Source organism: Enterobacter cloacae complex sp. SHL001 (assembly GCF_049236825.1).
Taxonomy (GTDB): domain Bacteria; phylum Pseudomonadota; class Gammaproteobacteria; order Enterobacterales; family Enterobacteriaceae; genus Enterobacter; species Enterobacter hormaechei_C.
The window spans coordinates 1-56,210 of the sequence record NZ_JBMKIP010000010.1 but is presented as its reverse complement, the minus strand read 5'-3'; the positions used below and the strand labels follow the sequence as shown (position 1 = coordinate 56,210).

At 56.7% G+C, this 56,210-nt stretch carries 54 protein-coding genes (1 of these 54 running past the window's edge); 16 read left to right on the top strand and 38 right to left on the bottom strand.

Annotated features, from left to right (window positions below; genetic code table 11):
* On the top strand, positions 1-604 hold the end of the coding sequence (locus ACOTYH_RS20040; RefSeq protein ID WP_063135426.1) for a sensor domain-containing diguanylate cyclase. 797 nt of this gene lie to the left of the window's left edge; 604 of the gene's 1,401 nt are visible here — the last part of the coding sequence; the start codon falls outside the window, past its left edge; it ends in the stop codon at positions 602-604.
* A gap of 265 nt (positions 605-869) precedes the next feature.
* Positions 870-2,435 (top strand): EAL domain-containing protein, encoded by a 1,566-nt coding sequence (locus ACOTYH_RS20035; RefSeq protein WP_421637874.1) that lies wholly within the window; start codon positions 870-872, stop codon positions 2,433-2,435.
* 6 nt (positions 2,436-2,441) lie between these two features.
* Here the strand turns inward: ACOTYH_RS20035 and soxS are convergent, their stop codons facing one another.
* On the bottom strand, positions 2,442-2,768 hold the full coding sequence (gene soxS, locus ACOTYH_RS20030) for a superoxide response transcriptional regulator SoxS (RefSeq protein ID WP_003860277.1): 327 nt from the start codon (positions 2,766-2,768) through the stop codon (positions 2,442-2,444).
* 98 nt (positions 2,769-2,866) lie between these two features.
* On the opposite strand from soxS, the gene soxR reads away from it, so the two are divergent.
* The 4 genes from soxR (at position 2,867) to ACOTYH_RS20010 (ending at position 7,799) form a co-directional block, all read left to right on the top strand.
* Entirely contained in the window at positions 2,867-3,325 is a 459-nt protein-coding gene (gene soxR, locus ACOTYH_RS20025; protein ID WP_003860275.1) for a redox-sensitive transcriptional activator SoxR, read from the top strand.
* 356 nt (positions 3,326-3,681) lie between these two features.
* Positions 3,682-4,353, top strand: coding sequence for a glutathione S-transferase family protein (locus ACOTYH_RS20020; protein ID WP_017694715.1), 672 nt, complete (start codon positions 3,682-3,684; stop codon positions 4,351-4,353).
* Between the two features lie 297 nt (positions 4,354-4,650).
* A complete protein-coding gene (gene ghxP / locus ACOTYH_RS20015; protein WP_006810466.1) occupies positions 4,651-6,000 on the top strand; it encodes a guanine/hypoxanthine transporter GhxP in 1,350 nt (449 codons plus the stop codon).
* Positions 6,001-6,152: 152 nt separating this feature from the next.
* Entirely contained in the window at positions 6,153-7,799 is a 1,647-nt protein-coding gene (locus ACOTYH_RS20010; protein ID WP_003860270.1) for a Na+/H+ antiporter, read from the top strand.
* A 36-nt stretch (positions 7,800-7,835) separates the two neighbouring features.
* On the opposite strand, the gene ACOTYH_RS20005 is transcribed toward ACOTYH_RS20010, so the two are convergent.
* On the bottom strand, positions 7,836-8,750 hold the full coding sequence (locus ACOTYH_RS20005) for a LysR family transcriptional regulator (protein WP_047726090.1): 915 nt from the start codon (positions 8,748-8,750) through the stop codon (positions 7,836-7,838).
* 102 nt (positions 8,751-8,852) lie between these two features.
* Here ACOTYH_RS20005 and ACOTYH_RS20000 point away from each other — a divergent pair, with 102 nt between their 5' ends.
* Positions 8,853-9,263, top strand: coding sequence for a CidA/LrgA family protein (locus ACOTYH_RS20000; protein ID WP_160177208.1), 411 nt, complete (start codon positions 8,853-8,855; stop codon positions 9,261-9,263).
* Positions 9,256-9,945: an LrgB family protein gene (locus tag ACOTYH_RS19995; RefSeq protein WP_017382633.1), complete on the top strand. Its 690-nt coding sequence runs from the start codon at positions 9,256-9,258 to the stop codon at positions 9,943-9,945. The genes ACOTYH_RS20000 and ACOTYH_RS19995 overlap by 8 nt, the downstream gene beginning before the upstream one ends.
* A 33-nt stretch (positions 9,946-9,978) precedes the next feature.
* Here the strand turns inward: ACOTYH_RS19995 and actP are convergent, their stop codons facing one another.
* The 3 genes from actP to acs all read right to left on the bottom strand — a co-directional run bounded on the left by actP (position 9,979) and on the right by acs (position 14,026).
* Positions 9,979-11,628 carry a cation/acetate symporter ActP gene (actP, locus tag ACOTYH_RS19990; protein WP_017382634.1) on the bottom strand — a complete coding sequence of 550 codons (1,650 nt, stop codon included), beginning with the start codon at positions 11,626-11,628 and terminating at the stop codon, positions 9,979-9,981.
* The gene (locus ACOTYH_RS19985) at positions 11,625-11,939 is read right to left on the bottom strand and encodes a DUF485 domain-containing protein (protein WP_017382635.1); all 315 of its coding nucleotides are present in this window, start codon (positions 11,937-11,939) and stop codon (positions 11,625-11,627) included. Before ACOTYH_RS19985 ends, actP begins: the two co-directional genes overlap by 4 nt.
* 128 nt (positions 11,940-12,067) lie before the next feature.
* Positions 12,068-14,026 (bottom strand): acetate--CoA ligase, encoded by a 1,959-nt coding sequence (gene acs, locus ACOTYH_RS19980; protein ID WP_033488130.1) that lies wholly within the window; start codon positions 14,024-14,026, stop codon positions 12,068-12,070.
* A 423-nt stretch (positions 14,027-14,449) separates the two neighbouring features.
* Here acs and gltP point away from each other — a divergent pair, with 423 nt between their 5' ends.
* The gene (gene gltP, locus ACOTYH_RS19975) at positions 14,450-15,763 is read left to right on the top strand and encodes a glutamate/aspartate:proton symporter GltP (RefSeq protein WP_047052227.1); all 1,314 of its coding nucleotides are present in this window, start codon (positions 14,450-14,452) and stop codon (positions 15,761-15,763) included.
* An 80-nt stretch (positions 15,764-15,843) separates the two neighbouring features.
* Here the strand turns inward: gltP and ACOTYH_RS19970 are convergent, their stop codons facing one another.
* From ACOTYH_RS19970 to fdhF, 3 genes are all read right to left on the bottom strand, one after another.
* Complete coding sequence (locus tag ACOTYH_RS19970; RefSeq protein WP_015570200.1) at positions 15,844-16,518, bottom strand: tetratricopeptide repeat protein; 675 nt, start codon at positions 16,516-16,518, stop codon at positions 15,844-15,846.
* Positions 16,519-16,639: 121 nt separating this feature from the next.
* Complete coding sequence (locus tag ACOTYH_RS19965) at positions 16,640-16,792, bottom strand: Hok/Gef family protein (RefSeq protein ID WP_421637873.1); 153 nt, start codon at positions 16,790-16,792, stop codon at positions 16,640-16,642.
* 322 nt (positions 16,793-17,114) lie between these two features.
* A complete protein-coding gene (gene fdhF / locus ACOTYH_RS19960; protein ID WP_080024796.1) occupies positions 17,115-19,262 on the bottom strand; it encodes a formate dehydrogenase subunit alpha in 2,148 nt (715 codons plus the stop codon).
* 256 nt (positions 19,263-19,518) lie between these two features.
* On the opposite strand from fdhF, the gene ACOTYH_RS19955 reads away from it, so the two are divergent.
* Entirely contained in the window at positions 19,519-20,250 is a 732-nt protein-coding gene (locus ACOTYH_RS19955; protein ID WP_015570202.1) for a response regulator, read from the top strand.
* On the opposite strand, the gene ACOTYH_RS19950 is transcribed toward ACOTYH_RS19955, so the two are convergent.
* The 6 genes from ACOTYH_RS19950 to ACOTYH_RS19925 all read right to left on the bottom strand — a co-directional run bounded on the left by ACOTYH_RS19950 (position 20,232) and on the right by ACOTYH_RS19925 (position 26,412).
* Positions 20,232-21,251 (bottom strand): carbohydrate kinase family protein, encoded by a 1,020-nt coding sequence (locus tag ACOTYH_RS19950; protein WP_109937900.1) that lies wholly within the window; start codon positions 21,249-21,251, stop codon positions 20,232-20,234. The two genes, ACOTYH_RS19955 and ACOTYH_RS19950, sit on opposite strands and share 19 nt — an antisense overlap.
* A complete protein-coding gene (locus ACOTYH_RS19945; RefSeq protein ID WP_006810451.1) occupies positions 21,251-22,111 on the bottom strand; it encodes a ketose 1,6-bisphosphate aldolase in 861 nt (286 codons plus the stop codon). The genes ACOTYH_RS19950 and ACOTYH_RS19945 overlap by 1 nt, the downstream gene beginning before the upstream one ends.
* A 10-nt stretch (positions 22,112-22,121) precedes the next feature.
* Positions 22,122-22,808, bottom strand: coding sequence for a D-lyxose/D-mannose family sugar isomerase (locus tag ACOTYH_RS19940; protein ID WP_058688828.1), 687 nt, complete (start codon positions 22,806-22,808; stop codon positions 22,122-22,124).
* Between the two features lie 121 nt (positions 22,809-22,929).
* Positions 22,930-23,871, bottom strand: coding sequence for an ABC transporter substrate-binding protein (locus ACOTYH_RS19935; protein WP_086626584.1), 942 nt, complete (start codon positions 23,869-23,871; stop codon positions 22,930-22,932).
* A gap of 28 nt (positions 23,872-23,899) precedes the next feature.
* Positions 23,900-24,895 (bottom strand): ABC transporter permease subunit, encoded by a 996-nt coding sequence (locus ACOTYH_RS19930; protein ID WP_003860239.1) that lies wholly within the window; start codon positions 24,893-24,895, stop codon positions 23,900-23,902.
* 2 nt (positions 24,896-24,897) lie between these two features.
* Positions 24,898-26,412, bottom strand: coding sequence for a sugar ABC transporter ATP-binding protein (locus ACOTYH_RS19925; RefSeq protein WP_023302933.1), 1,515 nt, complete (start codon positions 26,410-26,412; stop codon positions 24,898-24,900).
* Between the two features lie 182 nt (positions 26,413-26,594).
* Here ACOTYH_RS19925 and ACOTYH_RS19920 point away from each other — a divergent pair, with 182 nt between their 5' ends.
* Positions 26,595-28,892 (top strand): hybrid sensor histidine kinase/response regulator, encoded by a 2,298-nt coding sequence (locus ACOTYH_RS19920; protein ID WP_015570208.1) that lies wholly within the window; start codon positions 26,595-26,597, stop codon positions 28,890-28,892.
* Here the strand turns inward: ACOTYH_RS19920 and alsK are convergent.
* From alsK to ACOTYH_RS19890, 6 genes are all read right to left on the bottom strand, one after another.
* On the bottom strand, positions 28,825-29,769 hold the full coding sequence (alsK, locus tag ACOTYH_RS19915) for an allose kinase (RefSeq protein WP_026094412.1): 945 nt from the start codon (positions 29,767-29,769) through the stop codon (positions 28,825-28,827). The two genes, ACOTYH_RS19920 and alsK, sit on opposite strands and share 68 nt — an antisense overlap.
* Positions 29,753-30,448: a D-allulose 6-phosphate 3-epimerase gene (gene alsE, locus ACOTYH_RS19910; RefSeq protein WP_015570210.1), complete on the bottom strand. Its 696-nt coding sequence runs from the start codon at positions 30,446-30,448 to the stop codon at positions 29,753-29,755. Before alsE ends, alsK begins: the two co-directional genes overlap by 17 nt.
* Positions 30,449-30,458: 10 nt before the next feature.
* Positions 30,459-31,439, bottom strand: coding sequence for a D-allose ABC transporter permease (gene alsC, locus ACOTYH_RS19905; protein ID WP_017382644.1), 981 nt, complete (start codon positions 31,437-31,439; stop codon positions 30,459-30,461).
* On the bottom strand, positions 31,418-32,950 hold the full coding sequence (gene alsA, locus ACOTYH_RS19900; protein ID WP_017694707.1) for a D-allose ABC transporter ATP-binding protein AlsA: 1,533 nt from the start codon (positions 32,948-32,950) through the stop codon (positions 31,418-31,420). The genes alsC and alsA overlap by 22 nt, the downstream gene beginning before the upstream one ends.
* Positions 32,951-33,026: 76 nt before the next feature.
* Positions 33,027-33,962, bottom strand: coding sequence for a D-allose transporter substrate-binding protein (alsB, locus tag ACOTYH_RS19895; protein WP_015570212.1), 936 nt, complete (start codon positions 33,960-33,962; stop codon positions 33,027-33,029).
* 64 nt (positions 33,963-34,026) lie between these two features.
* Positions 34,027-34,917 (bottom strand): MurR/RpiR family transcriptional regulator, encoded by an 891-nt coding sequence (locus tag ACOTYH_RS19890; RefSeq protein WP_015570213.1) that lies wholly within the window; start codon positions 34,915-34,917, stop codon positions 34,027-34,029.
* Between the two features lie 351 nt (positions 34,918-35,268).
* Here ACOTYH_RS19890 and rpiB point away from each other — a divergent pair, with 351 nt between their 5' ends.
* Positions 35,269-35,718, top strand: a complete 450-nt coding sequence (gene rpiB / locus ACOTYH_RS19885; RefSeq protein WP_023295775.1) for a bifunctional allose-6-phosphate isomerase/ribose-5-phosphate isomerase RpiB — start codon at positions 35,269-35,271, stop codon at positions 35,716-35,718.
* A 69-nt stretch (positions 35,719-35,787) separates the two neighbouring features.
* Complete coding sequence (gene yjdP / locus ACOTYH_RS19880; protein ID WP_017382647.1) at positions 35,788-36,111, top strand: DDRRRQL repeat protein YjdP; 324 nt, start codon at positions 35,788-35,790, stop codon at positions 36,109-36,111.
* Between the two features lie 54 nt (positions 36,112-36,165).
* On the opposite strand, the gene phnP is transcribed toward yjdP, so the two are convergent.
* The 16 genes from phnP to ACOTYH_RS19800 all read right to left on the bottom strand — a co-directional run bounded on the left by phnP (position 36,166) and on the right by ACOTYH_RS19800 (position 47,979).
* Complete coding sequence (phnP, locus tag ACOTYH_RS19875; protein ID WP_332945757.1) at positions 36,166-36,924, bottom strand: phosphonate metabolism protein PhnP; 759 nt, start codon at positions 36,922-36,924, stop codon at positions 36,166-36,168.
* A 9-nt stretch (positions 36,925-36,933) separates the two neighbouring features.
* A complete protein-coding gene (gene phnO, locus ACOTYH_RS19870) occupies positions 36,934-37,368 on the bottom strand; it encodes an aminoalkylphosphonate N-acetyltransferase (protein WP_128772142.1) in 435 nt (144 codons plus the stop codon).
* Positions 37,361-37,912: a ribose 1,5-bisphosphokinase gene (gene phnN / locus ACOTYH_RS19865; protein WP_032104477.1), complete on the bottom strand. Its 552-nt coding sequence runs from the start codon at positions 37,910-37,912 to the stop codon at positions 37,361-37,363. Before phnN ends, phnO begins: the two co-directional genes overlap by 8 nt.
* The gene (phnM, locus tag ACOTYH_RS19860) at positions 37,909-39,045 is read right to left on the bottom strand and encodes an alpha-D-ribose 1-methylphosphonate 5-triphosphate diphosphatase (protein WP_015570219.1); all 1,137 of its coding nucleotides are present in this window, start codon (positions 39,043-39,045) and stop codon (positions 37,909-37,911) included. Before phnM ends, phnN begins: the two co-directional genes overlap by 4 nt.
* The gene (phnL, locus tag ACOTYH_RS19855; RefSeq protein ID WP_015570220.1) at positions 39,042-39,722 is read right to left on the bottom strand and encodes a phosphonate C-P lyase system protein PhnL; all 681 of its coding nucleotides are present in this window, start codon (positions 39,720-39,722) and stop codon (positions 39,042-39,044) included. Before phnL ends, phnM begins: the two co-directional genes overlap by 4 nt.
* A 107-nt stretch (positions 39,723-39,829) precedes the next feature.
* Entirely contained in the window at positions 39,830-40,585 is a 756-nt protein-coding gene (gene phnK, locus ACOTYH_RS19850; protein WP_015570221.1) for a phosphonate C-P lyase system protein PhnK, read from the bottom strand.
* The gene (gene phnJ / locus ACOTYH_RS19845; protein WP_006810438.1) at positions 40,582-41,427 is read right to left on the bottom strand and encodes an alpha-D-ribose 1-methylphosphonate 5-phosphate C-P-lyase PhnJ; all 846 of its coding nucleotides are present in this window, start codon (positions 41,425-41,427) and stop codon (positions 40,582-40,584) included. Before phnJ ends, phnK begins: the two co-directional genes overlap by 4 nt.
* On the bottom strand, positions 41,420-42,484 hold the full coding sequence (locus ACOTYH_RS19840; RefSeq protein ID WP_015570222.1) for a carbon-phosphorus lyase complex subunit PhnI: 1,065 nt from the start codon (positions 42,482-42,484) through the stop codon (positions 41,420-41,422). Before ACOTYH_RS19840 ends, phnJ begins: the two co-directional genes overlap by 8 nt.
* Positions 42,484-43,068, bottom strand: a complete 585-nt coding sequence (phnH, locus tag ACOTYH_RS19835) for a phosphonate C-P lyase system protein PhnH (protein ID WP_003860219.1) — start codon at positions 43,066-43,068, stop codon at positions 42,484-42,486. Before phnH ends, ACOTYH_RS19840 begins: the two co-directional genes overlap by 1 nt.
* Positions 43,065-43,517 carry a phosphonate C-P lyase system protein PhnG gene (gene phnG / locus ACOTYH_RS19830; protein ID WP_017694700.1) on the bottom strand — a complete coding sequence of 151 codons (453 nt, stop codon included), beginning with the start codon at positions 43,515-43,517 and terminating at the stop codon, positions 43,065-43,067. Before phnG ends, phnH begins: the two co-directional genes overlap by 4 nt.
* The gene (gene phnF / locus ACOTYH_RS19825; RefSeq protein WP_006810434.1) at positions 43,518-44,243 is read right to left on the bottom strand and encodes a phosphonate metabolism transcriptional regulator PhnF; all 726 of its coding nucleotides are present in this window, start codon (positions 44,241-44,243) and stop codon (positions 43,518-43,520) included.
* 20 nt (positions 44,244-44,263) lie between these two features.
* A complete protein-coding gene (gene phnE, locus ACOTYH_RS19820; protein WP_023302942.1) occupies positions 44,264-45,043 on the bottom strand; it encodes a phosphonate ABC transporter, permease protein PhnE in 780 nt (259 codons plus the stop codon).
* 117 nt (positions 45,044-45,160) lie between these two features.
* Positions 45,161-46,177, bottom strand: a complete 1,017-nt coding sequence (gene phnD, locus ACOTYH_RS19815) for a phosphonate ABC transporter substrate-binding protein (protein WP_032652248.1) — start codon at positions 46,175-46,177, stop codon at positions 45,161-45,163.
* Positions 46,178-46,200: 23 nt separating this feature from the next.
* Positions 46,201-46,989, bottom strand: coding sequence for a phosphonate ABC transporter ATP-binding protein (gene phnC, locus ACOTYH_RS19810; protein WP_003860210.1), 789 nt, complete (start codon positions 46,987-46,989; stop codon positions 46,201-46,203).
* Positions 46,990-47,125: 136 nt separating this feature from the next.
* Entirely contained in the window at positions 47,126-47,563 is a 438-nt protein-coding gene (gene yjdN, locus ACOTYH_RS19805; protein WP_039271992.1) for a VOC family metalloprotein YjdN, read from the bottom strand.
* An 80-nt stretch (positions 47,564-47,643) separates the two neighbouring features.
* The gene (locus tag ACOTYH_RS19800; RefSeq protein ID WP_003860206.1) at positions 47,644-47,979 is read right to left on the bottom strand and encodes a zinc ribbon domain-containing protein YjdM; all 336 of its coding nucleotides are present in this window, start codon (positions 47,977-47,979) and stop codon (positions 47,644-47,646) included.
* A gap of 591 nt (positions 47,980-48,570) precedes the next feature.
* Here ACOTYH_RS19800 and crfC point away from each other — a divergent pair.
* Positions 48,571-50,925, top strand: a complete 2,355-nt coding sequence (gene crfC / locus ACOTYH_RS19795; RefSeq protein WP_368536742.1) for a clamp-binding protein CrfC — start codon at positions 48,571-48,573, stop codon at positions 50,923-50,925.
* Positions 50,922-51,800: a diguanylate cyclase regulator RdcB family protein gene (locus tag ACOTYH_RS19790; RefSeq protein ID WP_023295782.1), complete on the top strand. Its 879-nt coding sequence runs from the start codon at positions 50,922-50,924 to the stop codon at positions 51,798-51,800. The genes crfC and ACOTYH_RS19790 overlap by 4 nt, the downstream gene beginning before the upstream one ends.
* A gap of 33 nt (positions 51,801-51,833) precedes the next feature.
* Here the strand turns inward: ACOTYH_RS19790 and kdgT are convergent, their stop codons facing one another.
* Positions 51,834-52,826, bottom strand: coding sequence for a 2-keto-3-deoxygluconate transporter (kdgT, locus tag ACOTYH_RS19785; RefSeq protein WP_017694692.1), 993 nt, complete (start codon positions 52,824-52,826; stop codon positions 51,834-51,836).
* Positions 52,827-53,472: 646 nt separating this feature from the next.
* On the opposite strand from kdgT, the gene proP reads away from it, so the two are divergent.
* Positions 53,473-54,975, top strand: a complete 1,503-nt coding sequence (gene proP, locus ACOTYH_RS19780; protein WP_015570231.1) for a glycine betaine/L-proline transporter ProP — start codon at positions 53,473-53,475, stop codon at positions 54,973-54,975.
* A gap of 33 nt (positions 54,976-55,008) precedes the next feature.
* Here the strand turns inward: proP and ACOTYH_RS19775 are convergent, their stop codons facing one another.
* Positions 55,009-55,962: a nickel/cobalt transporter gene (locus tag ACOTYH_RS19775; protein WP_421637872.1), complete on the bottom strand. Its 954-nt coding sequence runs from the start codon at positions 55,960-55,962 to the stop codon at positions 55,009-55,011.
* Positions 55,963-56,210 lie beyond the last annotated feature (248 nt).

Below are 56,210 nucleotides of genomic sequence, written 5' to 3'. Positions count from 1 at the left end.
TCTCTGGTCAAACATCCTTTTGCCGGATAACTCCATTCTCAACATTGGCCTGGATATCACCGAACGTAAAAAAGCAGAACAGCAGCTGACCGTCAAAGCCACCACGGACGATCTGACGGGCTGTCTGAATCGCTCGACAATCTTACAGCGTCTCAAAATAGCGCTGGCAGCCAGTTCGCCGCAGGATGTCAGTAGCCACTTCTGTCTCCTGATGTTCGATCTCGATTATTTCAAGCAGATCAACGATCGGTGGGGACATCAGGTTGGCGATGCGGCATTGATCCACTTTTGCGACCGTATTCGCGAGGTGAGCCCGGCCGGGTCGGCGCTGGGACGGGTGGGGGGCGAAGAGTTTGTTCTTCTGCTGGCGCACACGGATGGTATGGCCGCTACGTTGCTCTCTTCCCGGCTGCGTGCCGCGCTGATCTCAAAACCGCTGCGTGTGGGCGATAAAACGCTGGTACTCTCTTTCAGCGCCGGGGTGGTTGAAGTCTGTCAGGGGCAACGGGATACTTCTGCCATACTGATGCGTGCCGATAAGGCATTATATGACGCCAAGCGTACGGGAAGAGGAAAAACGGTCCTGGCGTCTGATTATTTATAAATCAGCATAAGAACAAAGAGCAGGCTATTTCAGCCAGCGAATTTTCCACACCTGTCGCGGGTAATTATTTTCCTTATCAGAAACGAAATGAATACTTTTAGTTTGGCTTACGGGAAAATATTATCGGCATCACGAATTTTAGGATTTTTAATACCAAAAGTCAGTTGCTAACTTCCCATGATTCATGCAACGTAATCACCTGTTTATCAAAGCAGCCGGTCTTCATTGCTACAGGCGTACAACATGCAGGGATACAGAGCGGGAAATGAATCGTAGCGCGCTGCGCAACATGCTCAAAGTGGTCGGGATTATCATGGTAGTTATGCTGCCGGTGATGCTTGCGCTATGGTTTGCCCAGCTTAGAGCCGTGTCGGAAATCAGCGCCCAGCTGCGCACGTTTGCTGAACTTGCTTTAAACAAAACTGAACGGGTTATTCAACAGGTTGATCTGGCCCGGGAAGACGCGGAAAAATATCAGGGAAAAGTGTGTACGCCGGAGCATCGTCAATATATGTTGAACGTTTCCCGCGGTCGTCTTTTTGTTGCCGATTTAATTTATGCTGAAGGCCAGTCGTTTCTCTGCTCGACCCTTTTTACGCCGGATCATCCTTACACCATTCCCGCTGCCAATTACACACGTAAACCCGACGTTGCTATCTATTATTTTCGCGATACGCCATTTTTTGATGGTTATAAAATGATATATATGCAGCGCGGAAATTATGTCGCAGTGGTCAACCCGCTTTCGTACAGTGAGGTGATGTCAGACGATCGTTCCCTGTCGTGGGGGGTGTATGACACCGTCAGCAATGCATTCTTTTCTGTAAGCCAGAAAGCCAATATTTCTTTATTGCATTCGATGCTTCGACATCAGGAAACGACTTTTCAGAAAGGTGACCGTTTTTATACGATCGTGAAATCCGGGCAGCGGCCGATTGCGGCCATCGTTTCAACCTCCAGCGCCCGTTTTTATAAAACGCTTTATCATCAGGCTACCCTGACGCTACCGCTGGGGATAATTTGCAGCATTATTATTCTGCTGGTGTGGTCGCGTACACACCGTGAATTCAATTCGCCTGGCCGACTTCTGCACCGGGCGCTGAATAAACGCCAGCTGTGCGTCCATTATCAGCCCATTATTGATATTAAAAATAACCAGTGCGTGGGGGCAGAGGCGTTGTTGCGCTGGCCTGGATTCAACGGTCAGGTTATGAGCCCGGCGGAATTTATTCCCCTGGCAGAAAAAGAGGGGATGATTGAGCGCATTACGGATTACGTCGTGGAGGAGGTGTTCAGCGATCTGGGCCATTTTCTTGCCGCTCATCTCGATCTGTATGTCTCGATTAACCTGTCGGCGTCGGATTTTCACTCTTCGCGTCTTATCGCCCTGATCTCCGACAAAGCCCGCTTTTACTCGGTTCGCGCGCAGCAAATCAAAATTGAGGTGACGGAGCGGGGGTTTATTGACGTGCCGAAAACCACGCCGGTCATTCAGGCGTTTCGCCAGGCGGGGTATGAAGTGGCGATTGATGATTTCGGAACCGGCTACTCTAACCTGCATAACCTCTATTCGCTGAACGTCGATATCCTGAAAATCGACAAATCCTTTATCGATACCTTAACCACCAATAGCACCAGCCACCTGATTGCCGAGCACATCATTGAGATGGCGCAAAGCCTGCGGCTGAAAACCATTGCGGAAGGGGTCGAGACGGGGGAGCAGGTGAGCTGGTTGCTGAAGCGTGGCGTGCAGTATTGTCAGGGATGGCACTTCGCGAAAGCGATGCCGCCCCAGGCATTTATGGCCTGGCAGCAGCAACCCTTGCGTTAACACGCATTAATTGAGCTGATGGCGGTAGTCGCTCGGCGTACGGTCAAACTCGCGGCGGAAGACGCGGGAAAAGGTCTGCTGCGACACATAGCCCAGATCCATTGCGATATCAAAAATGGGCCGCTGCGTTGAGCGTAACGCCTGCGCCGCCAGCAGGAGCCTGCGCTGGCGAATGTAATCACCCAGCGTTTGATGCATTACGGTGCGGAACATTCTCTGTAAATACCATTTCGAATAGCCCGACTTCTTAGCGACCACATCAATGTTCAACGGCTGGTCGATATGTTCATCAATCCATTCAATAAGTGTCTGAATAATTTGCTGATGCGACATAAGGTTACCCCTCTGTGGAGACATCTGTCCTGGTTGATTCGTCGTTTTCTCTGCGGGGGAGTATAATTCCTCAAGTTAACTTGAGGTAAAGAGGTTTTATGGAAAAGAGATTACCGCGCATCAAAGCGCTGTTAACCCCCGGTGAAGTGGCTAAGCGAAGCGGTGTGGCGGTGTCGGCACTCCACTTCTATGAAAGCAAAGGGTTAATAAAAAGTATCCGTAACGCCGGAAACCAGCGGCGCTACACCCGCGATGTGCTCCGCTACGTGGCGATCATCAAAATTGCGCAACGTATCGGCATTCCTCTGGCCACCATCGGTGACGCGTTCGGCGTATTGCCGGAAGGGCACTCGCTGAGCGCGAAGGAGTGGAAGCAGCTGTCGTCCCAGTGGCGAGAAGAGCTGGATCGTCGTATTCACACGCTGGTGGCCCTGCGCGATGAGCTGGACGGCTGCATTGGTTGCGGGTGTTTATCACGCAGCGATTGTCCGCTGCGTAACCCGGGTGACAGGCTGGGCGAGCAGGGAACGGGGGCGCGGTTGCTGGAGGAGGATTGAGAGGTATTTGCCGGATGGCGCTTCGCTTACCCGGCCTACGCTCTCGGTTTTGCAGGCCGGGTAAGGCGCAGCCGCCACCCGGCAATAAGCATAAAAAACTAAAGCGCCACTAAGGGCGCTTTAGTTTTTTCCGGTCTTTGTCTTTCTCTCTATCCCGCTGGCTCACGGGAGGGTTTCCCCCGACATCAGTACCCCTCGTGTCGAGCTTGTGGAGGAGGTTCCGGTTTGTATTGACACTTTAATTCTATGCCCGGCCGCCGTTTTTGCCACCGGAGACGGTGAGATTTTAGCCGAATTTTTTTCGTGAAGTTGTTCAGTTTTCTATAGTTAAAAAGTATGAATCACCGGAGAACATCATGCTAACGGTCCACCACCTTAATCAGTCTCGTTCACATCGCGTCCTCTGGGCGCTGGAAGAGCTGGGTCTGACGTATGAGATTGTGCGCTACCAGCGCGAGAAATCCATGCTTGCACCGGATTCGCTCAAAAAAGTGCATCCGCTGGGGAAATCCCCGGTACTGGAAGATAACGGACTGGTGCTGGCCGAATCAGGCGCGATTCTGGAATATCTTCAGGAAACGTACGATTCGGCGTCACGATTCAAACCGTTAGATCCCGCCCATAAAGTGCAGTATCGCTTCTGGCTGCATTACGCTGAAGGGTCTTTGATGCCGCTCCTGTTAATGAAGCTGGTGTTTAACAGCCTCGGCAAACCACCCGTCCCGTTTGGCCTGCGCACGCTGGGTAAGGCGCTGGGGCAGGGGGTGCAAAAAGCGTATCTCAACCGCCAGCTGGAAACGCATGCGCGCTTTATTAACGATCATCTTGCCGAAAACAGCTGGTTTGCCGGCGACACGCTGACCATGGCTGATATCCAGATGAGTTTTCCCCTCTTCGCCCTGCTGGCGAGAGGCGGCATCGACAATCTCGACCACATAGCGGCGTGGAAACAGAGAGTGGAGGCACGTCCGGGCTGGCAGACAACGCTTGCGAAAGGCGGCCCGCTGACAATCCCCGGCGAGGGATGAAATGTAACGAAATTGCGCATGGACGATAACGTTTGCGCATCCTCTGCTTAATTCTTCATCGTCATGAGGCAATTTTAGCGAAAAACGAGAAAGTTCAGTTGAAAAGGGCGGGTATTAGGCTAGATAATCGTTTGCCTACATTTGACCACCCGTTTTGTAAGCGCGGAGCTAAACGTTTGCTTTTTTTGTGACGCCCCTTTCGTCGCAAACGCAGCACAAGGATTTGACGTTTCGCTGGCAGTGGAGTCTCCACCACGCTTACGGACTTTCAATAAAAATTTTCAGGGGATGTTTTCTATGTCTACGCCATCTGCGCGTACCGGCGGTTCACTTGACGCCATGTTTAAAATTTCTGCTCGCGGCAGCACCGTGCGCCAGGAAGTTGTTGCCGGTCTGACCACGTTTCTGGCGATGGTGTACTCCGTCATCGTGGTGCCAGGCATGCTCGGCAAAGCGGGCTTCCCGCCAGCGGCGGTCTTCGTTGCCACCTGCCTGGTTGCGGGTGTGGGTTCGATTGTGATGGGCCTGTGGGCGAACCTGCCGCTGGCGATCGGGTGCGCCATCTCCCTGACCGCGTTTACCGCCTTCAGCCTGGTGCTGGGCCAGCATATCAGCGTCCCGGTAGCGCTCGGCGCCGTGTTCCTGATGGGCGTGCTGTTCACCGTAATTTCAGCAACCGGCATTCGTAGCTGGATTTTGCGCAACCTGCCGCAGGGCGTGGCGCACGGCACCGGCATCGGTATTGGCCTGTTCCTGCTGCTGATCGCTGCCAACGGCGTGGGTCTGGTCATCAAGAACCCGCTGGACGGCCTGCCGGTTGCGCTGGGTAACTTCGCGAGCTTCCCGGTGATCATGTCGCTGGTGGGTCTGGCGGTGATCATTGGCCTGGAAAAACTGAAAGTGCCGGGCGGCATTCTGCTGACCATTATCGGCGTGTCCATCGTCGGCCTGATCTTCGACCCGACCGTTCATTTCTCCGGGATTTTCGCCATGCCGTCGCTGAGTGATGACAAAGGCAACTCCCTGATTGGCAGCCTGGATATTGTGGGCGCGCTGAACCCGGTGATCCTGCCAAGCGTGCTGGCGCTGGTAATGACCGCGGTGTTTGATGCCACGGGCACCATCCGCGCGGTGGCCGGTCAGGCTAACCTGCTGGATAAAGACGGACAGATTATTGACGGCGGCAAAGCGCTGACCACCGACTCCCTGAGCAGCGTTTTCTCTGGCCTGGTAGGTGCGGCGCCTGCGGCGGTGTACATTGAGTCCGCAGCGGGTACGGCGGCAGGCGGTAAAACCGGCCTGACGGCCATCACCGTTGGCGTGCTGTTCCTGCTGATCCTGTTCCTCTCTCCGCTCTCTTATCTGGTGCCGGCTTACGCGACCGCACCTGCGCTGATGTACGTCGGCCTGCTGATGCTGAGCAACGTGGCGAAAATCGACTTCGCGGATTTTGTTGATGCCATGTCAGGCCTGATCACTGCGGTATTCATCGTGCTGACCTGTAACATCGTGACCGGCATTATGATCGGCTTCGCCTCGCTGGTGATTGGGCGTCTGGTCTCCGGTGAGTGGCGTAAGCTGAACATCGGTACCGTGGTCATCGCCGTTGCGCTGGTGGCGTTCTACGCGGGCGGCTGGGCCATCTGAATTGACTTTTTATGCGAAAACGGGTGGCTCAGGCCGCCCGTTTTTATTTTCAGGACTCATCCTGTTGCCTTTTACGTTACTCTGGAGAGGATAGAATAAGAGGCACGACGCCTCAGGTTTGGCATATAAGAAACACAGCAAACAGGGAACGCATGGAAATTTTCTTCACAATACTCATCATGACCCTTGTGGTCTCATTATCCGGGGTGGTTACACGCGTACTGCCCTTCCAGGTCCCCCTGCCTTTAATGCAAATAGCTATCGGTGCGCTGCTGGCGTGGCCGACGTTCGGTCTGCACGTGGAGTTCGATCCGGAACTGTTCCTCGTGCTGTTTATCCCGCCGCTGCTGTTTGCCGATGGCTGGAAAACGCCGACGCGCGAATTTCTGGAGCACGGGCGAGAGATCTTCGGCCTGGCGCTGGCGCTGGTGGTGGTCACCGTGGTCGGGATTGGTTTTCTGATCTACTGGGCCGTACCGGGGATCCCGCTCATACCCGCCTTTGCGCTGGCCGCCGTGCTGTCGCCTACCGACGCCGTGGCGCTGTCCGGCATTGTGGGCGAAGGGCGCATTCCAAAGAAAATCATGGGCATTTTGCAGGGCGAGGCGCTGATGAACGACGCTTCTGGCCTGGTCGCCCTCAAGTTTGCCGTGGCGGTTGCCATGGGCACCATGGTCTTTACCGTCGGCGGCGCGACCCTGGAATTCTTCAAGGTGGCGATTGGCGGTATCCTCGCGGGCTTCGTAGTGAGCTGGCTGTACGGACGCTCGCTGCGCTTCCTTAGCCGCTGGGGTGGTGATGAACCGGCGACGCAGATCGTCCTGCTGTTCCTGCTGCCGTTTGCCTCTTACCTGATTGCCGAACACATTGGCGTGTCGGGCATTCTGGCGGCGGTAGCCGCGGGGATGACCATCACCCGCTCCGGCGTTATGCGGCGCGCGCCGCTGGCGATGCGCCTGCGCGCGAACAGTACCTGGGCTATGCTCGAGTTTGTGTTTAACGGCATGGTGTTCCTGCTGTTGGGCCTGCAACTGCCGGGCATTATGGAATCCTCGCTGATTGCGGCCGAAGCGGATCCAAACGTTGAAGTCTGGATGCTGTTTACCGATATCGTGCTCATCTACCTTGCGCTGATGCTGGTGCGTTTCGGCTGGCTGTGGACGATGAAGAAATTCAGCGTTCGCTTCCTGACCAAAAAGCCGATGGAGTTTGGCTCGTGGACCACGCGCGAGCTGCTGATTGCCTCTTTCGCGGGCGTGCGCGGGGCGATCACCCTTGCTGGTGTCCTCTCCATTCCTCTGCTGCTGCCGACGGGTGACGTCTTCCCGGCGCGCTACGAGCTGGTGTTCCTGGCGGCGGGGGTGATCCTCTTCTCCCTGTTTGTCGGCGTGATTATGCTGCCGATTCTGCTGCAACATATTGACGCGGGGGACTCCTCGCAACAGCACAAAGAAGAGCGGATTGCCCGTGCGGCGACGGCGGAAGTGGCGATTGTCGCCATCGAGAAGATGGAGGAGCGTCTGGCCGCCGATGCCGAAGAGAACATTGATAACCAGCTGCTGAAGGAAGTCAGTTCACGCGTGATCGGTAATTTGCGTCGCCGTGCTGACGGACGTAACGACGTGGAAAGTTCGTTGCAGGAAGAGAACCTCGAACGCCGTTTCCGCCTGGCGGCGCTGCGCTCCGAGCGTGCCGAGCTGTATCACCTGCGCGCCACGCGGCAGATCAGTAACGAGACGCTGCAAAAGCTGCTGCACGATCTGGATCTGCTGGAAGCGTTGTTGATAGAGAATCAGTAGCGCTGTAATTGCCCGGTGGCGCTGCGCTTACCTGGCCTACGTGCTCGATCGGTACCCTCTCCCTGTGGGTGAGGGTACCCAAAACCCCTCACAACATTGCAACCACGCCTGGGCGCTGTGCGACAGATAGACCCCTTCACGCCAGATCATCCCCAGCTGCCAGTGCAGGTCGCTCTCCAGCGGGATCCAGCGCAGCGTATTTTTATCCAGCCGCTCGCAGATCGGCTGCGGCAGAATGGCAATCCCCACGCCCGCCTGTACCATCGCCGCCAGAAAATCCCACTGGCCGCTGCGCACCGCAATGCGCGGCTTCACGTTATGCTGGTTAAACAGCGCCATCAGCTGGCGGCTTAAGGCAAAATCTTCGTTGTAAATCAGCAGCGGGTGTTCGCCGAGCAGCTCGGGGTTTACTGACTCAATCTTCAGCCAGTCGCCGGAGCGCGGCACCAGCACGCACAGCGGATGGCTGAACAGAGGCAGCGTCGCCAGGCCGCTTTCCTCCTCCACGGGAAGGGCCGTCATGGCCACGTCCAGTTCACCGTTCATCACCGCCTGCTGCACGGTCAGGCCGCCAAATTCAGAAATTTTTAGCTCAACGCCGGGATAGCGCTGACGAAACAGGCTTATCGGACCGGCCATCATCATGCCGACCATCGGCGGAATACCGAGCCGCAGCAGCCCTTTTGTCAGATGGTTGATGTCCCCAAGCTCGGCCTCCAGCTGGCGGAACTCCGCCAGAATTGCCAGCCCGCGCTCGAACACCACGCGACCGGTATCGGTCAGCAGCAGCTTGCGCCCGTCGCGGATCAGCAGGGTACAGTTCAGCTCATCTTCGAGGTTTTTCAGCATCTTGCTGATGGTTGGCTGGGTTACGAATAACTTCTCCGCTGCGCGGGTAAAACTTTGCTGGCGAACCACCTCGACAAAATAGCGCAGCGTTCTTATGTCCATGATTATTCCTCGAAACTATACCTTCGATGATTTTAATTCATTTCAGTCGATACCGTACGCTCACTATACTGGCGCCTCGTCTCATTTCTGAGGAAAACCCCCATGGCCGTGGCGTTAAGCCGTGTTACGCCTGCCGTTGTTCAACGACTCCAGGTATCGGTTCAGGTACTGCTTTACGCGGGACTGTTTGTTTTCGCGGAATATCTTGTCGACTGGCTGCATCTGCCTTTACCCGCCAACCTGGTGGGGATGGTGCTGTTGCTGACGCTGATCCTCTGTCGCGCGTTGCCCCTTAGCTGGGTGCGGGCCGGCGCACGCTGGCTGCTGGCGGAGATGCTGCTGTTCTTTGTGCCGGCCGTGGTGGCGGTGGTGAACTATGCCCAGCTGCTGATGGTCGACGGCTGGCGCATCTTTGCGGTTATCGCCCTGAGCACGCTGATGGTGCTGGGCGCCACCGCCTGGGTGGTGGATAAAGTGTATCGCTTTGAAATCAGCAGGCAGACGCATGACTAACTTTCAGATAAGCGTGCTGTGCCTGATTGCGACAGTCGTCATCTACTTTGCCAACAAGCGCCTGTATCGCCGCTTTCGCGCGCTGCCGCTGATGCCGCTGGTCTTTACGCCGATCCTGCTGGTGCTGATGCTGGTCTTCGGCCATATCTCCTGGCAGAACTACATTGGCGAATCCCACTGGCTGCTGTGGCTGCTCGGCCCGGCGACCATCGCCTTCGCCGTACCCGTTTATGACAACCTCGCCATTATCAGACGCCACTGGATGTCGCTCGGCGCGGGCGTCGTCACCGCGACGGTGGTGGCGGTGTGCAGCTCGGTCTGGCTGGCGCGGCTGTTTACCCTGTCGGATGAAATCCAGCGCAGCCTGGCGGTGCGTTCGGTGACCACGCCGTTTGCGCTGGCAGCCGCCAAACCGCTCGGTGGCCAGCCGGATCTGGTGGCGCTGTTTGTGGTGGTGACGGGCGTGTTCGGCATGGCAGTGGGGGATGTGCTGTTTCTGCGGCTTTCCATTCGCGAAGGGATGGCGAAAGGCGCGGGGTTTGGTGCGGCGTCGCACGGGGCGGGGACGGCACGTTCGTATGAGCTGGGACAGCAGGAGGGCGTTGTCGCGAGCCTGGTGATGATGCTTTCGGGCGTCACGATGGTGCTGATTGCGCCGCTGGTGGCGTGGGTGATGTTTTAAGCTCCCCGGCCAGAGCGACCGGGGAGAAAAGGCTTAGTGCGCGCGGCCCTGCTCAACGCCCAGGCCGGTTTGCGAGCGGATAAACTGGGCGCGGAATTTTTCACGCTCCAGGTTACCCTCCGGTGAATTATCGGTGGCAGAGAAGATCCAGATCCCGATAAACGCCACGGCAATGGAGAACAGCGCCGGGTATTCATACGGGAAGATAGCGCTTTCGTGACCGAGGATCTGCACCCAGATGGTCGGGCCGAGGATCATCAGAATCACCGCCGTCAGCAGGCCCAGCCAGCCGCCGATCATCGCCCCACGGGTGGTCAGTTTTGACCAGTACATGGAGAGCAGAATGATCGGGAAGTTACAGCTTGCCGCAATCGAGAAGGCCAGCCCGACCATAAAGGCGATGTTCTGCTTCTCGAACAAAATCCCCAGCAGGATGGCGACGACGCCCAGCACCAGCACGGTGATTTTGGAGACTTTCAGCTCATCGCGCTCGCTTGCGCCTTTGCGGAAGACGTTGGCGTAGAGGTCATGCGAAACCGCCGACGCGCCGGCCAGCGTCAGCCCTGCAACCACCGCGAGGATGGTGGCAAAGGCCACGGCAGAGATAAAGCCGAGGAACAGGTTGCCGCCCACCGCGTCGGCCAGATGCACCGCCGCCATGTTGTTACCGCCGATAAGCGCGCCCGCCGCGTCTTTAAACGCCGGGTTTGCCCCCACCAGCATGATTGCGCCGAAGCCGATGATAAAGGTCAGAATGTAGAAGTAGCCCATAAACCCGGTGGCGTAGAACACGCTTTTACGCGCTTCACGCGCATCTGACACCGTGAAGAAACGCATCAGGATATGCGGCAGGCCAGCGGTACCGAACATCAGGCCGAGACCGAGCGAGAGCGCGGATATCGGATCTTTCACCAGCCCGCCCGGGCTCATGATCGCTTCCCCTTTCGGGTGGACCGCCATCGCTTCGGTAAACAGATTATTGAAGCTGAACCCGACGTGCTTCATCACCATAAAGGCCATAAAGCTGGCGCCGAACAGCAGCAGTACCGCTTTGATGATCTGTACCCAGGTGGTGGCCAGCATGCCGCCGAACAGGACGTACATCACCATCAGCACGCCTACCAGCACCACCGCGACGTGGTAGTTCAGGCCGAACAGCAGCTCGATCAGTTTGCCCGCGCCCACCATCTGGGCGATCAGATAGAGCGCCACCACCACCAGCGAACCGCAGGCGGAGAGGGTACGAATCGGCCCCTGCTTCAGGCGATAGGAGGCGACGTCAGCAAAGGTATAGCGTCCCAGGTTGCGCAGGCGCTCGGCAATCAGGAACAGAATGATTGGCCAGCCCACCAGGAACCCGAGGGAGTAGATCAGGCCGTCATACCCTGAGGTATACACCAGCGCGGAGATCCCAAGGAACGAGGCGGCGGACATAAAGTCCCCCGCGATCGCCAGCCCGTTCTGGAAGCCGGTAATGTTGCCGCCCGCGGTGTAGTAATCGTTACGGGAGCGTACGCGTTTCGACGCCCAGTAGGTGATGTACAGCGTCAGCACCACGAAAATCAGGAACATGATAATCGCCTGCCAGTTGGTTGGCTGGCGCTGAACCTCGCCGGTAAGGGCATCTGCCGCATGGGCAGCAAAGGGAAGTGTGGCGGCTAGCGCCGTCAGGACTCGCTTCATGATGCTTTTACCTCGCGCAGAACTTCTCTGTTAAGACGATCGAATTCACCGTTCGCACGCCAGACGTACACACCCGTGAGCACAAACGAAATGATGATCACGCCAATCCCAATCGGAATACCGCGCGTGACGCTGGTACCCTCATGCAGCGGGGTGCCCAGCCAGTGCGGCGCAAAGGCGATCAGCAGAATAAAGCCGACGTAGATAATCAGCATGATGATGGAAAGGATGAAGGCAAACCGTTGCCGTTTTTCGACGAGCTCCCTGTAGTGCGCACTATTCTCTATCTGCTGACAAATATCGTTATTCATCACAGAGTCTCCAGAAGTAAGGTTGGTTTGTTTTTATCCCCTCTCCCCTGTGGGGAGAGGGTGAGGGGAGGAAGGTGCGGTCTGATGCCCTCACCCCGGCCCTCTCCCACGGGGAGAGGGAGAAAACACTAGGAAGGCATTGCGATGGCCTGCTTCTCTTCGAGCAGTTTGTCCACCACGCCAGGATCGGCCAGCGTTGAGGTATCACCGAGGTTACTGGTGTCGCCCGCCGCGATTTTGCGCAGGATACGGCGCATAATCTTGCCGGAACGGGTTTTCGGCAGCGAGTCGGTCCAGTGCAGCACGTCCGGCGTGGCAAGCGGGCCGATCTCTTTACGCACCCAGTTGCGCACCTCGGTATACAGCTCTGGCGACGGCTCTTCGCCGTGGTTCAGAGTGACGTAGGCGTAGATCGCCTGGCCTTTGATGTTGTGAGGAATGCCGACAACCGCCGCTTCGGCAATTTTCGGATGCGACACCAGCGCAGACTCAATTTCCGCCGTGCCCAGACGGTGGCCGGAGACGTTCAGCACGTCGTCCACGCGTCCGGTGATCCAGTAATAACCGTCTTCATCCCGGCGCGCGCCGTCGCCGCTGAAGTACATGTTTTTGAAGGTCGAGAAGTAGGTCTGCTCGAAGCGCTCATGGTCGCCGAACAGGGTACGCGCCTGGCCAGGCCAGGAATCGACGATCACCAGGTTGCCCTCGGTAGCGCCTTCCTGCGGATTGCCTTCGTTGTCCACCAGCGCAGGCTGCACGCCGAAGAACGGACGGGTGGCCGAACCGGCTTTCAGCTGCGTGGCACCCGGCATCGGGGTGATCATGAAGCCGCCGGTTTCGGTCTGCCACCAGGTATCCATCACCGGACACTTCTCGTTGCCGATCTTCTTCCAGTACCACTCCCAGGCTTCGGGGTTGATCGGCTCGCCCACGGAGCCGAGGATACGCAGGGAAGAGCGGTCGGTCCCTTCGATGGCTTTATCTCCTTCTGCCATCAGCGCGCGGATCGCCGTTGGCGCGGTGTAGAGAATGTTGACCTGATGCTTATCAACCACCTGGCACATACGCGCCGGGGTCGGCCAGTTCGGTACGCCTTCAAACATCAGCGTCGTTGCGCCGCAGGCCAGCGGGCCGTACAGCAGGTAGCTATGACCGGTCACCCAGCCCACGTCGGCGGTACACCAGTAGATGTCGCCCGGATGGTAGTCGAAAACGTATTTAAAGGTGGTGGCCGCGTAAACCAGATAGCCGCCGGTGGTATGCAGCACGCCTTTCGGCTTACCGGTGGAGCCGGAGGTATACAGGATAAACAGCGGATCTTCCGCGTTCATCTCTTCAGGCTGATGCTGGTCGCTCGCGTTTTCAATCAGATCGCTCCACCACAGGTCGCGCCCCTCGTGCCAGTCGATTTTGCCGCCCGTGCGTTTGAAGACAATGACGTTGTTGATGGATTTTACGTTCGGGTTTTTCAGCGCTTCATCAACGTTTTTCTTCAGCGGGATACCGCGCCCGGCGCGCACGCCCTCGTCAGCGGTGATCACCAGCTTCGAGTTCGAGTCAACAATGCGCCCGGCAACCGCTTCAGGGGAGAAGCCGCCGAAGATCACGGAGTGGATCGCGCCGATGCGTGCGCAGGCCAGCATAGCCACCGCCGCTTCCGGCACCATTGGCATGTAGATCGCCACCACATCGCCTTTTTTAATGCCCTGGGCCAGCAGCACGTTGGCAAAGCGGCACACGTCGCGATGAAGTTCTTTATACGAGATGTGTTTACTCTGAGAGGCATCGTCGCCTTCCCAGATGATGGCCGTTTCGTTGCCGCGTTCAGCAAGATGGCGGTCCAGGCAGTTCGCCGCCAGGTTCAGCGTGCCGTCTTCATACCATTTAATGGAGACGTTGCCCGGCGCGAAAGAGGTGTTCTTTACCTTCTGATAAGGTTTGATCCAGTCGAGGATGTGGCCCTGCTCACCCCAGAATGCGTCAGGGCTGGAAACGGACTGCTGGTATTTCTCCTGGTATTGCTCCGGGCTTATCAGGCAACGGTCCGCAATGTTTGCGGGAATGTCGTGTTTGTGTATTTGGCTCATGGCTTTTTTTCTCCTTGTAAGATGTTAATAATATGTCGCAAAAACGTTAATAGTAGGGGCTTTACAAGCTTTGTTTAGTATTTGGGCGACAGATCACGCAATGTCTGAAGAGTATGAAAATTGAGCGAATGAAACTTTGAAGGGAAATAATTCACCTGAAGAATTATTCACTTTTTTGAAGTGAAAATATTTTGTATAACAAATGGTTATTTATGCGAATTGCTATAAATTGCCGTCAATGACACTTTTTGCAGTGAAATGCCTTGTTCTTTAAGGCTTGCGCAGCATGCCGTGCAAATGATACTCATACGGCGCGTTAAAAAATCCCATAAACCAACGCAACACAATTCATACCCTTTCAGTATGTCTCCATATTCATGCAGTTTTGATGGTACGGAGATTTCATTGAGGAAGTCAGTTTCTATGAAAAATTTGAAAGTCAGCCTGGCCTGGCAGATCCTGCTGGCCCTTGTGCTGGGCATCTTGCTGGGCAGTTACCTCCATTATCATAGCGACAGCCGCGAGTGGCTGATTGCGAACCTTCTCTCCCCTGCGGGCGATATCTTTATTCATCTGATCAAGATGATTGTTGTGCCGATTGTGATCTCGACGCTGGTGGTCGGTATCGCGGGTGTCGGTGATGCGAAACAGTTAGGCCGCATCGGCGTTAAAACTATTCTCTATTTCGAAGTGATCACCACGGTTGCCATCGTTCTTGGCATCACCCTTGCGAATGTGTTCCAGCCTGGTGCCGGGATCGATATGTCGCAGCTGGCGACGGTGGATATTTCGAAATACCAAAGCACAACCGCCGATGTGCAGAGCCATTCGCATGGGCTGATGGGGACTATTCTGTCGCTGGTGCCGACCAACATTATCGCGTCCATGGCGAAGGGCGAAATGCTGCCGATCATCTTCTTCTCGGTGCTGTTTGGTCTGGGGCTTTCTTCTCTGCCCGCGACGCACCGTGAACCGCTGGTCACCGTGTTCCGATCTATCTCCGAAACCATGTTCAAAGTCACCCATATGGTGATGCGCTATGCGCCGGTCGGGGTATTCGCGCTGATTGCAGTGACCGTGGCGAACTTCGGCTTTGCCTCCCTGTGGCCGCTGGCGAAGCTGGTGATTCTGGTGCACTTCGCGATTCTGTTCTTCGCGCTGGTAGTGCTGGGCATTGTGGCGCGCCTGTGCGGGCTCAGCATCTGGATCCTGATCCGCATCCTGAAGGATGAGCTGATTCTGGCCTACTCCACGGCAAGCTCCGAGAGCGTACTGCCGCGTATCATTGAGAAGATGGAGGCCTACGGTGCGCCGGCGTCCATTACCAGCTTCGTGGTGCCAACGGGTTACTCCTTTAACCTGGATGGTTCGACGCTGTATCAGAGTATTGCGGCAATCTTTATCGCGCAGCTGTACGGCATTGACCTGTCGCTGTGGCAGGAGATCGTGCTGGTTCTGACGCTGATGGTGACTTCAAAAGGCATCGCAGGCGTGCCGGGCGTCTCCTTCGTGGTGCTGCTGGCGACGCTGGGCAGCGTCGGTATTCCGCTGGAAGGCCTGGCGTTTATTGCCGGTGTGGACCGTATCCTCGACATGGCGCGTACTGCGCTGAACGTGGTGGGTAATGCGCTGGCGGTGCTGGTAATCTCCAAGTGGGAACACAAGTTCGACCGTAAAAAAGCGCTGGCGTATGAACGCGAGGTGCTGGGTCGTTTTGATAAAACGGCTGACCAGTAACATTCTAAGCCCGGTGGCGCTGCGCTTACCGGGCCTACGGGTTTTGTAGGCCGGGTAAGGCGAAGCCGCCACCCGGCACGTTACTCCCCGCTCAACGCATCAAACTCTTCACACCCGGTATCAAACCCTTCGGTACAGCTCAGGTTTAACCAGTAAAGCGCTTTCTGTTTATTCGGTGTGATAAAACCTTTCTCACCCTGCCTGAACAGCATTCCTGCCCAGTACTCCGCATAGCCCGTCCGGGACAGAGCCGAACTCCGCTTGAACCACGATGCGGCCTGCACGTCATCCTGAGGAACTTCAACGCCGTTGGCATAGATCAGCCCCAGCAGCTGTTGCGCGTCTACCGCCGAGTCGCTATCGATGTCTTCGGTCGCCGATTGCAGCAGTGCGATGGCCTGCGGGTAGTCGGTTTTGCCCGCCTGCGTGTTCACCAGCACCCGCGCCAGCATGATCGCGCCGCGTTTGCTGCCCGCAATGTTTGCCTGCTGGGCCAGGGCTTTGGCCTGAGCATAGTCGCCCTGCGAAAAGTGGATTTGCGACAGCAGCGCCATGGCGTCGACATCACCGCCTTTTGCCGCTTTTTCCGCCCACAGCGCCGCCTGCGCGCTGTCGCCGGAACTGAACCAGGTATCGGCAAGATAATACTGCGCGCGCGCATCGCCCGCTTCAGCCTGCTTTTTATACTGGCTGCCTATCTCATCGGCATGGGCAAACGCGGTTAAAAATAACAACATCAGAAAAAGGGTTTTCATGGATTCTTATCATCTGGGTACACGCCGCGCAGTATAATCGCGGCGACAGAAGAAAAAAACGGGTGCGTTAAGACCTCAGCATCCCACAAGCCGGGCGGAACACGCGTTCCGCCCGAAGAGGTTAGCCTGCGTTACAGGCTAATTTCGCCGCCACCTCCTGATGTTCACTCATTATTGAAAACTCACATAACTTATCGCGAGTAATAAAGTTAAAGATCACTATCGTCAGGCAAATAATAAAGACGATGCCTAACGCAGTTTTTAATGGCGTCATGCCTTTTACTCCTTGTGTAAAAAAGAATAAGAGGCTACTCTCAACCTGTTGGTAGTTGAGGGAGTAGCCTCGGGTAAATGAAAATTTCCCGGGGCTTCCTACTTTCTGTCCCTCAACAATGCTCAAGACAGAAAGTCTTAAGCACCCGCCGCACATCTTATCCCTCTGAATTAAAATGCAAAGATGTAATTCTTTTTCGCACGAATTACATTATTTCTGCGAGCCGCTTTCCAGAATAACAATTGATATTTTTAATGTGTTAAGCGGAAATAAAAAGGGAGTGAATATCTCACTCCCTTTATTCATCGATTAATTAACGGCATCAACCCATTGCGCTTTCACGCAGGCGGGCTTTCAGCTTGTTATATTCGTCGATCACATACTGTTCCGCAGCGTGTTGATCCGCTATTGGCTCCACGTTTACGGCGCAGTATTTATACTCCGGCGTTTTGGTTATCGGGCTTAAGTTCTCCGTCACCAGCTCGTTACAGGCGCCAATCCACCACTGGTAGGTCATATAGACTGCCCCTTTGTTTGGACGGTCGCTGACCTGCGCGCGGGTAATGATGCGGCCTTTACGCGAGTTCACCCACACCAGCGCTTCATCTTCAATACCGAGACGTTCGGCATCGGCGGTGTTGATCTGCGCGTAGCCCGGTTCATCCGCCAGCGCCGCCAGCGCGGCGCAGTTGCCGGTCATGGAGCGGCAGGAGTAGTGGCCCACTTCACGCACGGTGGAGAGCACCATCGGATACTCGTCGGTGAGCTTATCGATCGGCGCGACCCAGTCGCAGGTGAAGAACTGCGCCAGCCCGTTCGGGGTGTCGAACTTCTCTTTAAAGAGGTATGACGTCCCCTGATCGGATTCTGACTCATCCCGGCACGGCCACTGGATGTAGCCCAGCTCACCCATTTTTTCATAGGTTGCCCCATAAAAGTCCGGACACAGATGCCGCAACTCGTCCCAGATCTCCTGGGTGTTGTTGTAGTGCATCGGGTAGCCCATGCGGGTGGCGATTTCGCTGATGATCTGCCAGTCCGTTTTCAGATCCCACTTCGGCTCGACGGCCTTGAAGAAGCGCTGGAAGCCGCGGTCTGCTGCCGTATAGACACCTTCATGCTCGCCCCAGGAGGTCGACGGCAGAATCACATCCGCCGCTGCCGCGGTTTTGGTCATAAAGATATCCTGAACAATCACCAGCTCCAGATCCTCAAAGCCTTTGCGCACCGCGGACAGTTCGGCGTCGGTCTGGAGCGGATCTTCACCCATGATGTAGGCCGCACGTACTTCACCGTGCGCCGCGCGGTGCGGCAGCTCGCTGATGCGGTATCCGGTGTGTGCCGGCAGACTTTCCACGCCCCAGGCCTTCGCAAACTTCTCGCGGTTTTCCGGGAACTTCACGTACTGGTAGCCCGGATAGGTGTCCGGCAGCGCGCCCATATCACACGCACCCTGCACGTTATTCTGACCACGCACCGGGTTCACGCCCACATGCGCTTTACCCAGATTGCCGGTCAGCATGGCGAGGCTGGTGAGCGAGCGCACGGTTTCCACACCCTGGTAGAACTGGGTCACGCCCATGCCCCACAGGATGGCGGCGGTTTTCGCTCCGGCGTACATCCGCGCCGCCTGGCGGATCTCCTGCGCGCTGACGCCGGTTATCGCCTCTACTGACTCCGGCGTATAGCCTTCGACAATCTTGCGATACTCTTCAAACCCTTCCGTACGGCTCGCGACAAACGCCTGGTCGTAGAGGTTCTCCTCAATAATGACATGCCCCATCGCATTCAACAGCGCGATGTTCGAGCCGTTTTTCAGTGCGATGTGCATATCCGCAATGCGCGCGGTTTCAATTTTACGCGGATCGCAGACGATGATTTTCGCCCCGTTCTGTTTGGCGCGAATAACGTGATTCGCGACGATAGGGTGAGAATCCGCCGGGTTATAGCCGAAGATGAACACCAGATCGGTGTTATCTATCTCATTGATGGCATTACTCATTGCGCCGTTACCGACCGACTGGTGCAGACCTGCAACCGATGGGCCGTGTCAGACGCGAGCGCAGCAGTCGACGTTATTGGTACCAATAACGGCGCGCGCGAATTTTTGCATTACATAGTTAGTTTCGTTACCCGTCCCGCGTGAGGAGCCGGTGGTCTGAATCGCATCCGGGCCATACTTGGCCTTGATGGCGCTGAGGCGCGTGGCGACGTAATCCAGCGCTTCATTCCAGGAGACGGCTTCCAGCTTGCCGCCGCGCTCGCGGCGGATCATAGGGGTTTTCAGGCGCGGCGTGAGGATTTGGGTATCGTTAATAAAATCCCAGCCGTAGTACCCTTTCAGGCACAGCGTGCCCTGATTGGTTTTACCCTGCGCCGCTTCCGCCCGAACGATTTTGCCGTTATCGACCACCAGGTGGATCTTGCAACCTGAGGCACAATAAGGGCAAACCGTGACGACTTTTTTCATCACTTTGCTCCAGTTAAACAGTTCTTACCTGCCCAATATGCAGCTTCTATGCCATGTTTTTACTATGGGTATTTCCTGACTTTACGACCCTTTGCGGGGCGAAACCCTGACGAAAAACAGCCAATCGTCAAAATTGACGTGTCGAAAGGGCAGGGGATGTGACATGGATTGAATTTCCGTCACGTAAAAAACAATTCGGCTGGAGCCAGCGGCAGAATGGTTCAGACTTAACATAATTCCCTGACGGAAGCATGCGATGAAACCGGCGATTCTGGTGGTTGATGATGATGTCGCAGTCTGCGAACTGCTACAGGATGTGCTCAGCGAGCACGTCTTTACCGTGCTGACGTGTCACACCGGTCAGGACGCGGTGAACCGTGTCCAGCAGGACCCTGGCATTGCGCTGGTTCTGCTGGACATGATGCTGCCGGATATCAACGGATTACAGGTTTTGCTGCAACTGCAAAAGCAGCGACCATCGCTACCGGTGGTGATGCTGACGGGGCTGGGAAGTGAATCAGATGTGGTCGTCGGGCTGGAAATGGGCGCCGATGATTACATCGGAAAACCGTTCAATCCGCGCGTGGTGGTCGCCCGCGTTAAGGCGGTGCTGCGTCGAACCGGCGCGCTGGACGCGGAGCCTGCCGCGCCGCGCGTTGAAGGTATTACCTTTAACGGCTGGACGCTGGACACCACCCGCTGCGAGCTGAGCGATCCGCAGCGTAATACCGTGCCGTTAACCCAGGGCGAATACGGCCTGCTGCTGGCATTAACGCAAAACGCCCGCCGGGTACTGAGTCGTGAACAGCTGCTGGAGCTGACCCACAGCGAAAGCGCCGAGGTCTTTGACCGCACTATCGACGTGTTGATCATGCGGCTACGGCGAAAAATTGAGGTCAATCCGCACCAGCCTTTGCTGATCAAAACCATTCGCGGTCTGGGCTATGTTTTTGCCACGGACGTTTCCCATCATGAGAAAGCCGCCTGACCGTTCTCCTGAATAAACGCCTGAAGCTCGGCCAGCGTTTTCGCGCCGTCAATCGCATTGGCCGCCAGCAGGCTGGCCCGCGCGCAGGCGTGCGCCAGATAAATACTCTCGGTAAGCGACAGCGATTCATGGCAACCGTATAAAAAGCCTGCGCAAAACGCGTCGCCCGCACCGACGCTGCCGATAATCTCCTCCTGCGTCAGCTTCCACGACGGAACCCATTGCCCTTTTTCACCCGGCGCTTCACCCCATGCCCCTTCCGGACAGTGGATCACCACCCGCTGCCGCACGCCTGCCGCCAGCAGCTGTGCGGCAGCGTCGGCGATATGGACCATGTTCAGCGCACCATGACCGTCGCGGATCTCAAGCCCGCTAAACTCACCGGCTTCCAGCTCGTTAATCACCAGATAATCAAGATGACGCAGGGCAGGGAGCACCAGCGGCTGATAGCGCGGATCGCCCTTGCGGGAGACCAGATCGAGCGAGGTTTCATACCCCTGATCGCGCATCTGTACCAGTAACCGCGCGCTGCGGGTGCCAAACTCCTCGTCCGGCATGTCCAGGCTGTCGAGCAGCAGCAGATAGCCGAGATGGAAGATCTTCAGCGATCCGTCTAAACGATCGAAGGCGGGAAGATCCAGCAGGCGGTTGGCGCCCGGCGAGTGGAAAAAGGTGCGCTGTCCGCTGGGGTCGGTCATCACCTGCGACATCGACGTTGGGGCGAACGTCGTGCGCTGCACGCGCTGGCGATTGACGTGATACTGGTCGAGCATCGCCAGAATATAGTCTCCGTCGCTGTCTTCCCCAATCAGCCCCACCGCCTGTAACGGCAGGCCGACGTGCATTTTCGCCAGCGTCAGCAGAACGTTGAGCGGCGCACCGCCGGTTGAGCGTTCGCTGTGGGTGATTTCCGCCAGCCAGCCGCGCTCCGGCCACTGTACGATCTGGTGGACGTGATCCACCAGCATGTTGCCTGCGGCGATAATCCCTTTGCGTTCCATTATGCCTGCCCCGCGCTGCCGAAGATGCGCATCTGCTCCGCGACCGTATCGGTAATGGCCTCTTCAATGCCCAGCAGCAGTTCGGCAAACTCATCGTACAGCGGCTGGCGGTTCGCCATGCGCTGCTCAACGGCGGCGAGCGCGGCCTGCGACATGCCGGTATAAAAATTGATTTTATGAATGCCCAGCTCGATAGCGCGGCGGAAGTCGGCATCGCTAATCCCGGAGCCGCCGTGTAAAACCAGCGGCAGCCCCGTCTGCTGGCGAATGGCGTCCAGGCGCGGGAAATCGAGTTTCGGCTCGCCTTTGTATTTGCCGTGCGCGTTGCCGATAGCAACCGCCAGCGCGTCAATGCCGGTTGAATCGACAAATTCGCGCGCCAGCTGCGGGTCGGTAAAGAACGCTTCGTCCGCGTGCCCGTAAAGCGCGCCGCCTTCGTCACCACCGACCGCACCCAGCTCCGCCTCCACCGAGACGCCCACCGCGTGGCACATCTTCACCACTTCCCGCGTCTGGCGAATGTTTTCCTCGTAGCTTAGCGTTGAGCCGTCGAACATAACCGAGCTGAATCCTAAGCGCAGGGCGCGTACGACGGCTTCAAAATGCAGCCCATGGTCGAGGTTAAGCACCACGGGAATATCGTGACGGGCGGCTTCGAACTTCACCGCTTCAACAAGCGACTCCAGAGACACGTACTTAAAATGCACTTCGGCGATGTTGATGATAAACGGCGAGCGTTCCTGCTTCGCGGCGGCAAACAGCGCGCGCAGAAAATGGGAGTCGAGAACGTTGAACGCGCCCAGGGCGTAGCGGTGTTCTCTGGCGTGTGCCAGACCGTCGGCAAGAGAAATCAATGGCATCATTCACTCCTTATATCCGAAACAGGTTGTACTCGTTGCACAGCACCAGCACCGCCGGTTCGTCTTCTTCGATGGTGTTGTAGCGATCGATGGGCTGTAAAAAGTGGTTGTCGTGTTCATCGTCATTGACCGACGACACTTCGCCCACCAGCACGTCGCCAAAGCCGCGTTCACCCCAGAAACTGTGGTACAGGCCGGGCGTCAGGCAGATGCTTTCCCCAGGCGTGAGGCGCAGCTGGCTGCCGGGCGCGTGCGTCTGCCGACAGCCGTCTATCGTGACGATCACGTCGGTGTTTTCGGTCTCCTCATGCGCCCCCGCATTCCATAACTCAATAATCAGATTCCCGCCGCCGCGGTTGATGATGTCCTCCCGCTTGCGCCAGTGGAAATGCATCGGCGTCACCTGGCCGTCGCGCACGTGCATGATTTTTTCGGCATAGCACTTTTCATAAGGCACGCCGTTGGGGGAGCCGTTGCGCAGGGTAAACAGCGTCAGCCCCTGTGCGGCAAAGTGGTTGTCGCCAAACGCCGTCACGTCCCAGCCGAGCCTGAGGTCGAACACCTCCTGCCAGGCGGCCTGGTCAAGCTGCTGCCATTTTGTTGGCGGAAAGCTGGCAAACGGCGGGAGATGCACGTCGTGCATGGAGAAGAACTGCCGCGTGTGGCCGAGGATTTCATTGATGTCGGAGCGTTTCATGGGGACTCCTTGAGTTTTATGCCACCCCCTCACCCCGGCCCTCTCCCTCAAGGGAGAGGGGGAGTAAGTTCCCTCTCCCCGTGGGAGAGGGTTAGGGTGAGGGCATCAGGCCGCACCGGGTTTACTTAACCGTCCACCCCTTATACGTGCCGACGTTCTTTTTATCGATCATCGTCACCGGGATCAGCACAGGCTCTTTCGGCGCAGGTTTGCCCTGGAGAATGTCATAGCCAATCTCCACCGCCTTCGCCGCCATCACCTGCGGATCCTGCGCCGGTGTCGCCACAAACAGGGAGTTTTCGCGCTTCAGGGCTTCTTCACCGTCCGGGCTGCCATCCACGCCAACGATAAAGAACTCATTACGTTGAGCCTGTTTCGCCGCCAGATCGGCGCCGATCGCCGTCGGATCGTTAATTGCGAATACGCCGTCGATCTTCGGATTGGCCGCCAGCAGGGAGGTCATGACCTCCAGTCCGCCTTCGCGGCTGCCTTTGGCGTTCTGATTATCCGAGAGCACTTTGATATCCGGGTGGCGCCTGAACTCGGTCTGGCAGCCCTCCACGCGGTTTTGTACCGCAGAAACCGGCGGCCCGTTGATGATCACCACGTTGCCTTGACCTTTCAGGCGGTCGGTTATGTACTTACAGGCCATCTCCCCCGCCTGGGTGTTATCGGAGGTGATGGTCGCATCAGCCCCTTCCGCCGCCACGTCAACCGCCACGACCACGATCCCCGCCTCTTTCGCACGCTTCACCGCCGGGCCGATCCCTTTGGAATCCGCGGCGTTGAGGATGATCATGTCCACTTTCGCCGCAATGAAGTTATCGATCTGCGACACCTGCTGGCCCAGATCGTACCCGCTGGAGACCAGCGTCACCTTGACGTTATCTCCCGCCAGCTTGCGCGCTTCCAGCTCGGCACCTTTGGTGATCTGCACGAAGAACGGGTTAGCCAGGTCGCCCACCGTCACGCCGATGGACTTCAGATCTTTTGCCTGCGCAAACGGGGTTGCGGCCAGCAGCGCGCCAGCACAGAGCGCGGTCACTAAGGGCTTCAATCTCATGCTGTATTCCTCACGTAGGGTATTGTTGTTATGCACTTTGATGGTGTCGGGTACGGTATTTGTCGATCAGCACCGCTATGATGATCACCGCCCCTTTGATCACCAGCTGCCAGAAGTAGGAGACGCCCATCAGCGTCATGCCGTTGTTGAGGGTGGCGATGATCAATGCACCGACCAGCGTGCCGGTGATCGTGCCGATCCCGCCGACGAAGCTGGTTCCGCCGAGGATCACCGCCGCAATCGCATCCAGCTCGTACCCCGTGCCGAGGTTGCCGTTGGCGCTGTAGAGGCGCGAGGCGCTCATCACGCCGCCTAATCCCGAGAGCAGGCCGCTCATGCCGTAGACAAACAGCAGCACCAGCCAGACCTTGATGCCGGTTAAGCGTGCCGCCTGCATATTGCCGCCGACCGCATAGATGTGAACGCCGAGGGTTGTGCGACGCAGGATGAACCAGCACACCACAATCACCGCCAGGGCGATCACCACCAGCCACGGAATCGGGCCGAGGTAGTTGTTGCCGATCCACTCGAAGTTAATGTTGGAGTTAATGACCGTCGTGCCGTCCGCCAGCAGATACGCCGCGCCGCGCAGTGCCGTATAGGTGCCGAGGGTGACGATGAACGGCGGCAGCCCGGCAAAGGCCACCAGCGCGCCGTTGAACAGCCCCAGCACCATACCGAGCATCAGCGCCGCCGGAATGGAGAGCATCGCAAATTCCGGGATAAGCGAGACCACCATCGCCGCTACCGCCGTAGTGCCCAGAATCGAGCCCACAGAGAGGTCAATCCCGCCGGTCAGGATGATGAAGGTCATCCCCGCCGCCAGCACGATGTTGATCGACGCCTGCCGGGTAATATTCAGCAGGTTGCTCTCGGTGAAAAAGTTCGGGGCGATAAAGCCAAATACCGCCACAATCAGGATTAAAATTGGCAAAATGCCGATCGTTTGCATCAGATCGCTCATCAGCATTTTTTTGGCGGAGGCGGATTTCGCCACCTGCTGCGGATGGGTTGGAGTTGTCATAATTACACCGCCTGATGATGTGTGTCGTTCACGCCGGTTGCCAGCGTCATAATGTTTTCCTGAGAGATGTCGCGTCCGTGGAGTTCACCCGCGATGCTGCCTTCCCGCATCACGTACACCCGGTCGCTCATGCCCACCACTTCCGGCAGCTCGCTGGAGATCATCAGAATCGCCACCCCTTTGCGCGCCATCTGGTTCATGATGCGGTAGATCTCGCTTTTCGCGCCGACGTCCACCCCGCGCGTGGGCTCGTCCAGAATCAGAATGCGCGGGCCAATCGCCACCCAGCGGGAGATCAGCAGCTTTTGCTGGTTGCCGCCGGAGAGCCCGCCCGCGCGCACCTGAGAATGCGGCACGCGGATATTGAGCAGGGCGATGGCGTCATCGGAAATAGACTGCGCTTTTTTGCGGTTCAGCCAGCCGAAGGTGGCGTCGCGCTCCAGCGTCGCCATGGTGATGTTCTCCTGCGCCGCCAGCTCCAGAAACAGCCCCTGCTCCTTGCGGTTCTCGGTAAGAAAACCGATGCCGTTTTCAATGGCCGCGCGCGGGGAGTGGATCACCACCGGTTCGCCGTCGACCTCGATCATGCCGCCGGTGGCTTTGCGCACGCCGAAGATCAGCTGCGCCAGCTCGGAGCGACCGGCCCCGACCAGCCCCGCCAGCCCGACGATTTCACCGGAGCGAACCTGCAAACTGCACGGCAGCACTTTTTTGCCATCTGTCAGGTGGTGCACGTTCAGACGCGGGCTGCCGAGCGGAATATCGCGCTCTTTGTTGAACAGGTCGCTTAACGGACGGCCCACCATCATGCGCACCAGCTCGGAGGCATTCAGCTTGTCGCGCGTCAGGCTGCCGACGTACTGCCCGTCGCGCAGGACGCTGACGCGATCGGAAAGCTCATACACTTCCGCCATGCGGTGGCTGATGTAGATAATCGCCATCCCTTCATCGCGCAGGCGCAAAATCAGTTCGAACAGACGGTGGGTTTCGCGCGAGGAGAGGGCGGCGGTGGGTTCATCCATCACCAGAATACGGCTGTTGCGGTGCAGCGCACGGGCGATCTCCACCTGCTGTTGCTCGGCGATGGTCAGCTTCATGACCAGGTCGGTGGCACTGAACTGCGCGCCCAGACGGTCAATGACCGCCTGCGCCTGGGCTGCCATCTCTTTGCGCTGGACCAGCCCGCCGCGCGACAGCTCGCTGCCGAGAAAAATGTTTTCCGCCACGGTCAGGTTAGGAGCAAGCTGCATCTCCTGATAAATCAGGGTAATGCCTGCGGCCAGCGCATCCTTCGGACCTTTGATGTGAAACGGCTGACCGTCGATGAGGATGTCGCCGCTGCTGGCGGTATATGCGCCTGCGAGGATCTTCATCAGCGTGCTTTTTCCGGCGCCGTTTTCCCCCATCAGCGCGTGGATCTCTCCGGGGAAAACCGTCAAATCCACACCTTTGAGCGCGTGGAAATTGCCAAACGTCTTGGCAATGTGGCGCATCTCTAAAACCGGGGTTCTGCTCATGGCGGATCTCCTGTGAATGTCGATATCTGCACTTCATCACAGGTGCGTAAATGCAAAATGTCAGAAGCTGTTCATATTTGTCATAGTTATGAATAGCGAATCGCCATCACATTTTCCTTTTCCCTCTCCCTGTGGGAGAGGGCCAGGGTGAGGGCACCAAACCGCAGAGGAGCCCAAACCCCATGTCTTCACGCCCCCCGTTCTTCACCAGCGCCCGCGGTCGCCTGCTGATATTTAACCTGCTGGTGGTGGCGGTAACGCTGATGGTCAGCGGCGTGGCGGTGCTCGGCTTTCGTCATGCCAGCCAGATCCAGGAGCAGGTGCAGCAGCAAACGCTGGATGATATGACTGGCAGCATGAACCTCGCGCGTGATACCGCGAATGTGGCGACGGCGGCGGTGCGGCTGTCGCAGGTAGTCGGTGCGCTGGAGTACAAAGGCGAAGCTGAACGGCTGAAACAGACGCAGATGGCGCTGCGCCACTCGCTGGAGCAGCTTGCCGATGCGCCGCTGGCGCAGCAGGAGCCGGCGCTGGTGGCGCGTATTATCCGCAGGAGCAATGAGTTACAGCAGAGCGTGACGGGAATGCTGGAGCGCGGGCAAAAACGGCATCTGGAGCGTAACGCGCTGCTCAGCGCGCTGTATCAAAGCCAAAGCTACCTGCGTCATTTGCAGGATATCAACCGCCGTTACGCGAGCAATGTGCCAGACGCCCGGCAGCTTGCAGAGATGGACAGGCTGATCGTTGCCGCCATTGATACCCCTTCACCGCGCGCCACGGTGCAGCAGCTGGATGCAGTAACCGCGATGTTACCCGCGAGCGCCCTGCAACCGGTGGTCAACCTGGTGCTCCCGGATTTTAATGATGAGCTGCGCAAGCTCGCGCCACTGTCGAAGCAGCTGGAAGAGAGCGATCTGTCCATCAGCTGGTACATGTTCCACATCAAGGCGCTGGTGGCGATATTAAACCGCGACATTAATCAGTACGTTGAACAGGTGGCGCAGGCCTCCCGGCTGCGTACCGCCCAAAGCCACCAGGAGCTGCGCTCCATCAGCGTGTTTATCAGCGTCTTCGCGGTGCTGGCGCTGATCATCACCGGCTGCGCCTGCTGGTATATTTACCGCAATCTGGGCTCCAACCTGACGGCTATCTCAAGGGCAATGTCGCGCCTCGCTCACGGCGAGCAGGATGTGTCGGTGCCCGCGCTACAGCGGCGTGATGAGCTGGGGGAACTGGCGCGCGCGTTTAACGTTTTTGCCCGCAATACCGCTTCGCTGGAGCACACCACGCGGCTGCTGAAGGAGAAGACCTCGCAGATGGAGGTTGACCGCATCGAACGTCAGGGGCTGGAGGAGGCGCTGCTGCACAGCCAGAAAATGAAGGCGGTTGGGCAACTGACGGGCGGGCTGGCGCATGATTTTAATAACCTGCTGGCGGTGATTATCGGCAGTCTGGAGCTGACCGATTCAGCGTCACCGGACGCGCCGCGCATCACTCGTGCGCTCAAAGCCGCGGAACGCGGGGCCATGCTCACCCAGCGTCTGCTGGCCTTCTCGCGCAAGCAATCCCTGCAACCCCATGCGGTAGAGATGAAGCCGCTGCTGGAGAACCTGAGCGAGCTGATGCGGCACTCGCTTCCCGCCACGCTGACGCTGGATATTGAAGCGCAAACCCCGGCCTGGCCCGCATGGATTGACGTCAGCCAGCTGGAAAACGCCATTATCAACCTGGTGATGAACGCCCGTGATGCAATGGAGGGGCAAAATGGTGTGATCAAAATCCGCACCTGGAACCAGCGTGTGACCCGCAGCGACGGGCGCAGGCAGGATATGGTCGCGCTGGAGGTGATTGACCACGGCTGCGGGATGTCGCAGGAGGTGAAATCGCAGGTCTTTGAACCGTTCTTCACCACCAAACAGACCGGCAGCGGCAGCGGGTTAGGGCTGTCGATGGTGTACGGCTTTGTGCGTCAGTCCGGGGGACGCGTTGAGATCGAAAGCGCGCCGGGGCAGGGAACCACCGTGCGGCTCCAGCTGCCGCGCTCGACGCTGCCCGCGTTCTCTGATGATGCCGCGCTGGCGACCACGGCCCCGGCAGAGAGTGAGCTGCTTGTGCTGGTCCTGGAAGATGAGGCGGGCGTGCGGCAGACCCTGTGCGAGCAATTGCACCAGCTTGGCTACCTGACGCTTGAAGCCGAAAACGGCGAGCAGGCGCTGAACATGCTGGACGCATCACCGGATATCGGCATGTTTATCAGCGACCTGATGTTGCCGGGCGGCCTGAGTGGTGCGGAGGTGATCGGCCATGTACGCAGCCACTATCCGCAGTTGCCGGTGCTGCTGATCAGCGGGCAGGATTTGCGCCCGGCGCATAACCCGCAGCTGCCGGACGTTCAGTTACTGCGAAAACCGTTCACCCGCGCACAGCTGGCGCAGGCGCTGCGCAAGGTGATGGCAGGAACCGGCAGCGAGCCAGGGTAGCGGCCCCCTGAGCGCCGTTAAAAGACGACGACGAGGCAGGGATAAATTTCACGGACTCATGCGGCAGCGGGCGGCGCAAATGCTGCTTTATCCCGACAATCAGCGCTTCGCGCGGAAAGCCAGGCATATCCATTACGCCGCCACCGAGGATCACCGCATCCGGATCGAACAGATTTACACTGGTGGCAATGGCGCGGGCTGCATGATTCAGGAGTTGTTGTACGAAGGGGTCATCGGGTACGGCTGAAAAGATATCTCCCATCGCATACTCGCGGGGCTGCTGTTCGTACCACTGTTTCAATGCGATACCGGAACAAACTGTTTCCAGACAGCCCGGGTTGCCACAACCACAGTGCCGCGTCATATCCCCCTGTGGAATATGCCCGAGCTCGCCCGCTACGCCGTGCGCGCCCGTCCATGGAGCACCGTTTAGCCAGATGGCAAATCCCATGCCGGTGCCAAGATAGGCCGCCAGAACCTCTTGCTGCTGGAGATTGTGTTGCACCACGTCAAACGAAAGCTGAAGGTTAACGTCGCGGGAAAATTCGACCGGGCAGCCTAGCGCATCTTCAAGTTTTCCCGCCAGATCGCGGAGCTCATTCGCCTGCAAAGGCAGATTTGGCGTCGAAATAATGGTGCGTTTGTCTTTGCCGACCAGTGCCGGAAAGCCCATGACCAGACCGCGACAGTGAACCTGTAAATGACGCAGCTGAGCCGTGATCATTTCCGTCACGCCGCACACCACACCAGAGCGGATAACCTCCGCGGTGCGCTGTTTTTCACAATGCAACACCGCACCGTCGGCCGTTTGCAGGCAAAAACGGATATGAGTGGCCCCCATATCCACTCCGGCGACGACATCAGGCTGTTTTTGCATGAGGAACAACCTCGTTTCGTGCCGACAGGATCTGCCCGGCCATAAGCTGCCATGCATCCCCGATATTCTCTGCATGGTTGAACAGACCAGACGTTCCGACGATAAAGACATCTGCGCCGGCGGCCATCAGTTTTTTATAGGTGGCCTGATTGCATGAGCCATCGATCTCAATCTCATAGCTCAGCCCTTCGCGTTCGCGCCAGGCTTTCAGCTCGGCAATTTTCTCCAGCATTTCCGGAATGAACGGCTGCCCGGCAAAGCCTGGATCGACGGTCATCACGGTGATTTTGTCCGCCTTATGAATATAGTATTTCATCGCCTCAACCGGGGTTTCCGGGTTGAGGATGAGTCCCACCTTCATACCGTGACGACGGATCTCTTCAATCAGGCGGAAAGCCTGACCGTTGATGGTCTCCGGGTGCAGTGTGATGAAGTCTGCTCCGGCCTGCGCCAGCTGGCTTATGTAGTCCTGCGGGCGAGTCACCATCAGGTGACAGTCCAGTGGTTTGGTGGCGAGCTTCTTCACCTGGCCGACAAAGAACGGAGACAGCGTCAGATTAGGCACAAAGTGGCCGTCCATGATGTCGATATGGAAGTAGTCCGCGTGCTGGTCAATAAATTCGATCTGTTCTTTGAATTTCAGCAGATCCATACACATCAGGGAGGGTGAAATTTTCATAGTGATTTCCTTACTTACTGATCAATCTGTCGAGGGCAACAGCGGCGATAATCAACCCGCCCATTACCACCAGCTGGTAGTAGGTTTGTACCTGTAAGATATTGAGTCCGTTATTGATGGTGCCGATGATGAGACCACCAATCACGACCGAGAAGATGCGGCCTTTACCGCCGAAGAAGCTGGTTCCGCCGATGATGGCGCTGGCGATGGCGTATGTTTCAAATCCCATCCCGGCCAGCGGCTCCGCTGCGCCCAGACGCGCGGTCGACACCACGCCCGCCAGCCCGGCGCATACGCCAGAAATAATGAACACCACCAGAATATGAAACTTCACGTCGATGCCGGAGTAGAACGCCGAGTTTTTGTTACCGCCCAGGGCGTAGATATTGCGCCCCAGCCGCATACGGGTGGTGAGGAACCAGAGGATCACCGCGACGATCAGCGAGAAGATGACCGGTACGGGTATCCCGAGGACGCTGGCAGCGAAGAAGTTTACAAAATCGAACGAGAAGCCATAGACGGAGTTAGCATCGGAAATCACCAGCGTGATGCCGCGAAAAATGGCGTTAGTACCGAGAGTGATAATGAACGGATGTAGCCCGGTCCAGTTGACCAGACAGCCATTGATCGCCCCCAGCGCGCCGCCGACCAGTACGCCGCCAATCAGTGCTGCAAAAAACGGGTCGACACCAGCCAGCATCAGTTTGGCAGTCACCATGCCGGAGAGTGCCAGAATGGCTCCGACGGACAGATCAATACCCGCGACAAGGATGGCAAAGAATTCGCCCATCCCGATCAGCACCGTTACCGAGCTCTGGACAAAAATCTGCGTGATGTTGTTGGTGGTGAGGAAGTACTCCGATGACAGCGTGCCAAAGATGGCGACTATAATCGCGAGGATAAAAAAGGTACCGTACTTGTCCCAGAACAGCGCGAAGTTAAATGGCTTTTTCTCCGCCATATCGCCTTTCACTCTTGTGGTAATGCCCATGCCATGATCTCCTCTTCGCTCATGTCGTCGCGATTGGTCAGGATTTGCGTCAGCCGCCCTTCGCAGAACACGGCGATGCGGTCGCAGACGGCGATAATTTCAGGTAATTCAGACGACACCATCAGGATGACCTTGCCTTCGTCAGCCAGCTGGCGCATCACCTTGTAGATTTCGGCCTTTGCGCCGACGTCGATGCCTCGCGTGGGTTCATCAAAAATGATGACGTCCGGATTGCAACACAGCCATTTAGAAATCAGCACCTTTTGCTGATTGCCGCCGGAGAGTTCGGTGATGTTTTGCTCTACGCTATGGCACTTCAACGCCAGCAACTGGCGCTGTGCTTCGGCGGTCTTGCGTTCTTCATGCTCGCGAAAGAGCCCCATGGCCCCTTTATAGCCACCGTTTTTCAGGCTCTGGCTGACGGCCATGTTTTGGGCGATAGAGAAATTAGGGAAAAAGCCATTTTCGCGGCGGCTTTCGGTGATGTAGGCCATCCCTTTTTTCAACGCATCCAGAGGCGAACGCGGGGAGATGGTTTTGCCGTTGAGGCGAATTTCACCGCTCGCGCGTTTATCCACGCCGAAGAGACAGTCCATCAGTTCGGTACGTCCCGAGCCGACCAGACCCGCAAAACCCAGTATTTCGCCGCGGTTCACGCTGAACGAAATATCTCGCACTTTTTTCTTGTCCCGGCTGGTGACGTTGTTCACCTCAAACACCGTGTCGCGTTCGATGTTGCCGGTGCTCTCTTTCATGGCGTTAAAGCGGTTTTGCAGTTCGCGGCCGACCATCAGGCGCACAATGTCGTCGTTTGAAACGTCACTCACCAGGCCACTGCATACGCTGGAACCGTCTTTCATTACCGTGTAGCGGTCGCAGATGCGGCGGATTTCCGCGAGCTTATGCGAGATATAGACAATGGCGGTGCCTTCTTTACGCAGCTGATTCATGATCAAGAAAAGATAATCCACCTCTTTATTGGTTAATGAAGATGTGGGTTCATCCATAATGATCACTTTGGCATCGAGCATTAAGGTTTTCGCAATTTCCAGCATCTGTTTATGGCTGATGGATAAATTCGCTACTTTTTCATCTAAATCGACTTTTAATCCGACGCGTAAGAGCATCATCGCACCGCGAATGCGCATCTCTTTCCAGTCAATAATCCTGATGCCACAAACCTTTTTAGTCAGGTGACGGCCTATATATAGATTTTCCAGCACGGTTAATTCATCAATAACGCTGAGTTCCTGATATATAATGCCGATGCCCAGTTGTGCTGCCAGTTTATGATCCAATTTGTCGTAATTCTTTTCATTAATAATAATGGAGCCTTTGGTCGGCTCATGAATTCCCGACAATACTTTCATTAAGGTTGATTTACCGGCACCATTCTCCCCTAATAACGCGTGGATCTCATGAGGGTATATAGTTAAATCAACCGATTTTAATGCGTGAACCGGACCAAAGGATTTGCCGATCCCCGCCATCGAGATATATGGCGTGACCATGTTTATTTCCTTCTCTGTTCACCCTCTCCCTGTGGGAGAGGGCCGGAGTGAGGGCATCAAGCCGCACAGTTCTGCGTTATTTTGTCACCAGAATCGAATCCACCAACTTGAATTCAGGCGTTTTTTCCAGCGGGATGACTTTCCCGGTTTTCGCGGCATCCACCATTAATTTCAGGCCGGTCGCCCCGATGTCCGCCGGGTTTTGTGCGACGGTTGCCGTCATCTGACCGGCTTCGACCATCTTACGCGCCTCTGGAATACCATCGGTGCCGACCACCAGCACTTTGCCAATTTTACCGGCGTTTGCCACCGCCTGCGCCACGCCCATCGCCATGGTATCGTTCGCGCAGTAGAAGGCTTTCAGATTCGGGTTTCGTTGCAGCACGTTGGTTGCCACATCCAGAGCTTTAATGCGATCCCAGTCAGCGGGCTGGCTGGCAACCAGCTTAATTTGGTTTGCTTTTTTGAAGGCTTCTGTTGCGCCATTGCGGCGCGCCTCGCCCGATGCGTTACCGGCTTTACCCTCAATGATTGCGACTTCGCCCCCCTCCGCACCAAGTTTATTGATAATAAAATCGGCCCCTTTTGCGCCGACGGCCACGTTGTCCGTTGTGACAAACCCCTCTACATTGCCACCTGCTTTTTTCAGGTTATCCATATCGATTTTTTCATCGAGATTCACCAGATAGAGACCTTTCTGCCAGGCGCGCGCGACGGGCATGACCAGATTCACGGAGGAGAGTGGGGCAAAAGCGATACCCTTGTATTTTTTATTACTCAGATCTTCGAACAGCTGTAGCTGGGACTGAAAATCCCCTTCTGACGGCGAGGCAAAAATATCAACGCTTACTCCCAGGGTTTTGGCTTCATCTTCAATCCCTTTCTTCATATCCACCCAGAATGGATTGGAGAGCGTTTTTAATACCACCGCATATTCCGCAGCAGCAAACGCGCTGGTGGATAACATTAAGCCCATAGCGGCGCCGCTGAAATATTTCAGATATTTATTCATAGCAGTGTTCTCAATGTAGGGTATGTTGTTGTTAATCCCGCCTGAGCAGGATTAACCTTTTAATTTACTTCAGTGCGCCAGGAGAGAAGAAATCCACAATAGCGCCGGTTTTTTGCATATTAAGTGTGGCCTGTTCGATATTTTGTTGTGCAACGGAAACAAATAACGCATCTAATAATGTAAGCTGTAATATACGCGCGGAGGCGTTGCGCCCTAATAACGGGGTCTCTGGTGCTGGCGAACAAATAATATAATCAGCAAGTTTAGCAATCGGCGAATGGTAGCTATGGGTAATACAGATAATTTTGGCGCCGTTCTTTTTTGCTAACTCAACTGCTGCTTTCACATCACTGGTGCGGCCGGAATGGGAGACCACCAGTACCACATCCCCTTCCTTCAGCAGCGATGCCGACATCATCATAATGTGCGCGTCCTGATACGACTGGCAGCGCACGCCGATGCGTAGAAACTTATGCTGGATGTCGGCGCAAATAGCGTTAGAACCACCCACACCGTACAGATCGCGCTGGTTGGCCTGGGCGAAGAAACGTGCCGCGCGGTGAATTTCATCCACGTTCACTATCGACTGGCCTTCCATAATGGTGCGCAGCGTAATATTGAACACTTTGTTAACCACATCCTGTGGTGCTTCATCAAAAGCGAGTTCCGCAGGTAATACTTGTTCGGATTGCGAGAAGTAGTCGACCAGCGCCGCACGCAGGTTACGGAAACCGCTAAAGCCGAGCAGTTTGGCCACTTTCACGATCATCGCTTCCGACACCATCAGCGTTTCGGCAACGTCTTTAATCGCAGGCGCGCCGCTCAGGTTACCCGGCTGGAGCAGCCAGTCGACGATACGGCTTTCGTTGTCGGTCATGCCTTCCTGCTTCATGCGCAGGTACGGTGCAAGGCCAATGCCGTTAGGCAGCTCTTTTTTAAATTCTGACTGACTCATCGCTCTCTTTTGTCCTTAAAAATGAAGACGACACTATATCACCACACTCTGGCATGAAAATATGCTGGTAACTTCACAATGTTTAAAAATTCATAAAGTTTTATTGTCTGTGAAGTTTTGATGGGCGATTGCTTTATTATTCCCTTGAAAATCAATAATATAATTATGACACGTTAACGGATTTTAATGCATGCCGTAAGAAATATACCGTCATGAGAGAGTTGAAATGTCAAAGTCATGGGTGTAGAACACGCGCAGAACTCGATGGTTTTGAGGTTTTATTGCACAACTGACCGGTCTTAAATCACAACTCCATCGAGTTCGTAAAGTTAACCCACGATGAGGTTTATTATGAAAAAGATTGCATTTGGCTGCGATCACGTAGGTTTTATGCTGAAAGAGGATATTCTGGCCCATCTGCGCGCGCGTGGCATCGACGTGGTGGATAAAGGCACCTGTTCCCCGGAGCGTACTGACTACCCGTATTATGCCAGCGCGGTTGCACAGGCTATTATCGATAAGGAGGTGGATGGCGGCATCCTGATCTGCGGAACGGGGGTAGGGATCTCCATTACGGCCAATAAGTTCCCGGGCATCCGCGCAGTGGTCTGTAGCGAACCTTATTCAGCTCAGCTTTCAAGGCAGCATAACAACACGAATGTGCTGGCATTTGGTTCGCGCGTGGTCGGACTGGAGCTGGCAAAAATGATCGTCGATGCCTGGCTAAATGCACCGTTTGAAGGGGGACGACATCAGGCGCGAGTCGATGCGATAGGGGCGATTGAACAGGCCAGGAATTGAGATTCCTCCGCTACCCCGGTTCCCTGCCATTCATTACCGTAAGGCCAGTTCACCTGCGAGTCTGGCCTTATGAAACGTTACTCTACCGCTCTGTTATTGGGTCTGCTGACTTTAACCAGCCAACTGGCGCATGCCGATGTGATTGATGATGCCATTGGCAATATTCAGCAGGCGATCAACGACGCCTATAACCCCGGCAGCAGCCGTAATGATGACGACGACGATCGTTACGATCGCAGCCGTCAAACCGACAGCCGCCAGTACGACGATCGTCGTCGACAGTTAGAAGATCGACGCCAGCGTTTAGACGAGCGTCAGCGGCAGCTGGATGACGATCGGCGTCGGTTAGAAGAGGATGAGCGCCGGTTAGAGGATGATTACGATCGGTGGTAACGCCGGTATTGCAACGCACAGGCCGGGTAAGGCGCAGCCGCCACCCGGCAAAACCTAATCCAGTACCAGCACCATCCCGTCATACCCCGCTTCAATGCCGGACGGCAGCGGGTTATTCATCATCCACACGTCAAACTGATGGCTGATATGCGTCAGGATCACCTGCGGACAGCCAATCACCCCGTTCAGCGCAATCACCGTATTCAAATCACAATGGTTGCGCGGCGTTTCCGGGCGCGGTTCATGGCTACAGTCGATAATCATCGCCTGCGGCTGATTGTTTAGCAGAAACGTCACCGTTTTATCCGGTAGCCCGGCGGTATCAGAAAGCCACGCCACGCGGCTGTGGGCGGACTCCAGCAGATAGCCAAACGTGAGTTTTGAATGGTTGAGCGGCAGCGGCGTGACCCGCAAGCCCTGAAGTTCAAACATCACAAACGGCTCCACCGTGTGGCTGAAATCGAGAAGGCCCGGATGCTTGAACAGGTCGTCACAGCCTGCGTCGTCCGGCGGACCGTAAACCGGAATGGTCGCTCCCACGCCCCAGCGCAGAGGAAAAAGCCCCTGAACGTGATCCATATGATAATGGGTAAGCAAAATCTGCCTGAAACTCCCCGCGGGCCAGTCGTCCATCAGGTGTGGAATACCCGCGTCCAGCAAGGTGACCGATTCGTTGAATTTCACCGCCGCGCTACAGGGGCGACGGCGATAATTTTCCTGTAAACGCGCCCGTCGGCACGCCGCGCAGTCGCAGCCAAACACCGGCACCAGCTGCGCCCCTCCGGTTCCTGTCAGCGTGATCGTCAGACTCATAACGCACCTCTACAGCGGTTTGGTGAAGCGGAAATGGCTTTGCGTATATCCTTCACGAACATAAAAACGGTGCGCGTCCACGCGCTTCACGCTGGTGGAAAGCTCGGTCAGCTCGGCGCCTGCCTGTCGCGCGACGTCCTCTGCCCAGGCCAGCAGCTGGCTGCCCACTTTTAATCCGCGCGCCTGCGGCATCACCACCAGCTCCTGGATCTCGCCGATCCAGCGGGCGTGATGCAGGTGAAACTGCATATGCAGGCCGATCATACCGATGATCTGCCCGTCCAGCTCGGCCAGCTGGTAACGCATATTGTGATCCTGCAAGTTGGCCAGATACCCGGCGTGAAACGTCTGATGATCGAACTCGGCCTGCTTAAGTTCGCAGATCAGCGCGTAAACGATCGGCGCATCGTCGGCGGTGGCGGGGCGAAGCTGGCAGTCAGGCATGCTGTTTCTCCTTCTGGCGAATAAGCGATAGCAAGGTCTCGACTGACTGTAGCAAACTTCCGTCGTTATTGAGGAGATGGCAACCCGACGGGGTGTAGCGCGCCGCCCGTTCCAGCCGCTGGTCGATCTCGCGCGCGTTTTCGCGCCCCCGCTTTTGCAGCCGGCTACGCAGAACGTCCGGGGAAACCTGCAAACAGACCGGGAGCAGCGCCGCTTCGTACCGGGCGCGAGCCTGCGGGAGATGCGCCCGCGAGCCGTTAACCAGCACGTCGAACCCCGCATGCAGCCAGAGGTCAATCTCAATACCGACGCCATAGTAGTAACCGTTGGCATGCCAGCTCAGCGCCAGCAGGTTTTGTCCGGCGCGGGTAAAAAACTCCTGCTCGCTCAGGGCGATATGGTTCTCGCTTCCGGCGTTGGCATCGCGCGTGATATAGCGGTGCGCCACCAGCAGCTGTGAATGTTCCCGCTGCCGTAACGCCGACAGCAGGCTGTCCTTCCCGGAGCCGGACGGGCCCATTAACCAGATGAGTCTTCCCATCAGAATACCCTTTTTCCCTGACGCCAGACGTGGTCGATATGAATGTGCTCGCCCTTACGGTGGGCGAGCACCAGATCGGCCCGTTTCCCCTCGGCAATTTCACCGCGATCGTGAAGATTAAGCGCGCTGGCCGGGTTTTTCGTCACCAGGCGAATCGCCTGTGGCAGCGTGAAGCTGTTGTTCTCGTCGTCCGCGACGCGGAAGGCCGCGTCCAGCAGGCTGGCGGGGTAATAGTCAGAGGAGAGGATATCCAGCAGGCCGAGCGAGGCGAGCCTGCTTGCCGCCACGTTGCCGGAGTGCGATCCGCCGCGCACGATATTTGGCGCGCCCATCAGGACGTTCATGCCGTGCTTACGCGATGCCTCTGCCGCTTCAAACGTGGTGGGAAATTCAGCTATCACGCTGCCAAGCTGGTGGGATTCGCGCACGTGATCGTGCGTGGCGTCGTCATGGCTGGCCAGGGCAATATTCCGGTCCCGGCACATCGCGGCAATGGAGAGGCGATTCGGCTGCGACCACTGGGCCGCAAGCTGGAGCTGCTCTTCTTCGTAGCGCGCCATCTCCGCGTCGTTGAGCGAATATTTGCCCTGATAGTATTCGCGATACTTTTCAATGTTGGCGAACTGGCGCTGCCCCGGCGAGTGATCCATCAGGGAAACCAGCGAGACCGGCTCGCGGCCCACCAGCTTCTCAAACAGCGGCAGGGTGGTGTGGTGCGGCAGCTCGCAGCGCAGGTGCAGGCGGTGCTCGGCGCGGTTGAGGCCGCGCTTTTGCGTCTCCTCCACGGCGTTGATCATCTTCTCCAGGTTCTCCAGGCGATCGCCGCCGTCGCGCACGTCGCCAATCGCCACCGCGTCCAGCACCGTGGTGATGCCGCTGGCGACCATCAGCGCGTCGTGGCTGCTCATCGCTGAATGAGCAGGCCAGTCCACCTTTGGGCGCGGGGTGAAGAATTTATCGAGATTATCGGTATGCAGCTCAATCAGCCCCGGCAGCAGCCAGCCGCCTTCGCCGTCCATCGCTTCAGGAGTGCGGCTCCGGGTTTCGGCAAAGGCGCGGATGACACCGTCCCGCACCTCAACCGAGCCGTTCACGACCTCATTTTCCAGCACCAGCCTGACATTATTAATAATCATACGTTTGTCCCCATCGGGTGCAGTCTGTCCGCCACGCGTTGGCGTACGGCGTCGTCGTGGAAGATCCCGACGATCGCCGCGCCGCGCGCTTTGGCCTGTTCGATCAGTTCCATCACCGCTGCGCTGTTCTTACTGTCGAGCGAGGCGGTGGGTTCATCCAGGAGCAAAATCGGGTAATCGACGATAAAGCCGCGGGCGATGTTGACGCGCTGCTGCTCGCCGCCGGAAAAGGTCGACGGGGCGAGGTGCCACAGACGCTCCGGTACGTTGAGGCGCGTCAGCAGGCTGGCGGCTTTAGCGGCGCAGGTTTCGCGCGGCACGCCGAGATCCAGCAGGGGTTGCATGACCACGTCCAGGGCGGAGATCCGCGGGATCACTCGCAGGAACTGGCTGACCCAGCCGATCGTCGAGCGGCGCACTTCCAGCACTTTGCGCGCGGGAGCCTGAACCAGATCGACCCATTCATTGTTATGGCGAATATGAATATGGCCTTCGTCCGGCAGGTAGTTGGCATACAGGGAGCGCAGCAGGGTGGATTTTCCGCTGCCGGAATGGCCATGCAGCACCACGCATTCGCCGTTGCTGACCTCTAACGAGGCATTTTGCAGTACCGGCAGGCGGACGCCGTTTTGCTGGTGGAGCACAAAGGTTTTACTGACATTTTCAACGTGGATCATTTTGGCCTCGCGATTCGTTTTGCCGGGTGGCGGCTTCGCCTTACCCGGCCTACAAGGTGCGGTGTTCGTAGGCCGGGTAAGCGCAGCGCCACCCGGCAACCGCGCCCTCAGTTCTGCAATACGGACGACACCAGCAGCTGGGTATACGGATGATGGGGATCGTCGAGCACGCGGTCGGTTAACCCACTTTCCACCACCTGACCCTGCTTCATCACCAGCAAGCGGTCCGCCAGCAGGCGCGCGACGCCTAAATCGTGGGTGACAATCACCACCGCCAGGTTTAGCTCCACCACCAGGCCGCGCAGCAGGTCGAGCAGGCGAGCCTGCACAGAGACGTCCAGCCCGCCGGTCGGTTCATCCATAAACACCAGCTTCGGATGGGTGACGAGATTGCGGGCAATCTGTAAACGCTGCTGCATGCCGCCGGAGAAGGTGGTCGGCAGGTCGTCGATGCGCGAGGCGGGAATTTCAACCTCTTCCAGCCAGTGCTGCGCCGTGGCGCGGATGTTGCCGTAGTGGCGCGCGCCGGTGGCCATCAGCCGTTCGCCGATGTTGCCCCCCGCCGACACCTGGCGGCGCAGGCCATCCATCGGGTGCTGGTGCACCACGCCCCACTCGGTGCGCAGCAGGCGGCGGCGATCGGCTTCACTCATGCCATACAGCGACACGCCCTCATACAAAATGTCGCCATTCTGCGGCGTCAGGCGCGCGGAGATGGACTTCAGCAGGGTGGTTTTACCGGAGCCGGACTCGCCGACAATGCCCAGCACTTCGCCCGGCCACAGCTCAAACGACACGTCGCTAAAGCCTTTGCCCGGCGCATAAAGGTGAGTCAGGTTATTAACCGAAAGCAGCGGTTTCATTGGCTGTTCGCCTCGCTCTGTTGGCGGCAGTAATCGGTGTCGGAGCAGACAAACATCCGTTTGCCCGTGTCGTCCAGCACCACTTCATCCAGATAGCTATGCTTCGAACCGCAGATGGCGCACGGCTCGTCCCACTCCTGCACCGTAAACGGGTGATCGTCAAAATCCAGGCTCTCCACACGGGTGTACGGCGGTACGGCGTAGATGCGTTTTTCACGTCCGGCGCCAAAAAGTTGCAGGGCGGGCATCATGTCCATCTTCGGGTTATCGAATTTCGGGATCGGCGACGGGTCCATCACGTAGCGGCCGTTCACCTTCACCGGGTAGGCGTAGGTGGTGGCGATATGGCCGAAGCGGGCGATGTCCTCATACAGTTTGACCTGCATGATCCCGTACTCTTCCAGGGCGTGCATGGTGCGGGTTTCGGTTTCCCGCGGCTCAATAAAACGCAGCGGCTCCGGGATCGGCACCTGGAAAATCAAAATCTGATCTTCAGTCAGCGGGGTCTCCGGAATGCGGTGACGGGTCTGGATCAGCGTCGCGTCTTCGGTTTTTTCGGTAGTATTAACGCCCGTTACGCGCTTAAAGAAGTTGCGGATCGACACGGCGTTGGTGGTGTCGTCTGCCCCCTGGTCAATGACCTTAAGCACGTCCGCTTCGCCGATCACGCTGGCGGTGATCTGAATACCGCCGGTGCCCCAGCCGTAGGGCATTGGCATTTCGCGGCCGCCGAATGGCACCTGGTAGCCGGGGATCGCCACTGCCTTCAGGATGGCGCGGCGGATCATGCGTTTAGTTTGTTCGTCCAGATAGGCAAAGTTGTAGCCGCTTAAGTTAGCCATTGGCGCGCTCCCGTTGCAGGCGTTTCAGCAGTTCCAGTTCGGCCTGGAAATCGACGTAGTGCGGCAGCTTGAGGTGCGAGACAAAGCCGGCGGCCTCAACGTTATCCGCGTGGGCCAGCACGAACTCTTCGTCCTGTGCCGGGCCTGCAATATGCTCGCCGTAGTCCGGCGCCTGGAGCGCACGGTCAACCAGCGCCATCGCCATCGCCTTGCGCTCGCTCAGGCCATACACCAGCCCGTAGCCGCGGGTAAAGTGCGGATCTTCATTCTCTGGCGCGACAAAACCGTTGACCATTTCGCACTCGGTCATCAGCAGTTCGCCGATGTTCACCGCAAAACCCAGCTCTTCCGGCACGATTTCAATGTCGATATAACCGCTGCGGATCTCTGCCGCGAACGGGTGGTTGCGCCCGTAGCCGCGCTGCGTGGAGTAGGCCAGCGCCAGCAGATACCCTTCGTCACCGCGCATCAGCTGTTGCAGGCGGGACGAGCGCGAACAGGGATAGACCGGCGGCGTGCGGGTGATGTCATCCGGTGTGCTGCCGGTGTCCTCTTCCGCCTTCGCCAGCCCCTGGTTTGCCAGCAGGCTAAAGACGTGCGGGGAGGCGTCTTGTTCAGCGTCAGAGACGCTGAGCTGCGGTGTTTCACCGTTCGCCAGCAGAGTGAAGTCCAGCAGGCGATGGGTGTAGTCGTAGGTCGGACCAAGCAGCTGGCCGCCAGGAATATCTTTGTACACCGCAGAAATACGGCGCTCTAATCGCATTTCCGCCGTATTCACCGGCTCGCTAACCGCCAGCTTCGCAAGCGTAGTGCGGTAAGCGCGCAGCAGGAAGATGGCTTCCACGTTATCGCCGCTGGCCTGTTTCAGCGCCAGCGCCGCCAGTTCGCGGTCCGCGATGCCGCCTTCGGTCATCACGCGGTCGACGGCCAGGTTTAACTGCTGTTCAATCTGGGCGACGCTCAGCTCGGGAAGGGCGTCATCCCCCCGGCGTCTGTGCGCCTGCAAGGCATGGGCGGCGGCGATCGCCTTCTCGCCCCCTTTGACGGCAACGTACATCAGCACACCTCCACGTGAGTGGTTCTCGGGATCGCCAGCAGGCGCTCGCCGCAGGTCAGGATCAGGTCGATACCGAGCGGGAACGGATGCGGGCGCTCGGTCAGCTCATGAATGATGCACTCCGGCAGCTGGGGGGCGACCATCCGCTCATCGGCAATCCCTGCACCCGTCAGGCGCAGCATGCGGCCACCGCTCAGGCTGGAGACCTGCAAAATCAGCGTAGCGCTGGTTTCTGGTGCGACGGCGCTGCCTTCGCTCAGGGCGTTAAGCTGTTCGTGGCTGATTTGCTCGTCGGCCACGGCGAAGACCGCCTGCTGGGGCTGCTCGACCAGCGGCGCGTTGGTGTGAAAGCGCAGGTTCTGGCTGGCGATATCGTTCAGCAATGCGCCTGACAGCCATACCGGGGTGTCGTTGTCCGCCAGCGTCAGCAGCACGCTGGTCGAGGCGAGGTTCAGCGGCAGCCAGCCCTGGGAGAGCTGGTGCAGCGAGACAATGACGCCCGGCTCGCTCATTGCTTTCAGCAGGCGACGGAAACTCTGTTGGGCATCCTGGACGGCCAGGGTAAAAGCAGGTTGAAGCGTCATGCGTTGTCTCCGCGAACGAGCGTAAAGAAGTCGACCCGGCTGGTATTCACTTCGGCCTGACGCGCGGCAAGGCGTGCGGCGCGGTCGGCTTCCAGCGGGGCAATAAGGGTTTCCATTAACGTCTGAAAATGCGGCTGTTCCTGTAAAAGCGCGTCGATCGCTGCGCAGCGCTCGGCGTGCGTTTTGTCGCGCCCAAGTACGTAGCCGTAGCCCAGCGTGCCGCTTTTCAGGCGGATCACCGCGCGGGTGAGGGTGGCATCGCCGGCGAAGAAGCGCTCGCCGGTGCCGCCCATGCGTGCCTGGATCTGCACCAGGCCGATCTCCGGCGCGCGGATCGTGTCGTAGTCCGGCGTCAGGCCGAGCGCGCTCATGCGGGCAGCCAGCGCATCAGGCTGGCTGTGGGCCAGCACGCGCATCCAGCGCTGACGAGTGGAGGTGTCGAAGTGCATTCAGTGCTCCATGGTAAATTCAATCATGTCGGCGCGGGTCAGGCTGACGGAGTATTCCGTTGCGTTGACGTCGCCGTCACGGTGGTTGAGGGTGCGCACGCAGAGCAGCGGGGCCATGTTGGGGATCTCCAGCACCTTGCTCTCTTTCGCCTGCGCGCGGCGGGCGCTGATGCGCGTCTGGGTGCGTTTGAGCGCGATACCCGTCGCGTCCTGAAGAAAATCATGCAGGGAACCGCTGGCGAAATGTTGCAGCACGGGCCAGAGGGTGAGGTCCGCGAAGTAGTGGTCGATCTGACAGACCGCCACGCCGTTCACCCGGCGCAACGTGCGCAGGTGAACGACGTTGTCGCCCTCCTGAATCCCCAGCGCGTCCGCCACGTGGCGGGAGGCGGGGCGCAGGACTGACAGCAGCTTTTCGCTGGTGGGGTGGCTGCCCTGATCGAGCAGGTTCTGGCTAAAACGCGCCTGGGCATTGAGCGGGTAGTCGAACGGACGCATCAGCACCAGCACGCCGACGCCCTGACGGCGCTGGACCCAGCCGCGCTCCACCAGTTGATCGATGGCGCGACGCAGGGTGTGGCGATTCACTTCGTAGCGGTCGGCAAGCTGCTGCTCGGCGGGCAGGTAGTCTCCGCAGCGGTAGTGCGTGCGCAGCTCCACTTCGAGCTTTGCCGCAATCTCTTGCCAGCGGGTGGGGTAACTGGTCGGATGTCTGGATAAGTGCATACAAATCAAAGCCTCGCTTCTCAGATGAAGTGCTTACGCAAACGTTGAGAGAGGAAATCCAGCAGGCTGACGGTGACGATGATGAGCACCATCAGGGCGCAGGTTTGCTGGAACTGGAAACCACGAATGGCTTCCCACAGGGTGACGCCAATGCCGCCTGCGCCCACCATGCCGACCACGGTGGCGGAGCGAACGTTGGACTCGAAGCGGTACAGGGAGTAGGAGATGAGCAGCGGCATCACCTGCGGCAGGACGCCGTACAGGATCTCTTCGATTTTGTTCGCTCCGGTTGCGCGGATGCCTTCCACCGGGCCGGGCTCGATGGCTTCAACCGCTTCGGAGAGCAGCTTGGAGAGCACGCCGGTGGTGTGGATGAACAGCGCCATCACGCCCGCGAACGGACCCAGGCCGACGGCGACCACGAACAGCATCGCAAAGACCATTTCGTTGATGGCGCGGCAGGCGTCCATCAGGCGACGCATCGGCTGGTAAACCCACCACGGCACGATGTTTTCGGCGCTCATCAGGCCAAACGGAATGGAGAGGATCACGGCGAGGGCGGTGCCCCAGACGGCAATTTGCAGGGTGATCGCCATTTCACCGAGGTAGTCCTGCCACTGGCTGAAGTCCGGCGGGAAGAAGTCGGCGGCGAAGGTCGCCATGTTGCCCGAGTCTCTGAAGAGCAGCAGCGGATCCATCTCCGCGCCCTTCCAGGAGATAACGAGCACCGCCAGCAGAACGGCCCAGCTTATGAGCGAGAACCAGCTGCGCTTTGGCGGCGGGAGGGTGATGGTTTGCATGTTGGCTCCTTTGGGTTTAGTCCCCTCTCCCTTGAGGGAGAGGGTTAGGGTGAGGGGGGAATGTGCGTGTTGATGCCCTCACCCCGGCCCTCTCCCACAGGGAGAGGGAGAAAGGCGTTACTGCACCGCTTTATTCACGCTGGTCATGGCACCGAGCGCGGCGGTCAGGCGGTCGAGATCGTCCAGCTGCGCCTGAATTTCCGACACTTTGCTGGTCTTCTCTTCTTCCTTCAGACCCTTGTTATCCTTCACGCCCTGCATCTGCTTGAACAGCGCCAGCTGGCGAATCGGCACCAGCTGCAAATCGCTGGACGCGCGGAACGGCGCCCAGCCCAGACGCGCCAGAACCGCTTTCTCTTCCGGCGTTTTGCCGTAGTTCATAAAGAAGTCGTAGACCTTGTCCTTGGTGCTCTCGGAGAGGTTTTTGCGCCACACGATCGGGTCGCCCGGGATCAGCGGCGATTTCCAGATCACCTTGATTTCCTTGAGCTTGTCCGGCGCGGAGGTCTTCAGCTTGTCGAGGTTTTCAGTGTTGTTGGTGGCGACGTCAACCTGCTTATTCGCCACGGCCAGGGCGTTGGTTTCGTGGCTGGCGTTGACCGTGCGCTTAAAGTCGCTGGCGGAGACGTTGTTTTTCGCGAAGACGTAGTAGCCAGGGACGAGGAAGCCGGAAGTGGAGTTCGGGTCGCCGTTACCAAAGGTCAGCTCTTTGCGTTTGGCGAGCATGTCGTTGAGATTGTTGATCGGGCTGTCTTTGTTAACGATGAGCACGCTCCAGTAGCCCGGGGAGCCGTCTGCCGCAACGGTCTGGGCGAAGACCTGGCCGTTCGCGCGATCTACCGCTTCCATAGCAGAGAGGTTGCCATACCAGGCGATGTCGACTTTGTTGAAGCGCATTCCCTGAATGATGCCCGCGTAGTCCGGGGCGAAGAAGGCGTTTACTTTGATCCCCAGTTTGGTTTCCATATCTTTCAGGAACGGTTCCCACTGCGGCTTCAGGTTTTGCTGTGATTCCGTTGAAATGATGCCAAAGTTCAGCGCTTTTTCCTGTTCCTCAGCGTAAGCAGGGCTTAGCAGGGTGCTGATGCTGAACATGCTGGTGAAGGCCAGCGCGGCAACGGCTTTGTAGTTCATGTCCATTCCTCGTTATGGGGACGTTAAGCAGCCTGCGCGCGCTCTTCGACGCGGTTTACGCTGCGGTAGAGATGATCAAAACGTTCGTTATCAAACTGGTGGCTTGCGCCATCGAAGAACACATGGCCCTGACGCAGGGCGACGATGCGCTCGCAGTAGCGCAGGGCGTAATCCACCTGGTGCAGCGTCACCACCACGGTGATACCGTCGTTCTGATTGATGTCGCGCAGGGTTTCCATCACGATGCGGGCCGATTCCGGGTCCAGCGAGGCGATAGGTTCATCGGCCAGAATGATTTTGGCTTTCTGCATCAGGGCGCGGGCGATGGCGACGCGCTGCTGCTGTCCGCCGGAGAGCGTGGAGACGCGCTGGTGGGCGAAATGCGCCATGCCGACGCGGGTCAGCGCCTGTAAGGCTTCTTGCTTCTGGGATGGGGAGAACCAGCGCAGGCAGGTGCGCCAGAACGGGGTGCTGCCGAGCGCGCCAATCAGCACGTTCTCGAGCACGGTCAGGCGGTTCACCAGGTTGAACTGCTGAAAGATATAGCCCGTCTGAGCGCGGCTTTTGCGAATATCGCTCGCCAGACGCCCCGCATGTTGCACGGTGTTCCCCAACAGTTCGACGCGGCTTTCCGGCGTTTTGTCACAGGTAATCAGGCCGCTCAAGTGACGAAGAAGGGTTGATTTACCTGAACCAGACGGCCCCAACAGCGCCACCATTTCGCCCTGCTGGACGGTCAGATCAACGGCATGCAGCGCCTTGTTGTGATGGAAGGTTTTGCTCAGTTTCTCGACGCGAATGACAGTTTGCATGTGCCGGGCCTCACGATAAATGTGGCCTCATGCTGGCGCATCAATATGACATTCAGGTTAAGTGTTGGTTGCGGGAGTTTGAAGAGTTGAGGGGAGTTTGATGACAGGCGGAGGCAGACTGCCCACCGCCCGAAAATTAGTGCTGCTGCTTAACGACGTTAATCATCCACGGCACGCCGTATTTGTCGGTGACTTTCCCGAATCCGTGCGCCCAGAAAGTCTCCTGCCAGGCCATTTCGACATTGCCGCCATCAGAGAGGTTGTCGAACCAGCGTTTGCCTTCATCCACGTCCTGCGTGTCGAGCACCAGCGTAAATCCGGCGTACTGCGTGCTGCTACCGGGTGGCAGACCATCGCTCATCATGATATCGCTGCCGGCAATGCGGACATTAGAGTGGGCGATGGCGGTATCCGGGAAGTTCATGCCTGACGGACAGCCTTCTTCGCTGTTTTCGTCTTTGGGCATTTCGCCGAAGGTGATTTTGTAGAGGAGTTCTGCGCCGACGGCCTGCTGATAGAAGGCGGTCGCCTCCGCACAGTTGCCGGCGAAAGAGATGTAGGGACTTAACGGCATAATCTTTACCTCACGTAAGAAAAGCCCGTTAAGTGTAGTTCCCGAACGCCCGGTAAGCGAAGCGTCACCGGGCGGGACAATCAGTTCTTTTTCACGAACTCAGATTTCAGTTTCATCGGACCGAAGCCGTCAATTTTGCAGTCGATATTATGATCGCCTTCAACCAGACGGATATTTTTGACTTTAGTGCCGATCTTCAGCATGGAGGAACTGCCTTTTACCTTCAGATCTTTCACAACGGTAACGCTGTCGCCGTCTGCCAGCAGGTTGCCGTTCGCGTCTTTCACGATCAGCGCATCGCTGTCCTGTGCAGGCTCCGCATCGTTCCATTCATGGGCGCATTCCGGGCAAACGAACATGCCATTGTCTTCATAGGTGTATTCAGAATTGCATTTCGGGCAGTGTGGAAGTTGCATGTTGGTATCCTCAAAAGTGTTAACACGCTGGAAAACGCCAGCTAAATGACGGCAGTGTGCCGAAAAAGGCAGCGAGTATAACGCAAATCCCCACTTTTGTCGGTGATATTGTTTTATAAAAATAGCGCATAAATGCGCAAGCGATGACACGAACTGTCAGTGAATTAAGGGAAGCTTAAGCCCTGAACGGCAGAGATCGTAATCATGCTAAATGTATCGAATATTTTATTACAGCAAATTGCTACGCTGTGCCATTTCGGATAAGGTGAAGGAACAAGCCGTTATTTATCTATCCTCTTCTGACGCCATACATCTTTTGGCGCCAGGGAATACCTCTCTTTTTTGGTGGGTAAATAACGATGATATATCCTGATGTTTCCTGAAAATGCGTTTTGTCTATTCACTTTTGGCTTTCTGGCCAGGGGATGTTTTACACGTATTACGAGGGTGGTTTTTAAATTCTCATTATCTTCAGTTAGTTGTATTAAATGAACATGTTTTCCATACGTGATCATATAAGCCTGAAAAGTATAATTAAAACATCGTGGCTTAATAAAAGTAATAAATTTGCGTTAAGGAAAGGCTTTTATCATGCACACACAGACCATATTTGAATTAAGCCAGGAAGCTGAACGATTGTTACAGCTCGCTCTGAACAATCTTGATTCATTAAAATCTATGCCGATTGCAAAGCTGGATAGCACAGCCGCTACGATGAGCGGCGTTAATAACAACGTTTTGCCGTTACATTTTAGCGCACGGGGTGTCGACGCTCAGCAGGCGATGCTGAATAACGAATTACGCAAAATAACCCGCCTCGAAATGGTGCTGGCGATTGTGGGTACCATGAAAGCGGGAAAATCGACCACCATTAATGCGATTGTGGGCACGGAAGTGCTGCCGAACCGCAATCGTCCGATGACGGCACTTCCCACGCTGATCCGCCATACGCCGGGCCAGAAGGAGCCGGTGCTGCATTTTTTGCACGTTTCGCCCATCGATACCCTGATTACCCAGTTGCAGAAAAAACTGTGCGATAAAGATCGCGGCAAGCTGGCGCGGCGTCTGGAAATCGACAAGGACATGAATACGCTGCTGGAGCGCATAGAAAGAGGTGAGGCGTTTGAAAAACATCACCTGGGCGCGGAGCCCATCTTTCATTGTCTGAAAAGCCTGAACGATCTGGTGCGGCTGTCTCAGGCGCTGGGCGTGGAGTTTCCGTTCTCTGAGTATGCCGCGATAGAACATATTCCGGTGATTGAGGTGGAGTTTGTGCATCTCGCCGGTCTGGATGCGCACCTGGGGCAACTGACGCTGCTAGACACGCCGGGGCCGAACGAGGCCGGTCAGCCGCACCTGCAAAAAATGCTCAGCGAGCAGCTGGCGCGCGCCTCCGCCGTGCTGGCGGTGATGGACTATACACAGCTTAAATCTATTTCTGATGCGGAGGTTCGTCAGGCAATTTCGGCTGCCGGCAAATCCGTGCCGCTTTACGCCCTGGTCAACAAATTCGATCAGAAAGATCGTAACAGCGACGATGAAGAGCAGGTGCGGGCGATGATTTCCGGCACGCTGATGAAAGGAAATATTTCTCCGGGGCAAATTTATCCGGTCTCTTCCATGTGGGCCTATCTGGCAAACCGCGCCCGCTATGAGATGAACGTTCATGGGCGCCTTCCCGATCATCAGGATCAGCGTTGGGTACAGGATTTTGCCGAGGCCGCGCTGGGCCGCCGCTGGCGAACGGCCGACCTGGACGATATTGACCATATTCGCCATGCGGCGGATCTGCTGTGGGAGGATTCGCTGTTCGAACAGCCCATCCGCAAACTGATTTACGCGGCTTACGCCAACGCCTCGCTGTTCGCTTTGCGGTCGGCATCGCATAAGCTGCTGAACTATGCGCAAAATGCCAGAGAATACCTGGATTTTCGCCATCAGGGACTGACGGTCGCTTTTGATGAGCTGGAGCTGAATATTGCGCGCCTGGAAGAGGATATGACGATGCTGCGTCAGCGGCAGAGCGTGGTGAGCGATGAGGTCCAGCATGAAGTTGAAGAGGCGCTTAACGCAACGGATGCATTCCTGCTTCGCCAGAAAGGGGAACTTCACCAGGCGCTGGGCGACATTTTTAGCCGCCCGTCTATTCTTGATTTAGCAGGGCGCGAGCCATCCAGTTTGCGTGCAGACGACGCGGATGCGATCCAGCAGCTGGTGCTTGACGATGAAGGGCAGGCGCAGATTGTCCTGAGCAAAATCCGAGCGTCATGCGAGCAGATTATGCTGAATGCGCAGAGCAGAATTGGCCGGGAGCTGGCGTTACGCTTCGATCAGCTGGAGTCTACGCTCGCCCGATCGTTGAATGAGGCGATGCGACCCATCGAGACGCGAATTAAGGAGCAGCTCAGTCATGCCGGATTTCGGGCGCGGATTAGCTTCCCGGCGTTTCAGGCAAACCAGCTTAATTTCAATACGCGCGGCTTATTTAATGATGCCATTGTGCAGGACACCCCTCCCGCCAGTCAGCCAGCAGGGGCAGGCAGCGTACGTAATACCGTCTCGCGCTGGCTCAATAATCCCGGCTGGGGCTGGGAAGAGTATGTCGTGACGCGCACACGCTATGTCATCGACATCGTTCAGCTTCATGGCAAATTTACGCAACATATCGATCAGTTTTGCGATCAAATACGTAAAGCTTTGGCCGCGCAGGTCGATGTCTCTGTTACGGCAGGTATGGCAACGTTCTTTGCAGAGTTTTCGTTGTGCCTGACCGGGTTACAGGAAAGCTTGCGTGATAGCCTTGCCGTGCGGCAGCAGAATGAACATTCAACCCGGGCGCTTAGCCAGTTGTTGAAGCAAAGTATGACTACTGCGGCGTGGATTCAGGAAGATACCCGACTGTTACGCGATGATATTCAAACCTTATTCGCGGCAGAGCAACCATGACAACACAGCTACTGGACGGTCCCGGGCGGACGCTGGAGTGTATTCATCCAAAATTTATGGTCGATTTGGTCCAGGGGGCGGATGCTGCACGTCACTCCCTCCTGGGGCCACAGCAACTGCAATTTCGTGAGCGTTTGACGCAGGAGATCATTACGCAGACCCGGCTGCGGCCGTGGGCAATGGCGGGAATGCTCAACGAAAATGCAGCGCTGCGGCTGGGTCTGGCGGAGAAACTGGCCGGTATGCTCGACCCCGGACACCTTGCGCTGACCCGTATGTCCGACAGGCTGGTAGCCCTGCGCCAGCAGGTGAATCCACGCCTCCCTCAACCGCCCGGATTGTTGCAACAGTACGAGGAGCTCTCCGCACATTTCAACCAGCGTGCCGCCTATAAAGAGAAAGCGCTCGCGCAGCGCGGCCTGACGGTTCAGGCGGGTGAGCACAGCGAGCAAATTTTTACCCGCTGGCGAGCCGGGCAGTATGACGGCTGGTCGCTGGCTGGCCGCTGTTTTATCGTGCTGGAAGAGTTGCGCTGGGGGGCGTTTGGCGATGCCTGTCGTCTGGCGAATAGCGATGTGGCGGCCATGCTGAAAGATAATTTGCGCAGCATGGCCGCAAACTATCTGGCACAGGGAATTAATGCTTCTCCCACCACCCGGCATTTTTACCATCAGTGGCTGACGACGCCCGCTTCTCCCGGTCTGATTGATTATAAAGATATGCTGGGCTGGCTGGGGGACTGGTGTCAGGCGGATAAACATCCGGTGAGCTGGTCAGTGACGCAGAGCTGGCAAACGGTCGCGCTGGGGATGCCGAGACTCTGTTCGGCAAAACGGCTGGTGGATGGCATGGTGGAAGAGATATTTGGTACGTGATTGCCCCCTCTTTTTAAGGAGGGGGCGAAAGGGTTAGTGGTGCATTTCTACCGCTTCAGGTTCTGTTTGGGACTCAGGCACATGCCCAAAGCGTCTGGCATACAGTGCCGTGATGACAGGGACCAGAATTGCCGTCACAATCACGCTGGCGGCAACCAGAGCCGTGGCGGAAGCGGCCACGGGTTCAAAGGCCGGGTTAATCTGGGCGATAATCACCGGGTTGGCTACCGCAGCGCCTGCGGCCGAAGAGGCGGCCACGCCCGCGGTTCCGTTGCCGCCCCCGATGACGCGGTCTGCAATAATCAGTGGAATACCCGTGATGACGATGACGGCAACACCCAGCACAATGCCCAGCAGGCCGGTTTCCAGAATCACGTTCAGGTTGATGGTATTGCCCAACGCGAAGCCGAAGAACGGGATCAGTACCGGGGTGGCTTTGCTGAAGAAATCACGCAGATCGTGATCGAGGTTGCCCAGCGCAAAACCAATCAGGAACGGCAGGATCGCCCCGACAAAATGGTGTGGTTCAAAAGAGGCAAGGCCGGCAGAACCCAGAATCAACATCGTCATCAGCGGACCCGACTCCAGGGACATCAGCACGAACGCGCCCGATTCTTCTTTGGTGCCATATTGATTCATCAGGCTGGCATAGAGACCGCCGTTGGTCATATCCATTGCTGAGACTATGGCCAGAACGGATAATCCGGCGAAGAAGCCGGTCTGAATTCCATTCTCCGGAATGAACATTGCACAGATCATGGCAACAACCCAGGCGACCGCAATTTTAGTAATGACCAGCGTCCCTGATTTACGTAATACCGTACCTGTTGCACGCAAGTTAATTGATGCGCCGATGCAAAAGAACCAGACTGCCAGAATCGGTACCGTTCCGGTAATCATACCTTTTGTAAAACCGCCAAAATAAGCACCGGTATTCGGGGCTAGCGTATTTAATATCGCGCCAAGTACCAGCGGGACCAGCATCATCCCGCCCGGGATGCGTTCTATTGTTGCTTTAATCTTCATCATTAACCCTCACATCTCGTCCGCATGGCTGGCGGAAAGCTCAAAAAATAGATCAACAAATTCAAACGATTGCCTTTTTTGGGGCCAATCGATTCGTTATTTATGCTGTAGAGCGAAATTCAGGTGTTCAGCATTCCTTCATTTGAAAGCTGCTGGGATATCGTGTTCGGATTTATCATGCGATCTTTGGAATTGTGATTCAACGAAAATAAAACGCTGTTTTAGTTATCTTCGTCACATATTGAATGTAAACAGGGTTGCCCACTGTTAATAATTGAATTTTGTGTAAATTCGCTGTGAAGAAATGTGCTTGCATTTTGTTTGGGGAGGAATAATAACGGGCGTTAAGATCTGTTTGATAAGGGGGTTTAGAATGACCTTATTTATCGTGAATTGACAAAAGCTGAAGGCAGCTTACGAACAGGAAAAATATGTGTGAAGTTGATCACATATATAAACGCTGGTAGGGTAAAAAGGTCTTTAACTGCCCAGACAGGCGTCAACAGGTTCGGTTGTATTGAGGTAAAACGTCAATGTAAGTAAACCTGCTACGCTTGAATAAGGAGATTCGCATGGAGCGGGTCTCTGGTTCACAGCTTGCAAAATGCGCTGTGAAACGGACAGGGCTGAGTCTACGAGGAAAGCTATGCTTAGAAGGAAAAAAGTAAAACCCATCACGCTGCGCGATGTCACCATTATTGATGACGCGAAACTGCGCAAAGCGATTACAGCGGCCTCGCTCGGTAATGCGATGGAGTGGTTCGATTTTGGTGTTTACGGCTTTGTGGCCTATGCACTTGGTAAAGTGTTCTTCCCTGGTGCCGATCCCAGCTTGCAGATGATTGCTGCGCTGGGTACGTTCTCCGTTCCCTTCCTGATTCGTCCTCTCGGTGGCCTTTTCTTCGGCATGCTGGGTGATAAATATGGTCGCCAGAAGATCCTGGCTATTACCATTGTCATCATGTCGATAAGTACATTCTGTATCGGCCTTATTCCGTCGTATGCAACTATTGGTATATGGGCGCCGATTCTGCTGTTGATCTGTAAGATGGCGCAGGGCTTCTCCGTTGGTGGCGAATATACCGGCGCATCGATTTTTGTCGCTGAATATTCTCCGGACCGTAAACGTGGCTTTATGGGCAGCTGGCTGGACTTTGGTTCGATTGCCGGTTTTGTCATGGGCGCGGGGGTTGTGGTTCTGATCTCAACTGTAGTGGGTGAAGAGAACTTCCTTGACTGGGGCTGGCGTATTCCGTTCTTCCTGGCGCTGCCGCTGGGCATCATTGGGCTTTATCTGCGTCACGCCCTGGAAGAGACGCCTGCGTTCCAGCAGCACGTTGAAAAGCTGGAGCAGGGTGACCGTGAAGGGTTACAGGATGGCCCGAAAGTGTCGTTCAAGGAGATTGCGACCAAACACTGGCGCAGCCTGCTGACCTGTATTGGTCTGGTGATTTCCACCAACGTGACCTATTACATGCTGTTGACCTACATGCCGAGCTACCTGTCGCATAACCTGCACTACTCGGAAGACCACGGTGTGCTGATTATTATCGCCATCATGGTGGGTATGCTGTTTGTGCAGCCGATTATGGGTCTGCTGAGCGACCGCTTTGGCCGTAAGCCATTCATTATTCTCGGCAGCGTCGCCCTGTTCGCACTGGCAATCCCGGCCTTTATTCTGATTAACAGCAATGTGCTGGGGCTGATTTTCGCCGGTCTGCTGATGCTGGCGGTGATCCTCAACTGCTTCATCGGGGTGATGGCTTCTACGCTGCCGGCAATGTTCCCGACGCATATTCGCTACAGTGCGCTGGCGGCAGCCTTTAATATCTCCGTTCTGATTGCGGGCCTGACGCCGACGCTTGCTGCTTCACTGGTAGAGAGCACGCAGAACCTGATGATGCCTGCTTACTATCTGATGGTCATTGCGGTGATCGGCCTGATTACCGGTATTACCATGAAGGAGACGGCGAATCGTCCGTTGAAAGGGGCAACGCCTGCGGCGTCTGATATTCAGGAAGCGAAAGAGATCCTGCGTGAGCACTACGATAATGTAGAGCAGAAGATTGAAGATATTGACGCAGAGATTGAGGCGCTCCAGACAAAACGCTCTCGCCTTGTCGATCAGCATCCGCGAATTAACGAGTGATAAAAAAACCCGCCGCTGGCGGGTTTTCTTTTATTAGCATCCTGCGGCAATATAGTCGCCGCCGGCGCTGACGGGGATCACCGTCAGGAACAGGATCGTCGCGAACAGCATCAGAACAATCCCTCCGGCAATTTTGACCATCGGCATTACCCAGTTCAGGGACGTGCCGCCGCCAAACCAGGCTACTGTGCGTTCACGCGCGTAACGTACTGCCAGCGACAGCCCCATAATCGACAGCGCCGTGCCCAGCGACATTGTCATCACAGCAGCAATCCCCCAGCTAATAATACCGAGCGCATTCGAGAACATCAGGATCATAATTGCCCCGCTGCACGGGCGTGCGCCAATGGCCAGCACCACGCCCAGACGGGTTTTCCAGTCGCTTTTAGTCAGATCCACCCCTACGCCGTGATGGCCGCAGCCACAGCGTTCATTATGCTGGTGAAGCGGCTTGATGGCGCTAATCGCCATTTTGCGCGGACGCAGGCTGCTGAGCGCCTGATAAATGATAAACGCACCGAAGACGGCAATCAGCACGGCGCTGATTTTCTCGACGTACCAACGGCTGGTGCTGATATCTCCTGACGCGAGGTTCAATCCAACCGCCAGGATAAAGACAAAGACGATCGCGCTGACGCCCTGCATCATGCTACCGATAAACGGTACGACGCGCGCCGCGAGCTGGCTCTCTTTATTGGTGGTGAGATACGTGGTAACGATAAATTTGCCGTGCCCAGGTCCAACGGCATGGAGTACACCATAAAGAAACGCACCGGTTAACAACCATAGCCCACCGCTGTACTGATGATTATTAAGTTGCAGCAGATACATCACCAGATATCGGTGCAGGGTGATCTGGGTGGCGAGGCACCACTGAATAAAAGCATTCCAGTGCGTATGCAGTGCAAAACCTGCCATAAGTAACACCAGCATGGCGAGCCCGGCAGTTGGGATACGCCAGTCACGTTGAAGTCGTTGTGTCGTCATGAGGTTGGCCCGCGAGAGAAATATTTGCCGCTAGTATAGTGTTCAAATCGTTGGATCACACCGGGATCGTCAATAGATTGTGGATAAGTCTGTGCGTAAAAAGGTATAAGGCGGGGTTTTGCTGGGGAATACAGCAGTCAGTCATTTTTTTGCAACTTTTCTGTTGCGGTCGCTCGGGAACTCCCTATAATGCGCCTCCATCGACACGGCGGATGTGAATCACTTCACAGATAACCCGGTCGGTTGAA

What these genes read in the sequence shown, in the direction of transcription:
- ACOTYH_RS19970 (WP_015570200.1), bottom strand. Translation starts at nt 16,518, where the DNA reads ATGAAAACCCTTTTTCTGATGTTGTTATTTTTAACCGCGTTTGCCCAT.
- ACOTYH_RS19930 (WP_003860239.1), bottom strand. Translation starts at nt 24,895, where the DNA reads ATGACAACTCCAACCCATCCGCAGCAGGTGGCGAAATCCGCCTCCGCC.
- ACOTYH_RS19985 (WP_017382635.1), bottom strand. Translation starts at nt 11,939, where the DNA reads ATGAATAACGATATTTGTCAGCAGATAGAGAATAGTGCGCACTACAGG.
- ACOTYH_RS19945 (WP_006810451.1), bottom strand. Translation starts at nt 22,111, where the DNA reads ATGCCATTGATTTCTCTTGCCGACGGTCTGGCACACGCCAGAGAACAC.
- phnK (WP_015570221.1), bottom strand. Translation starts at nt 40,585, where the DNA reads ATGAAACCGCTGCTTTCGGTTAATAACCTGACTCACCTTTATGCGCCG.
- ACOTYH_RS20035 (WP_421637874.1), top strand. Translation starts at nt 870, where the DNA reads ATGAATCGTAGCGCGCTGCGCAACATGCTCAAAGTGGTCGGGATTATC.
- ACOTYH_RS19775 (WP_421637872.1), bottom strand. Translation starts at nt 55,962, where the DNA reads ATGACGACACAACGACTTCAACGTGACTGGCGTATCCCAACTGCCGGG.
- ACOTYH_RS19925 (WP_023302933.1), bottom strand. Translation starts at nt 26,412, where the DNA reads ATGAGCAGAACCCCGGTTTTAGAGATGCGCCACATTGCCAAGACGTTT.
- ACOTYH_RS19935 (WP_086626584.1), bottom strand. Translation starts at nt 23,871, where the DNA reads ATGAGATTGAAGCCCTTAGTGACCGCGCTCTGTGCTGGCGCGCTGCTG.
- ghxP (WP_006810466.1), top strand. Translation starts at nt 4,651, where the DNA reads ATGTCTACGCCATCTGCGCGTACCGGCGGTTCACTTGACGCCATGTTT.
- gltP (WP_047052227.1), top strand. Translation starts at nt 14,450, where the DNA reads ATGAAAAATTTGAAAGTCAGCCTGGCCTGGCAGATCCTGCTGGCCCTT.
- ACOTYH_RS19920 (WP_015570208.1), top strand. Translation starts at nt 26,595, where the DNA reads ATGTCTTCACGCCCCCCGTTCTTCACCAGCGCCCGCGGTCGCCTGCTG.
- ACOTYH_RS19965 (WP_421637873.1), bottom strand. Translation starts at nt 16,792, where the DNA reads ATGACGCCATTAAAAACTGCGTTAGGCATCGTCTTTATTATTTGCCTG.
- proP (WP_015570231.1), top strand. Translation starts at nt 53,473, where the DNA reads ATGCTTAGAAGGAAAAAAGTAAAACCCATCACGCTGCGCGATGTCACC.
- phnE (WP_023302942.1), bottom strand. Translation starts at nt 45,043, where the DNA reads ATGCAAACCATCACCCTCCCGCCGCCAAAGCGCAGCTGGTTCTCGCTC.
- phnP (WP_332945757.1), bottom strand. Translation starts at nt 36,924, where the DNA reads ATGAGTCTGACGATCACGCTGACAGGAACCGGAGGGGCGCAGCTGGTG.
- ACOTYH_RS19995 (WP_017382633.1), top strand. Translation starts at nt 9,256, where the DNA reads ATGACTAACTTTCAGATAAGCGTGCTGTGCCTGATTGCGACAGTCGTC.
- soxR (WP_003860275.1), top strand. Translation starts at nt 2,867, where the DNA reads ATGGAAAAGAGATTACCGCGCATCAAAGCGCTGTTAACCCCCGGTGAA.
- alsB (WP_015570212.1), bottom strand. Translation starts at nt 33,962, where the DNA reads ATGAATAAATATCTGAAATATTTCAGCGGCGCCGCTATGGGCTTAATG.
- soxS (WP_003860277.1), bottom strand. Translation starts at nt 2,768, where the DNA reads ATGTCGCATCAGCAAATTATTCAGACACTTATTGAATGGATTGATGAA.
- alsK (WP_026094412.1), bottom strand. Translation starts at nt 29,769, where the DNA reads ATGCAAAAACAGCCTGATGTCGTCGCCGGAGTGGATATGGGGGCCACT.
- acs (WP_033488130.1), bottom strand. Translation starts at nt 14,026, where the DNA reads ATGAGCCAAATACACAAACACGACATTCCCGCAAACATTGCGGACCGT.
- ACOTYH_RS19800 (WP_003860206.1), bottom strand. Translation starts at nt 47,979, where the DNA reads ATGCAACTTCCACACTGCCCGAAATGCAATTCTGAATACACCTATGAA.
- yjdN (WP_039271992.1), bottom strand. Translation starts at nt 47,563, where the DNA reads ATGCCGTTAAGTCCCTACATCTCTTTCGCCGGCAACTGTGCGGAGGCG.
- phnD (WP_032652248.1), bottom strand. Translation starts at nt 46,177, where the DNA reads ATGAACTACAAAGCCGTTGCCGCGCTGGCCTTCACCAGCATGTTCAGC.
- alsC (WP_017382644.1), bottom strand. Translation starts at nt 31,439, where the DNA reads ATGGGCATTACCACAAGAGTGAAAGGCGATATGGCGGAGAAAAAGCCA.
- alsA (WP_017694707.1), bottom strand. Translation starts at nt 32,950, where the DNA reads ATGGTCACGCCATATATCTCGATGGCGGGGATCGGCAAATCCTTTGGT.
- ACOTYH_RS19950 (WP_109937900.1), bottom strand. Translation starts at nt 21,251, where the DNA reads ATGGAACGCAAAGGGATTATCGCCGCAGGCAACATGCTGGTGGATCAC.
- ACOTYH_RS20010 (WP_003860270.1), top strand. Translation starts at nt 6,153, where the DNA reads ATGGAAATTTTCTTCACAATACTCATCATGACCCTTGTGGTCTCATTA.
- phnG (WP_017694700.1), bottom strand. Translation starts at nt 43,517, where the DNA reads ATGCACTTCGACACCTCCACTCGTCAGCGCTGGATGCGCGTGCTGGCC.
- ACOTYH_RS20020 (WP_017694715.1), top strand. Translation starts at nt 3,682, where the DNA reads ATGCTAACGGTCCACCACCTTAATCAGTCTCGTTCACATCGCGTCCTC.
- ACOTYH_RS20005 (WP_047726090.1), bottom strand. Translation starts at nt 8,750, where the DNA reads ATGGACATAAGAACGCTGCGCTATTTTGTCGAGGTGGTTCGCCAGCAA.
- alsE (WP_015570210.1), bottom strand. Translation starts at nt 30,448, where the DNA reads ATGAAAATTTCACCCTCCCTGATGTGTATGGATCTGCTGAAATTCAAA.
- ACOTYH_RS19790 (WP_023295782.1), top strand. Translation starts at nt 50,922, where the DNA reads ATGACAACACAGCTACTGGACGGTCCCGGGCGGACGCTGGAGTGTATT.
- ACOTYH_RS20000 (WP_160177208.1), top strand. Translation starts at nt 8,853, where the DNA reads ATGGCCGTGGCGTTAAGCCGTGTTACGCCTGCCGTTGTTCAACGACTC.
- phnH (WP_003860219.1), bottom strand. Translation starts at nt 43,068, where the DNA reads ATGACGCTTCAACCTGCTTTTACCCTGGCCGTCCAGGATGCCCAACAG.
- phnF (WP_006810434.1), bottom strand. Translation starts at nt 44,243, where the DNA reads ATGCACTTATCCAGACATCCGACCAGTTACCCCACCCGCTGGCAAGAG.
- crfC (WP_368536742.1), top strand. Translation starts at nt 48,571, where the DNA reads ATGCACACACAGACCATATTTGAATTAAGCCAGGAAGCTGAACGATTG.
- phnC (WP_003860210.1), bottom strand. Translation starts at nt 46,989, where the DNA reads ATGCAAACTGTCATTCGCGTCGAGAAACTGAGCAAAACCTTCCATCAC.
- phnM (WP_015570219.1), bottom strand. Translation starts at nt 39,045, where the DNA reads ATGATTATTAATAATGTCAGGCTGGTGCTGGAAAATGAGGTCGTGAAC.
- rpiB (WP_023295775.1), top strand. Translation starts at nt 35,269, where the DNA reads ATGAAAAAGATTGCATTTGGCTGCGATCACGTAGGTTTTATGCTGAAA.
- yjdP (WP_017382647.1), top strand. Translation starts at nt 35,788, where the DNA reads ATGAAACGTTACTCTACCGCTCTGTTATTGGGTCTGCTGACTTTAACC.
- actP (WP_017382634.1), bottom strand. Translation starts at nt 11,628, where the DNA reads ATGAAGCGAGTCCTGACGGCGCTAGCCGCCACACTTCCCTTTGCTGCC.
- phnL (WP_015570220.1), bottom strand. Translation starts at nt 39,722, where the DNA reads ATGATCCACGTTGAAAATGTCAGTAAAACCTTTGTGCTCCACCAGCAA.
- kdgT (WP_017694692.1), bottom strand. Translation starts at nt 52,826, where the DNA reads ATGAAGATTAAAGCAACAATAGAACGCATCCCGGGCGGGATGATGCTG.
- phnJ (WP_006810438.1), bottom strand. Translation starts at nt 41,427, where the DNA reads ATGGCTAACTTAAGCGGCTACAACTTTGCCTATCTGGACGAACAAACT.
- ACOTYH_RS19940 (WP_058688828.1), bottom strand. Translation starts at nt 22,808, where the DNA reads ATGAAACGCTCCGACATCAATGAAATCCTCGGCCACACGCGGCAGTTC.
- phnO (WP_128772142.1), bottom strand. Translation starts at nt 37,368, where the DNA reads ATGCCTGACTGCCAGCTTCGCCCCGCCACCGCCGACGATGCGCCGATC.
- ACOTYH_RS19840 (WP_015570222.1), bottom strand. Translation starts at nt 42,484, where the DNA reads ATGTACGTTGCCGTCAAAGGGGGCGAGAAGGCGATCGCCGCCGCCCAT.
- ACOTYH_RS19955 (WP_015570202.1), top strand. Translation starts at nt 19,519, where the DNA reads ATGAAACCGGCGATTCTGGTGGTTGATGATGATGTCGCAGTCTGCGAA.
- ACOTYH_RS19890 (WP_015570213.1), bottom strand. Translation starts at nt 34,917, where the DNA reads ATGAGTCAGTCAGAATTTAAAAAAGAGCTGCCTAACGGCATTGGCCTT.